Raw genomic sequence first — 57671 nt, forward strand, 5'->3', positions numbered from 1 at the left:
ACAAGTCGTGATTCTGGCAAACCTGTCGTCAGCGCCGCCGCGATGTGCCCGCCCAGCCAGCCGGCGGCTCCTGTTAGCAGCACGAGGGGCGCATTCAGGCTTATCGAGATTATCTCTTGCACATTAACGCCCCCTCAATTTTTGTCTTTTGCGGCTGACCGGGCGCGTTCTTGTGCGGAATGACAGAGTGCTGTCTCCGCGACCCGGAACGCGAGGGCCATGATGGTCATTTGGGGATTGACGCCTGGCGCTTCCGGAATCAGGCTGCCGTCGGCGACAAAGAGGTTTTCGACGCCACGCACCCGTCCGTAACTGTCGACGGCGCATGCATCCTGATGCTCGCCAGGCGGGCAGCTCGAAAACAGGTGTACGGTCATCAGATTTGTGGCCGCTTTGGGAAGAGGCTTGTTCCAGAATTCATATACCTGATCAGGGCTCGTCCACCCTACATGGCCGGATATGCTCGGGAACACCTTGCGGGCGCCGGCCGCGAACATGGCTTGGCCGAGGCGGGTGAGAACCTGGCTCAATGCAATCCAGTCCTCAGGCGCGAGTTTGAAACTGACAAGTGGCTCGTTGAAGCCGGGAAGGGGTCTCACTGAGCCAACTCCGCGGGACCGTATCATGCCGTAGTATGAGCCACAAAAACGCCAGTCCTGCATTAGATCGCTGCGGTTGGTCCAGTCTTCCGCAAGCGAGAGTCCAAAGACCGCAGGCGTGAATACCGATCCACCAATGCGTTGTTCCGGCATAAATTCGGTAATTGCTGTCAGAGGAAGTCGCGACTGATGCGCATCGACGGGCTCGTTAAACAGCGCCGTTACCTTGATCGTCGGGTGGAGGCGCAGCGTATTGCCAATGCGTTCCCGCGGGCCGGAGCACCGCAACAGCGCCGGGGTGTGAATTGCACCTGCGCAAACAAACACCATGCCGGCTCTTATACGAACTGGCACAGTTTGTCCGCCGGCATCGCGCGACCGGGCAAGCACCTCTGTGGCACGGCGCTTTTCAATTCGTATCTTGTCCACCCGAGTTTGCGCCAGCAGCCGCATGCCGCGGTCCACCGCCCTTGGCAGAAGGGTCACCGCCATGGACTGCTTGGCGCCGTTCGGACATACATAAGAACATCGGTTGGCGCCCTTGCAGTCACGTTGTCCCCGTTTTAGCTCCGATACTTCCCAGCCGAGCGCTTCGCCTCCTCGCTGCAGAATGTCGGTGGCACGTCCGAGCGGACCGGGGGTCAGGGTTGCATTTACCGCCGTCTCCGCGCGCTCGTAGTATGGCGCCAGCTCATCCGGCGTAAAATTCTCAATCTTGTTGAGTTTGCGCCATTGATCAATGAGGTCACTATGGGTTCGCTGGCTAATAGCGCTGTTGATTTCCGTCCCTCCCCCGACACAGCGGCCTTCCGCATAGGTAATGGGGGGCGGGCCAACCGCGGCGGTTATTCCTCCGCCGCGCCAGGCTGCGGAAAATGCCTCGGTGGCGATAGCAGGAGCCGATGAGGAGGGAATATGCTTACCTTCTTCAAGCATGACTATAGATAAACCGGCAGCTGTCAGCACATCTGCCACGCTGGCACCGCCTGCACCGGAGCCGATAATCACCGCATCCGCTTCCAGTCGCAGTGCGTTGCTCGGATGAAAACTGCCTTTCATGTTCAAGCCGTTATTTTCGTGCAGGCCCAGTCCGTACGGACAACAGCTTTGCGGCCACGTGCGTCTGCTCATAGAATGCAAGCAGCGTCATCGATCGATAAAGGCGCACGATGGACGTGACGGGACCGGGCGATCTCTGCAGAAGAGTATAAAACCTGTCTGCGCGAAGCGCGCTTGCCAACGGACCGCCCGCACCGGCCGAAATCAAGAGGATGCAAAGGCCTAGGAAGATCGAAACGCTTCGAACCGCTAAACGAATATGAAAGGGGGCGCCTGCAATGGCTCGGGTGACGCTTGCTACGACCTCAGTTACTACGGCTGGTTTTTCGTCTTCGTCGAGCAACGGCCACGCAGGAATCAGTGTTGCCACGAGCACTCGATCGAATATCATTTTAGTCTCCTCGAGCCCAAAAAAATAATACCGACCAAGACAAGACCGAGGCCCATCCATTTATACAGATGGAATGGTTCTCCAAGAATATAATGCGATGCAACCGACAGCATGGCGAACCCGGATCCAACCGAAACCGGATAAGCGACTGACACCTCCATGGACTCGAGAGCTTTTGCAAAAAAAAACGCGGTGCCGACAGCGAAAATGCCAGTGCGCCTATAAGGCCAATTGAGAGAAGCCTATCGGCTAGTCCGGACCCGGCAGGCAATGAGGCCCGACTCCATTTCAGCAATATGCTGCCGATACAGGAATTCAAGCTCGCGGCAAGAACCGGGATCAGAGGCGGCGTATTCATCCCGGGATCATCCGCAATACGTAGGGGATCAGTGCCAGACTCTGCTGTTTGACCGGCGACTTATGGGGTGACGCTCCGTCTTTGCTCAGAAACAATTTGTTGGCTTGATACCAATCATAGCTATCAATGATCATCTGGAAATTCGAGTACTTCGGCGCATAACCAAGCTCTCTTTGCGCTTTCGAAATATCGAAATACATTGATCGCCCATACATCAACGTATGGTAGGGGCCTAAGGGGGAGAGGCCGAGCGCACTTGCCAAATTTGCGGCGATCGTAGTCGGCCCCATCGGAATAGATTTGATTTGGCTTTTGGTTCCGGCGTGGTTGATTACCGCCTGCAGAAGTTCACGTATTGTGCCAAATTCGGCGGCACCAATATTGTATTCTGAAAACCCCTTCAGTTTCGATGCTGCAATGCATGCCCAGGCCAAATCATCCGAGTGAACGAACTGATATCTGTTGTCCCCAGCAGCCAAAACCGGAATGTCGAGGCCCCGTTCAATCCAGTCAAAAAGGATTTGGGCGACGCCAAGCCGGCCATGTCCGAGAATAGTCCGCGGGCGCACAATCGCCACATCCAGACCGTCGCGTCGCATTGCTTTCTTACAAATGATTTCTCCTGCGAGTTTTGCGCGTCCGTAATCTTCGGCAGGATTGGGCTCCGTAATCTCTGTGACAGGATTCGATTTCGGGACGCCAAAAACAGCGCTAGAGGAAGTATATATCAGCTTCTCGACTCCTGCCGCAGCCGATTCGTCAGCAATGATCTGAGTGCCGTCCTTGTTGGCGGACCAGAACAAATCGACTTTCTTGGCTAAAGGCACTTGGGCAGCGTTGTGGAACACCTTATTCACGCCGGAGAGCGCCTGTTTGACGGCGTTGCGGTCCAGAATCGTGCCTTTGACAAATTCTAGGTTGGGATGACTGAAGTCAGGGGATTTGATGTCGAACACGCGAACGCGGGTTCCTTGCTCAAGCAACTGTTTGCTCAACAACTGCCCAAAATATCCCGAGCCGCCGGTAACTAGAGCTGTATTCATCATCCCGTGACCTGTGCGAATCTCAAGAATGCGGGTGGGAACATGTGTTATCCGCTGAGCCCTTGATTGGGCCCTAAGAGTTGGAGTTTTTCGGTTCTAATCCTGGCGACGTGCTGGTGATGCCAGTCGGGTTAGCGCCCGTTCTCCAGTAGGAATTGACTGATGGTCTTCCGCAATTTGCCGAAGTAGATGGTCTCCGATTGGACTTGCTGCCCACCCGCGCGCATCATCAATAACTAGAGTTCTCATCTCTCTCTCCTTCAGGGGGCCACGTTCCGCAGCGGGCTTGGCTCATGCCGAGTGGTATCCTGCGCTTGAGAGCAAACCTCGTACCAACTGCAGTTCGTTTGCTCCCATTCGTGCATGGTCCATGCCAAAGCGAGAAGTACTCGTTATCAGCGCGATTCCTACATGACTGCCGTGTCGCCTATCCGACGTCGTCAGGTTGCAGACAAAATCGGAATATAGTTACTTTTAGCAGTGTTAACGATTGGCCGTGTACGGAAAAAATGCCTCGCTGGTCGAAAGTTGCCCGAACAATGGAGACCGGTCCCTGGGGATCAGCATGAGCAGAGAACGACGCAAAAGCGGTGCGGTGAAGCCGCGCGAGGATGCCAAAGGGCTCGGCTTCGTCGAGATCACGCCGGCGGATTACACGGCCATTGAAATCGAGTTCGGCGGCGTGATCATTCGAGTCGGTGCTGAAAGTTCGCCACGACCAGTTGGTGTGGATCGTCCGGGCAGTTCGGACGGCATCATCCTGACCCGTATGAAAATCTTGGTCGCGGCCATCCCGTCAATTCTAGAAATTATGTGGAGATGATGCAGAATCCGCCGCGGCAATTACTTGCCACGCTGCGACGCGCAGGCTGTTGCCCTGGCATCTTCAGGAAATCTTCAAGGGGCGTGACCAAGGAGTGCCTGGGGCCATTCCGGATACATCGATCTCGGGACGATCTTTGCCCGCGAGCTCACGGCGATCGTCGAGCGACCCGGCAAGCCAGGAATGATCGTGTCTGCTCATGGCACCAAGTTTACCGTATGCATCGTGACCGTTGCCGAGCGTACCGAGCTAATGGCTCTCGCTACTGACTTCCCCCTCTGGCGCAATCCGCAGGCTGATGAAAGACAAGAAGCGCATACGTGAATGGCGGCCCAGTCCGGCTCCGCGCGCCGCCTCTAGCCTGGTTTGGCTCGGCACCTGCCAAATAGCGGCTCCTCCAGAACCGTATCCGCGATGCCGTCCCAAGTGGCCACCTCAGCCCTGCCGCTTCGAATCGACGGATCGTCAGCCGCACGCGTCGAGGGGACGGACCCGACCCGCCGCCCGATCTCCCGGATCGAAAGCCCCGCCGCCTTCAGTCTCATCACCTTGCGCACATGCTGCATCGCAAGCCTCCCCATCGGCATCCGATCCACTCCTTCCACCGGAAGGAGGAGACCTATCAGAGCCAGAAGAGGCCGCCTCACCCCGGGCGATTTCATCCCGGAATGGTGGGCCATTTCAAATCGGAATGGCGGGCGATTTCATTTCAATCATGGACGATTTCGAGCGGAATCAGCAGGGCGTGGGCCGGAGGTGGATTTCCTCGAAGATTCGGGTTCCAAGGCATCCGTGAGGATCATTATTTTCACGATGGGCTCCGTTTCTCGCTATACGGCCGTTGTCGCCTCGCTTCATGGCAGGATTGTTCCGCCAGCACGGCGGGGCGAACGGGCTTGAGCAAAGACTGCCTGTAAGCATCCGGATCATCCCCGATTGGGGCTTCGAACGCCGCGGCGGCGACATAGTCCGCCTGGTGGGCTCCAAAGGAATCCATGACACTAGCTTGGTCAAGATGATGCGGGCCCTCAGGCTCGATCAGTATCCACGCTTTGGCTAGTTCGGCGCAGTTCTCGAGTCCGAGCGCTTCCACCGCGGCTGCGTTACTGCCGGGATATGGTACGATCGGCCACGGTTGACCGAAGTGTGATGGGCTACTGTCCCATGGCCCGAACAGCCATGGTAGACCGAGCGCTCGCGTTTCTAGCACAAACAGCAGGCCCGGCGAACGGCCGGAGAGATCGACCACCGGCGTGCCGGCTGCAAGGCCGGCCGCACGAGCCTGGGCTCTGGCCGTGGTCAGATAGTCGTGGAGGGGTTGCGAGAGCACCAAGTTTCCACCGCCCGGCAGGGGTGTGACAGCGGTATAAGCGCGCAGATCTTTCGCCTGACCGCGCGGATTGAGAATGGCAGCATTGATCATTGATGCAGTGAGCAACTGTGCCAACACCGTCAGGGGCAGTAGGGAAGCGACGCTGGGTCCCTGTTGCGCAAGGGGACTCAGGAAGGCGATGACCGCAAGCATCCAAAACAAGGCGGCCAGCGAACCGACATACCAATAGTTGAGATTGGAGCCCAGCGCGGACAGGTGCGGCAGGACCAAAAACGTTAACGCTAGAGCGATGCTGGTGGGAGTTTGGGAGCGCAGAACCCAGCTCTCACGATAGAACATCGCGCCAAGGCATATGAATGCTGGCACTAGGAACAGGGTCGAGGGAATGAGGCTGATCGGATCGGTCCCCAGCAGCGCGATCGCTATTGTTACGATCAACACCGCAGCGAGAGCCAACGATACGAGCAACTTGTGCGTAGACCCCATGAGAATGCTGAGCAGAAGAGCTGTCGCCATTAACACAGCGGCAGCGAGTTGCCCACGACTTGTTTCGAGCCAGTCGATCCGAAGTGTGAAAGACACCTCGTGCCGGGCACCCAGCAGGATTTCCAAATCAGCGCTGTTGACCATCCGGGTGATCAGTCCGGTGATACCGCCGTCAATCAAGTAGGCGGTAACGATCAGCAGAGCGAGAGCGACCAGCGCTGCGCCAAGCAAGGGCAGCACCGACTTTCGGCGCAAAACGACGACATAGAGCATAACGAGGAGGGCAATCGCCGCAGCGGTGGTCGGCTTTGCCATGAAGCAGAACCAACCGCCAACGCCGACTAGGATCCACCCAAAGACCTGGCGGATGCGCCCTCGCCGATCGGCTAGCAGCAAGCCGATCATTACGATCAAGACTGATTGAAAGGTCAGAGTGTAATAGTTGGGGGTAAGCAACCACAAATGAAAGGCGACCAATGCCAGGCTGGCGATCCCTGCCGATAGCACCGCCGCGTGTGGCCAGCCCACTGTCCAGAGGCGCCGGATCACAAGGAAGCTGAGAATCCAGCCCAGCGCCATGGTGAGCGTGACGTTCGCCATGCGAAGCAGTGCGATGTCGCGACCCGCCCACTGATATGGCCAGTGATAGACGAAGCCAAATAGCGTCGGCGGACTATTGATTGTGTAGATGAATGGGTTCGCAATGGAGTTGAGGTGGAAACCTTCGGCGCTGAGACGGAAACCGTAGCTGCTGTAGTATAGCAGCCAGGCGAAAAGGATTGCTGTGGTTACGGCGGACAGAGGCACCAAAGTCCGGTCCAGCAAAACTGACAACGTCCTTCCGTTGGCAAAGCGGTTATCTCTTGGCATAGGCTCCTTCCTGCCAACTTCGTAGACAAGGCCTATTCCAATGGATAACAGCCTCAAGGTGTACCTCTATCTAACCTGAGCCCCGCAATCTCCTCCAAGAATTGGTAGAGTCCACCACCTCGGAGGGGATGGACATGAAGCCGAGCCGCGATCACGGAATAGATGGAATATTCGGTCGCGATCGCCTGATCTATTTGCCGAGTGCTCTTTTGACTGACTATCATGGACCAATTCCATCCAAAGGAGAAACTCACGATCTATGTCGGCCTCGCTTCGCTGACGGGAGAGGCTTATTCAAGAGGGAACGACATTGGTGGATGCTCCATCGATTCTGCGGTACCTCGAACCATAGGCTGGTCAAGTTGAGCGGGCCGGCCTAGCATTACAGTTGTTTTTTGCTTTGAAGTGAGCCCGTTGAGCAGCGAGCTTGGTGGGCTCGCCGCCAGCAGGACCATGCGATGATGTGTACGAGCTGAATGCGCTTTCGCGCGAGTCTGATGGCAATGCGGCGAATTTCCTGGATTGACCAACGGATCAATGGCGGCGTGGTTACGCTTTGACCTTCCGGGGGTAACGTTTTGTTTTTTGGGCGGTGGCGGATTAGCGCGATGTCGGATCGCGGCCATCATGGCGAAGGCGAGCATCACCGGGCACACGTGACGGCGCCAGCCTGCCAGGATCTGGTCTGGTTTTGATTGAGTCCGAACTCTTTTTTTGCGGTCTCAAAGCTGTCCAGTCTTCGAGACCTTCCTAAATCAGCGCGGGCGAGGGTCGTCGTGGTCGGTCTGCACGACCGAAGGCAAGCTGGTCATGACGGGTTCAAGAAGCAGCCGATCTGCTGCCAGCTATGAAGCCAACAGCGCGCTTCTCTATTGCTGCTGAGCACGCCGTATCGTTCGCGGCTTTCGGCGCGAGCGATCCAGGCTGACCAACAGGCTCGCGCGCGGCGCTCGCTTCCGCACGAACCGTAGAGATGCATGACCTTCGAGAAACGGTGCGCTTGTAAGCCGTTCCCGTTCGGAAGGTACCTGGATTTGCGAGACTGACCGGCTCTCGGCGTTTGCTGGAAAGCTCTTCTGAGCAGTTTGATGCGGCGACGGCCCTGTGCCCGACGAATAGCGGTGTTCGTTTGGCGTCGGCTTTCAACGAACTCTGCCTCAATACTGGCGCTACTTACTCCTTGAGAGGCGTCGCGATAGCTCACGCGATATCAAGCGGCTTCCAGAAGAGCGGCCGTTTTGCAAAGGCGGGCTAGCCACCGGCAAAAAGCACGAGCAATTTCAGAATTGTCACTGCGGTCGACCGCATAGGCCCGATATTGCATGCCGCTGGCCGTACGTGATCCTGGTATCACGTGCAGAGCGCCCCCGCGCACGAGATCGCTGACGATAATTTCGGGCGCGACCAGAAGGCATTTTCCCGTCATGACCGCCGGGAGAGCAAGGTAATTGTGATCGTATCGTGCACCCGACTTTATGTCTGCAAAGGTCAGGTTCATCGCCCGCAGCCATGTGGGCAGTATGTCGGGCCGGGATGTGATGTTCAGAATCGGCATCGAGCGAACCACTGAGAGGTTCTTGCCATGCACGTGATTTGGCGAGCCCACACAGACGAGTTGCTCGTTGTGGACCTCCCAATTGTCGGCCGGTTCGATCATGCAAAGATCGCGTGTGATCAAGACGTCGTAGTCGTCGGAAGACGTCGGCTGACACAGCGAACTGACCACATCCACGATTACGCCGCCCATCTCAGCGGAAAACGCCTGCAGATTCGGAATCAACAGGGAGTAAGCGAACGTCGAAAGCGATGTCCGGACCACAATCCGATTGACATCTGGGCGATTTCGCCGGCGCATTCTTTTTGCCGTGAAGCACACTGTATCCAGCGGCTCGGCGACTGTGTTTGCAAAAAGCCTTCCGAATTCCGTCAATTCGCTCCGCTTACCGCGTCGTTCGATGAGCTCTGTCCCCAGATAATCTTGCAGCACAGCGAGATAGCGGCTGACGGAGCTCTGCGTCGCTCCCAATGCGCTCGCCGCGCGCGTTACGCTTCCTTCCCGCGCGATCGCCACGAACACGCGGATCGCATTGAGGGGCACTTCATCGTCGTCGCTGGCCATCTTCTATTCCGCCAAGTTCTGGGATGTCCGCCAAATTTCATGGTGGGCATTCCCGACAAAGAATGTTCCATCACATTATTTGATGTTTATAGCCGGATTACTGCTTATCGACGATATCTCGCGCACAAAACCGGCTCGGCCCAAGTCGGTACGATCCGTACAGTCAGGCCCCAACAGATCAATAGACCATCAGCTCCAGAGCCGCATCTCAACCGCGGCGTGAGGAATGGTGGGCGCGATCGCCTCTTCTTGCGACACCACGCTAGCTTTCTGGAGGGGAAAGCCGTTTTGTCAAATTTCTCACCAGCATCGCGATCGCGCCTGACTCGGAACTCGGGGGCGCCATTTACGGTATTAAAATCTTGATGGTTGCGGCGGGGTTGGAATGCTGCGTTCAGCGAAGGAACCGAGCTTCAGCGGCCTCAACCTCGTCCATCTTCTGAAGTCTGAATATCTCCTCCACCGGCAGAATGTCGTTGTGCACGTTCTGGACGCCACCGTCGGCGATGATCCGGCGGAAGGTCTCCTGCATGGCAGTTGCAGCAGCGCGGATGCCGTAATTGCCGTAGATCATCATGCGGATATTGCCGAGCGCCTTGACCCGCTCGGCATTGAGGTCAGGGTAGGCGTTCGGCACGATCACCAGCGGCACCGATCTGGTCCAGGCGCGGGAAAAACTTTCGATCTCGGAAGGATCCTTCTTTTTCGAATGGATCAAGATCATGTCGGCGCCAGCCTCCGCATAGGCCTTCGCGCGATGCAGGGCTTCCGCTTCGCCGAGGCCTGCGATCAGCGCTTCGGTGCGGGCGATGACGAGAAAATTCCTGTCCCGTCTTGTCGCAACCGCAGCCTCGATTTTGCCTTGAAACTCCTCAATGCGCAGCAGTTCCTGGCGCCCGCCGGCAACAAGGCTGGTTACTTTCGGAAAAGTCTTGTCCTCGATGACAAGGGCGCTAGCGCCGGCCCGCTCATATTCGCCGATGGCATGGATGACATTGATCGCATTGCCGAAGCCCGTATCGATGTCGGCGACGATCGGCAGGGCCGTACGTCCGGCGATCGCCCGCACCATGTTCAGATGCTGTGTCATCGAGATCAGGCTCATGTCAGGCAGGCCATAAAGCGCCGACAGCTCGAAGCCGGAGGCCCATAAGCCGTCGAATCCGGCCTCTTCTGCAAGGATCGCCGAAAGCGGGCTGTGGGCGGCCATGATGTGGACAAGGCTGGTCTCGGCCATGCGGGTGCGGAGGCGTTTGGCGTGGGACATCGGACGGTCTTTCAGGACAGGGCCGCGCAGGCGGCGATGATGCGGTCGCAGGCGCGGGCGAGATCCTCGAGTGAGGAGGCATAGGAGATGCGGATATAGGGCGAGGCCATGAAGCCGCTGCCGGGCACGACGGCCACACCGAAAGCATCGAGCAGATACATGGCGAAATCGGTGTCGGTTTCGATCACCCTGCCGTCCGGTGTGCGCTTGCCGATGACGCCCGCGCAGGAGGCGAAAGCGTAGAAGGCACCGTCCGGCACCCGGCACGAAAGCCCCTCGGCCTGATTCAGCTTGGCGACGACGACATCGCGGCGCTCGAGAAATGCGCTCGCGAATTCCTTGATATGATTCCTGCCGCCGGACAGCGCCTCGACGGCGGCATATTGCGAAATCGAGCTGGTATGCGAGGAGGTCTGGCCTTGGACGAGGTTCATGGCCTTGATGAGCGACAAAGGTCCCGCGCCATAACCGACCCGCCAGCCGGTCATTGCGTCGGCCTTGGACACGCCGTTGACCGTCAGTGTGCGCTCATAGAGGTCCGGCGCGACCGCGGCCATGGTCGCGAAGGCACCGTTATATGTGAGCTTCTCATAGATGTCGTCGGACAACACGTGGACATGGGGATGCTGGCGCAGCACCGCGGCGAGCGCAAGCAAGTCGCCTCGGCTGTAGACCGCACCAGTCGGGTTGCACGGTGAGTTCAGCATCAGCCACTTGGTGCGCGGCGTGATTGCGGTTTCCAACTCCTCGGGGCGCAGCTTGAATCCATGGTATTCGTCGCAGGGGACGAGAACCGGCTTTCCGCCGGCGAGCGCCACCATGTCGGGATAGGAGACCCAGCACGGCGTCGGGATCACCACCTCGTCGCCCGGATCGAGGCTGGCAAAGAGCGCGTTGAAGACGACCTGCTTGGCACCACAGCCCACCGTGATCTGGTCGATACCGTAATCGAGGCCGTGATCGCGGCTGAAGACCTTGCGGATCGCCTCGCGCAGCGGCTTGATCCCGGCTACGGCCGTGTATTTCGTCCGCCCGTAAAGGATCGCCCGGATGCCGGCTTCGCTGATCGCGGACGGCGTGTCGAAATCTGGTTCGCCCTGGCTGAGCGTGATCACGTCTGCGCCCTGATCACGCAATTCAGCGGCGCGAGCCGTCATGGCTTTGGTTTCGGAGGGGCGGACGACATCGAGCCGTTGTGCAATGAGAGGCAAGCTGCAAACCTGTGAACTTAGAAGCGAGGATTTTCCAGCGCCTTTTACTCGCTATCCAATGATCTAACCAATCTGGTCATCGCATTTTCAAATGAAATGATCGAGTGGTGCGATATCTCGGTGCGTGTCGTTGGATACGACGCGCGTCTCCACGTGTCATCTAGCGAGCGGACGCCGCGAAGGCTGAGCATCTGGGTCAGGTGCGCACGGTGATCTGGCTCGCCTTCGCGTCGAGTCGGCACCTGCGCAGCGCGGTGACACGATCGTGTCCAGCCGCGGCCGGCCACCAGGATCAGCCGACGGCTTGGTCGCTCAGCCTTGATCAGCCTCGAGCGAACATTTCCAGGACAGCGAGACGCGCTTGATCGAAAACTCTGAACCGAGGCTCTTACCCCTTCTGTTCCCGCGTGATCTCCACGAAGGTGCGCGAAGCGTTGAGCCACAGCTCTTGCCATTCCGAGACCTTATTCTCTCGGAAACCGGTGCTCCATCTCATCTTGCGATGTCTGTATCGCGTAATTCGATGGGCGTCATCCGACTGTAGTAATTCGAGCCTCTAAGGTCTCGCACAGCAGCGACGTAGTCAAGCAAGACAGATGATCGCATTGTTGTGCTCCGCGAACGTTTCATGCTGACCTGAAAGGCGGCCATGGCATCCGTATCAATTGACCGCATCCGGAAAAATTACGGTCCGACATCCGTCTTGCGCTGTGTTTCGCTCTCGATCGCGGATGGTGAGTTCCTGACGTTGTTGGGGCCCTCGGGATGTGGGAAGTCGACGCTGCTGCGCATCCTGGCAGGTCTCGAGATGCAGGACGCGGGCTCGGTCTCGATCGGGGAGCGGGCAGTGGACGGCCTGAGGCCAAAGCGGCGCGATGTGGCGATGGTCTTCCAATCCTACGCGCTCTATCCCCACATGACGGTTGCCTCCAATATCGCGCTGCCGCTCCGGATGCGCCGACTCTCGGCCTTCCAGAGGTTGCCTCTTCTCGGACGCCTGTTGCCAGGAGCGGCGCGGATCGCTGCCGAGATCGAGCTGGAAGTCACCCGCACGGCAAAGTCCCTCGGCATCGGCCATCTGCTAGCCCGCAAACCGGGGCAGCTCTCCGGCGGCCAGCGCCAACGGGTCGCAGTCGGCCGGGCGATGGTGCGCCATCCGGCTGTTTTCCTGATGGACGAGCCGCTGTCCAACCTCGACGCCAAACTGCGCGTGCAGATGCGCGCCGAGATCAAGGAACTGCACCAGCGGCTCGGGGTCACCTTCGTCTATGTCACCCATGACCAGGCCGAGGCCATGACGCTATCGGACCGGGTCGCGGTGATGCTCGACGGCGAGTTGTTGCAGGTGGCTCCGCCGCAGGACATCTATGCCGATCCCGACGATCGTCGCGTCGCCGAATTCATCGGTTCGCCAAGAATCAATATGCTCGAGGGCGTGGTGCGGGAGCGGGGCTTGATCGATGCGGCGGGATCGACGCTTGCAATCGACGTCGATGCGCTGCCCGGCACGCCTCTTACGCTTGGCATTCGCCCGGAGGCTTTTCATCTCTCTGACCACGGCGGGCCGGGCGCATTGACCGGCTCCGTGCGCATGATCGAGCACATGGGCTCCGATCTCTACGTCCATCTCGATCTGGCGGGCGTCGATCATCCTTTGATCGCACGACTGCTGGCCGAACGGGCGCCGCGTATCGCACCTGGCCAAACCTTGCACGTCGGCGTCAGGTCGGATCGCGTGCTGGTCTTTGCCCGTGATGGGCGGCGTCTGCGCCCGGAGGTGGCATCTGCCCGGGCATCGATCACGCCAATCCGCGAACTCTCCCGATGAGCGAGCCTGTTGTTCTTTCCAGCGGATCCGAAGCCCCGTCGGCGACAGATGGAGCGCGAGCGCTTCCATCCCCCACTGCCTCATTGAGGCGAAGCCGAACCTTTACGGAAGCGCTGGCGGCCTGGACGCTGGCCGGGCCGGCAGTCCTCTCTCTGCTCGTCCTCTTCTTTCTGCCGGTCATCGGTGTCTTCGTCATCGCACTCACCGACTGGCAGTTCGGCGCGCGGTCGCTCTCTTTTGTCGGCGTTGCCAACTTCCGTGAGGTCTTTGCGGACGACGGCTTTAGGACCTCGCTCTTCAACACCGTGATCTACGTTCTGATCGTCGTGCCGGGCACTCTGGTCCTCGGTCTTCTGATTGCGCTTCTGATCGAAAGCGGAAAGTCCTGCCGCGCCTTTTACCGCGCCATCCATTTTCTGCCGTTCATGGCGACGCTGACGGCCATGGCGGTCGCTTGGGAGGCGCTGCTGCACCCCACGATCGGTCTCGTCAATCAAACGCTCGCTGCCATCGGCCTGCCGACCGCCAACTGGCTGCGCGACGAGAGCACGGCACTCCCTGTGCTGGCCGTGATCGGCATCTGGCAGAACCTCGGTTACGCCATGGTGCTGTTCCTGGCTGGCCTGAAGAGCATCCCGCAGGACCTCTACGATGCTGCCGATGTCGACGGAGCTGACCGTTGGCTTGACCGGCTGCGCACCGTCACGCTCCCGATGCTCGGGCCAGTCTCGATGTTTGTGGTCACCGTGGTGGCGCTGAGGGCGTTTGAGTCGTTCGACACTGTAAAAGTGCTTACACAGGGTGGGCCCGGCCACGCCTCCGAAGTGCTGCTCTACACGCTATATCGGGAAAGCTTTGAGTATCTGCGCACCGGATATGGCGCGGCCGTTGCCGTGGTCTTTCTCGCCATCGTCGTGACCCTCACCCTCATTCAAGCCCGGCTCATGGACACGAAGGTGCATTACCAATGAGCACCGTCACTTCGACCAACCGATTGTCGCCACCGGCCGCCATTGTTCGCCATGCCGTGCTGCTCGTCACCGGAACGCTCATTCTCGTGCCTTTCGTGTGGATGGTGTCGCTGTCGATCAAGCCGCCTGGCGAAATCTTTCGTGCGTCCTTCTCCTTTTGGCCCACTCAATTTTATGGCGTCGAGAACTATACCAAAGCGCTGACCGAAGCGCCGCTGTCGCGCTACATGGGTAACGGCCTAATCGTCTGTGCTCTGATCCTCGGCCTTCAGATCCTCGTCTGCGCCCCTTGCGCCTATGCGCTTGCCAAGCTTCGCTTTCCCGGCCGCGACCTGCTCTTCGGCATGGTGCTCATCGGCCTGCTGCTCCCGCACCAGGTGCTGTCGCTACCGCTGTTCATCCTAGGCTACCAGCTCGGCATCCTCAATACCTATGCAGCGCTCATCTTCCCTTATGTGGTCTCGCCCTTCGGCATCTTCCTGTTCCGGCAGTTCTTCAAGACGATTCCTGATGACGTGGTCCACGCCGCGCGGCTCGACGGTCTCTCTGAAATCGCGATCGTTTGGAGGATCATGGTGCCGATGGCGCTGCCCGCCGTGATCGCCTTCTCGATCTTCTCGGTCGTCTCGCACTGGAACGATCTGTTCTGGCCGCTGATCGCAGTGCGCGACCAGTCCCTCATGCCGCCCCCGCTCGGCATCATGGCGTTCAGGAATGAGGAGGCCGGCAACGATTACGGCCCGCTCATGGCCGCATCAACTCTCGTCGTGCTACCCCTCGTCATAGCCTTCCTTGCGGCCCAGACGTGGTTCGTCGAAGGAATGACCGGAGGAGCTGTGAAGTAAACCGGTGCTCCCCGAGAGCTCAATTCTCAACTGAGACTGCGTGATGTCCAAATTCTCATCCGCTTATCCTTGATGCTTCGCGGCTGCTACCCCGCTTTGATCATTGCCACACTTGAACGACTTTGGAGGAAGGCCCATGTGCTCACAATCAGCTAGGGAGCCGGCGATGCAGTCCGTTGAGGAGCAACCTGTTATCGAGATGAGCCGCACTCATCCGCCATTGGTGCCGACGGTATTCGACCCAGAGTATAGAGCAGCGCTCGCTGACGTCATGGGCCGTTTTACGCCGAGCGAAATGCTTGGAGCGCACCGCTGGATGGGCACTGAACTCGATCGCGCCGCTGGCGCGGCTTTCAGTGGTTATCGGCTGGGACGACCGCCGGATCCGGATCGCGTGGTCGTCACCAACGGCACGCAAAGTGCATTCAACATGCTGATCGGTGGTCTGGTCGGCCGTGGCAACGTGCTTGCCGTCGAAAGCCTGACCTATCCACCCGTTCTTGTACTTGCGGAGCGGTTTGGCTTTCGTCCACGCGGTGTTGCCATGGACGAGGAGGGCATGTTGCCGGAAGCTCTCGAAGAGCTCTGCCTTACGGATCGACCGAAGGCGGTCTATTTGCTGTCGACCCTCCAGAATCCGACGACGGCCACGATGTCGCTTGTACGCCGGGAGGCGATCGTCGCAATCGCACGACATTATAATTTGCAAATCATCGAAGACGACATTTACAGCCTGCTCCCCCAGACCCGGCTTCCGCCACTCGCAGCCCTAGCGCCGGAGCGAGGCTGGTATCTGCTAGGTGTCGCGAAGAGTGTCGCAGCGGGAATGAAGATCGCTTATGTGGTGGCGCCAAGCGCCGAGCGCGCGGAAGCCCTCTTCTGGCCGGGAGTGAGGGCCACTTTCTGGATGGCTGCCCCGATCAGCGCTGCCGTTATCACTCGGATGATCGAAAACGGCGCCGTACTGCGTATGGTCGATGCCGTGCGTTCCGAGATGCAGGCACGTCACCGACTTCTGAAGCCGCTGCTGTCTGACGTCGATGTGGTTACGGCAGATGGTGCCTTGCATCTCTGGATCCGCTTGCCAGACGGAATGTCCGCGCAAAGCCTAGCGAACAGCATTTCCCGATGCCGCGTCAATGTTGGCACGGGCCAGCCGTACGCGATTCCCGGGACGGCCGCGCCGCAAGCGATCCGTGTGGGCATCGGTCACGCCCGATCGAGAGAAGAGCTTGCGATGGCCATGCGAATCATCGTCGGGGCGTATGCGGGGGAACTGAGAGCTGGCGATTGTTGAGTTCTGTGAGAGATGCCGATTTGTCATGAGCGAGTTGAGCCAATATGGACCGATGTAGATCTAGATCCCGCCTTGGTCCGGGGGCTGCACGATCATCGAGACGCGCCGGTGCGCACGGAAGACGATCGGCATTACCTCTCGTGCTCGGCAGGCGAGTGTCCCGACGGACATGCCATCGTCACCGTCCTCCGATCTGCATGAAGTGGATGATCTTCCAGCCAAGCGACGACTTCGCGAAGCGGCGACCGGCCACTCGCTACCGTTACCAAGGGATATCGACCATGCTTAGCCGTCTCGCCTGCGTTTGCGTTGTTTTCACCTCGTTCTTTGAACACGCGGTGATTGCTGGACCCCTCACCCTGGAGGTCTCCTATTCGTCCGGCTCCTACACGCAGGTTATGGTCGAGAGTGCCCGGACGTTTGAGGCAAGCCACCCGGACATCAAGATCCGCTATCGGGCACCGATCCTGACGACCTATGACGAACTGTTGCAATCGACCCTGCGGTCGGCCGCCATCGGCGACCTGCCGGACATCTCGATAGAGGGCAACGAGACGATCACGACCTTGGCAGCTCGCAGCGTTCCGGTTGCCCTCGACGAGTTCATCGCCCGGGAGACGTCATGGGGCCAGCAGGGGTACTCGCCGGCGATCCAAGACGTCGGCCGGATCACCGGCGAGACTTACGCGCTTGCTTATGCCACATCGGTGCCGATCATCTACGTGAATGTCGATCTCTTGAAGAAGGCAGGGATCGCCGATGCGGGCGCTCTCAAGACCTGGGATGATGTGATTGGTGCCGCCGCAAAGGTCCAAAAGCTGGGTGGCGGAGTAATCGGCGGCTTCTTCGGCTACCAGTCCACCGGTAACTGGAGCTTTCAGGCTCTGATCACCAGCCAAGGAGGCAGGTTTCTTACCGGAGACGGCACGGACATCGCCTTCGATAGCCCCGAGGGGCTCCGTGCCCTACAGATTCTGAAGGCTTTTGGCGACACCGGAACTGTAGACATGACCCCTGCTCAGATGGTGCAAGCCTTTGCATCAGGCACGATCGGTGTATTGGCCGCGGCCAGCGCGGGGATCGAGCAGATCGAAAGGCAGGCAGGAGGACGCTTCGAGATGAAGACTATCGCTTGGCCGATCGAATCCGAGAACGGCCGGATTCCCGCCGGCGGCCGCGCCGTTATGATCTATTCGAAGGACCCCAAGAAGCAGCGGGCAGCGTGGGAGTATGTTAAATTTCTCATCGGTCCGGTCGGACAGACAATCGTGACCAAAGGTGTCGGCTCGTTACCGGTGAACAGCATCGCAGTTACTGATCCCGGCCTACTGGCGCCGTACTATCGCGATCACCCGAACCAACGCACCGCGACGGAGTCGATCCCGCGTCTGACAAAGTGGTTCTCCTATCCCGGCGAGAACGCAGTCAAGGCAAGCGAATTCGTCCGCGATCAGCTGCGCCGGGTGCTCATCGAGCATCAAAACCCCGAGCAGGTCCTGCGTGATCTCACCACGGGTGTTCGTACCCTGATCGGACGCGGTTGAGCCCAGCCGAACTGTTGTGCGATGCCCAACCATCATCGGTCCCTTAACCGTCTTGTCGCGTGTCTTCGATCATTATTTTGGAAACGAGAAGCGCGACATCACCCCCTTTTGAGCTCGTGCCTTACGCGACGCTTCTCTTTGCTCTGCAAAGAGCGGCTAATCCCGTTGGCTGAAGCAATTCCCACCAGAGAAGTTCGAAGAGCCTTGATCCCATGTCTCCCAGATTCCTTATCGCCAGCTTTGACGGGTTGCGTCCTGACCTCATCGGCCCAGAACTGACGCCCAACCTCTATCGGCTGCAGGCCTCCGGCGTGACGCTCGCCAATCATCGGACGGTCTACCCGAGCGAGACACGCGCGGCCTTTCCGAGCCTCGTCACGGGCGCGACAACCGACCGCCACGGCATGGTCGGCAACAAGTATCTCGACCGCTCCGCAATGCCACCGCGTTATATCGACACCTCCGATGCAATTCTCCTACGGCTGCTCGACCTCGAAAGCGGTGGTCATCTTTACTTCGCGCCCTCGCTTGGCGAGGTCTTGGCGGCCAACGGAAGAAGCCTCGCCGTGCTAGCTACCAACACGCCGGGGACCACCAGGCTTTTCCACCACAAGGCCGAGGATTTCGGCCATATCCGGCTCTCCGGCCATTTCCGCGAAGCTTGTACACCAGACAGTTTACTCTCAGAGATTGAATTGCGCATCGGTCCATTGACACCAGCCCCGCCCAAGACCCAGCCAGATTGTGTCGGGCAAGACTGGATCACCTCGGCTTTCCTTGATGCCGTCTGGCCCAAATATCGTCCCGATGTCACGATCCTTTCCTATGGCGAGCCGGATGTCACCTCGCATTTCCACGGGACCGGCGCGGAAGCTACGCGCGCGATCATCGCCCATTGTGACCGCCAGTTCGGCCGAGTACTCTACTGGTGGGAAGCGGAGGGAAGGCGGGCAGGAGTTCAGATTTTAGCAATCTCGGACCACGGTCATATCACCGGCCATACGCGCGTATCGGTAGCTGATGGTCTGCGTGCGGCGGGCTTCAGTCCCGGAGTCGCGCCTGCTTCCGACGTTGACGTTGTGGTGGTGCCGGGTCAGGTGGGGGCGCTCTATCTAGCCGAACCCGATGAGGCAAAAATCGCCCGGTTGGTTGCAACCATTGCGTCTGAGCCATGGTGCGGTCCCGTGTTCACCCGTGCGAAGGATGAGGTCTATGGCATCGCTCCAGGCAGCCTCTCGAACCGCCTCGTCTTTGCCGATCATTTTCGTGCGCCGGACGTCGCCTTTTCGTTCCGCGCTAACGATAGCATCGACCCCTTCGGCCTCGTAGGCGGCACATTCTATGACAACGATCGCCGGCCCGGCCTTGGCCTTCACGGTGGGCTGCATGAAAAGGAACTCGCAGCAACGGGCATCATCGCGGGGTCGGCTTTCCCCGCCACTGGATCGGTGTCTTCTGTCTCGTCAGGGATCTGCGACCTCGTACCAACAATCCTCCATTTGCTTGAAATTGATGCACCGACTGCGATGAGTGGACGGGTGCTCCGCGAGCTTCTAGAGCCGGCGTCGCCTCAACCGGTCACAATTCGTACTGAACAATTCGAGGCGCGACTTGGCAGCTATAAACAGGTACTTCGACGGGTGCTCGTGGGGGACACATGCTACGTTGAAAGCGGAATGGCAGAAGGCTGACAACGCTTTCGCCCGAACCACCACGCGCCATCGCATAATACAGGGAATTGCATCGAGTTATTCGATGAGTGTCATCTGTCTTGTGTTCTCGCATGATAGCGACTTGCAAGTTTCTGACGCCGTTGCGCGTTGGACGTCCACGGTTCTGCCGGCCTTCGAAGCTTAGTAGACGGGTTCCGTTTCGGTCGACCACTAGTCTGTGCCTGCACCAGTAAAGAATTTCGATGACAAAGTTCTCTCTGAACAAGCTAAATGGCGTGAATCTCGAGATTATGTGGTCACGCCTCATCTCCATCGCGAATGAAGCCGCCACCGCGCTTCGTCGTACAGCATTCTCAACAATCGTACGGGAATCTAACGATTTTGCCGTGGTCATTCTCGATGAGCATGGCTCGAGCGTCGCCGAGAATACTATAGGTGTTCCTGCATTCCTTGGCGTCTTGCCGCGAGCGCTCACGTCTCTGCTCGCGGAGATCCCCATCGACCGGTGGCAGGAGGGCGACTACATAGTCACCAACGATCCTTGGATTGGCGCTGGTCACCTCCCCGATTTGGTGATGGCAGCTCCCATATTCGTTCGGGGGCGCCGGGTCGGATTCTCGGCGACTGTTGCACATCTTCCCGATATAGGCGGCACGATTTTCTCCGCGGATTGTCGGGATTTCTTCGAGGAAGGTGTTCGCATCCTCCCGACGAAGTTCATTGAGGGCGGCAAGGAAAATCCTGAAGTCATCCGCTTCATCAGGGGCAATGTGCGGTTACCAGACCTTGTTATTCGAGATATCTACGCGCAAGTGGCGGCGCACAATGTTGTCTCACAAGGTGTACGCGACTTTTTGGCTGCCGTCAGCTTGCCGACTCTGAGCAGCATTTCAGGCTCCCTTCATGAAAGAGCGGATCGCGCCATGCGCGCGGCGATTTCACGTCTGCCTGAGGGTGAGTATCGCTCGCTTGTCAAAGCGGACGGGTACGACGGAAAGGAGACTGAGATTCGCTGCTGCATCCGCGTAAACGGCGGTAAGCTGTCGGTGGACTATGCAGGCAGCTCAGCGCAGATTGACCGAGGGTTGAACTCTGTCTTCAATTATACCTATGCATACACAGTTTACCCGTTGAAGTGTGCGCTCGATCCAATCACGCCACATAATGACGGATCTTATCGAGCAATCGAAATTTCTGCGCCGATAGGCTCAATTCTCAATCCGCGATTTCCGGCACCTTGCAATGCGCGCCAACTGACCGGCCAACTGTTGGCCGGCTCGATCTATAAGTGCCTCGCTCAAATCATCCCAGAGCGGGTCGTAGCCGAGTCCGGCACAGCTCCTACACTTCGCGCAGTCTTCAGCGGCTACGACGAAACCGGCCAGCGATTTTCTCAGATGTTGATGTGCAGTGGTGGTATGGGGGCGAGCGCCGCCAAAGACGGTCATGCCTGCACGCCGTTTCCGACGAACACCGGGTCTGGAAGCATCGAAGCGTTCGAAGGCCTTGCGCCCCTACTTGTCCGCAGGCGAGAGCTCGTCGCTAATTCCGGCGGCCCGGGAAAGTATCGCGGCGGCCTTGGACAAGAAATCGAAATCGAAGTGACTTCTCCAAACCCAGTCGGTATGTCGTTGATGAGTGATCGATCGCTCAATCCCCCTCAGGGACTTTGCGGAGGAGGTCCGGGCCAGCCCGTGAAGTTTTCGTTGGCGAGCGGTCGGGGGCTGCATCCGAAAGGCCGGACCGACCTGGCGCCGGGGGAGCGATTGATACTTCGCTATGGAGGCGGAGGCGGGTACGGGAATCCCAAAGAGCGTAATCGAGAAGCGGCGCTCACGGATATCGAAAACGGCTACGTCGCCACCATTCCCGGCAGTTTGCCATAATCACGACTCTTCGGAAAATAGCATCATGGACGGAGCAACTCTTCGCATCGGCGTTGATGTCGGTGGAACCTTTACAGATTTTGTCCTCCTCGACAGCCCGACTGGCAAAGTGCGGTTCGGCAAAGAGCTCACGACCCACGACGATCCGAGTCGAGGGATACTTGACGGGCTGCAGAAACTGCTGGACTCGCATAGTCAGTCGATATCCGACCTTTTGGATCTGGTTCACGCCACAACCCTTGTGACCAATGCGGTCATAGAGCGCAAAGGGGCTCGTGTCGGCTTAATCACAACCAAAGGCTTTCGCGATGTCCTGGAGATAGGAAACGAAACACGATACGAACTTTATGATCTTTTCTTCGAGAAACCGGCTCCGCTGGTACCGAGACCGTTGCGTATCGAGGTATCCGAACGCGTCGATGCCCAAGGGCGTATCATTGATCCACTTTTGGAATCAGACGTGATTGCCGCGGCTGACGTGCTTAGGCGAAACGGGGCTGAGGCTGTAGCCGTTTGCTTATTCCACAGCTATCGAAACCCGATCCACGAGAGACAAGTCCGAGATATCTTGACGCATGTGGTGCCCGAACTGCCAGTCACGCTTTCATCAGACATTGCACCGGAAATTCGCGAATATGAGCGGTCAAACACAGCGTGCGCGAACTCCTATGTTCAGCCAATGGTTCAACGATATCTCGCAACTCTGGAGACGAAGCTCCATGAAAAAGGTTTTGGCGGTTCGCTTCGATTGATGCTCTCCAATGGTGGCGTGACGACGATTGAGCTCGCGCAGTCAAAGCCGATCCAATTGATCGAGTCCGGTCCTGCCGCTGGTGTTGCTGCAGCGGGCCACCTTAGCAAAATCATCCAAACGCCTAATCTGCTTTCGTTCGACATGGGTGGAACGACGGCCAAAATGTGCCTTCTGCGTGATGGTGAGCCCCAGCGCGCAAACGAGTTCGAAGCTGCACGGGTGCAGCGTTTCAAAAAAGGCTCAGGTCTCCCGATGAAGGTTCCTGTTATCGATCTCATCGAGATTGGCGCAGGTGGTGGTTCGATAGCCAAGCTAGATACCCTTGGATTGCTAAAGGTCGGCCCTGAGAGTGCCGGCTCGTCACCAGGACCCATTTCCTATGGACGTGGCGGGCGCAACCCGACCGTCACCGATGCCGATCTCGTCCTCGGCTTTCTTTCGCCTGATTACTTCTTGGGTGGTGACCTCCATCTCGATCTGCCGTCCGTGCATGACGCCATCGTCAACAAGATTGCTGATCCACTCGGGCTGAGCGTGGTTGAGGCAGCGGCGGGCATTCATCAGATCGTAAACGAAACCATGGCTGCCGCCACCAGGATGTACCTTGCTGAGAAGGGCGTCGATCCTCGGTTGCAGACACTTCTCGCATTTGGAGGCGCCGGACCTGTACATGCATATGGATTGGCGAAAATTCTCGATGTCCGCCGCATAATTGTTCCGTCAGGTGCAGGGGTCATGTCAGCTCTTGGGTTGCTGGTCGCCCACCCCGCCGTTGACCTTGCACGCAGCTGTCTGAGTAGCCTCAGGGAAGCCAATTGGGAGCGCATCGAGCTGTTGTTCGAAGAGATGCTTCTCGAGGCCCAAGCCATTATGGCTGATGCCGTCGGTGGCTATGGCGCTCTCTCCGTGACGCGCTTTGCTGATATGCGGTTCATCGGCCAGGGTTTCGAAGTCACGGTGCCGTTGCCCGATGGCCCATCGACAAGAGACCGGAGCCGTGAACTCGAGCTCGCTTTTATCGACGCTTACGAAAAGCTATTCGGTACTCGTATCAGCGACATTGGCGTTGAGGCGGTCACGTGGCGTCTGCATGCATCGGTCCAGTGCCAGCGGGACGCGATACTGCACGCGCCGCGATCTTCGACCGAATTGGTCGAAAAGGGCCAACGTGATGTTTACTTCCCAGACATCGGGTTTAGGCGATCCCGGATTTTCGATCGCTCAAACCTTGCGCCAGGCGTTCAACTTAGCGGTCCGGTAATCATTGAAGAGCGCGAGTCGACTACGATCGTTGGTCCTGATGCCAAGCTGTCAGTCGACGATCAGCTCAACCTTCTTATCGATATCGCAACTGCCTCACCCTCCGAGTAGATTGATTTGGAGTCCGAAGTGAAAAGTCAAAAGATTATCGTGATCGGACTTGGCGCTATGGGAAGCGCGGCGGCAGCCAGTCTGACCAGGCGCGGCTACAATGTTGTCGGATTTGAACGCCACTGGCGTGCTCATAATCTCGGGTCGAGTCATGGGGATACGCGAGCAATTCGAAAGGCCTATGTACGAGAAGAGCAATACGCCCCGCTTGTACTGGAGGCTTATGAGTTATGGCGAAGGCTGGAGCGGGAAAGCGGCGCCGAATTGCTCAGAGAAATAGGCGGTTTGGTCGTGGCGCCTGCAGGTGGAGAGACGTTGTCGCGCTCCATCGCGACAGCCGATAGATACGGCATTCCCTATGAGGTCTTAGACCCGGCTGAGGTGACAAGCCGTTGGCCCACCGTGTTGCCCCCGGTTGGAACCGCGGCATTCTATGAACCCAGTCAATCAATCATGCCGCCGGAAAAAACCGTCTCTACAAACATAGAGATTGCTATCCGAAATGGCGCGCAGTTGCATTTCGATACTGCGGTCTTGTCTTGGGACGCATCTCCAAGCGGCGTTACTGTGCAGACCGCACAGGGAAATTGCGATGCGGATCGTTTGGTCCTCGCCGGCGGGGCTTGGTTGCGACAGCTTGTAGATTTGTCACTGATGCCAATCAGTGTAGAGCGTCTATTCCAAGTATGGGTCGAGCCTGACGGCAGCGTGCACCAGTTCCGCGTGGGTAATCATCCGCGATGGGTGTTTGAAGATCCCCAAGGAAGGGCAGCGTATGCTTTCCCAATTCTCGAAGGTGAGCGTGCGATTAAGTTGGCGTTTACTGCCGGCGCGCCGACTGATCCGGATGTTGTCCAACGTGATGCATTGCCTGGAGAAATAGCGGAACTCGTTGGATTCATGGCGCAGCTGATACCGGCTATAAAGGGCAAGGGCGCTTCGCGAGTCGCCGCGTGCCTCTCTGGCAAGGCACCTGATGACAATTTTATACTTGGGTGCCATCCAGCTTCGTCTAATGTGGTTGTCGCCGGAGGGTTTTCGAGTCACGGCTTCAAGTTTGTCCCCGTCATAGGCGAGATACTAGCGGATCTTGCGACGAATGGTGCTACCAGCCGAGACATTAGCTTGTTTGAGCCATCTCGCTTCCTAAGGAACGATCTAGCAGGAGCGCTGCATGATGTCCGCCGTAAGTGCCAAAGTGGAGCTATAAAATGAACTGGTACCGAGTCCACCGAAGGCTTGATCGCGCGTCAAGACGCGACTTTGAACGGTAGTCCGTGGTGTCCCGAGCGAGAAGTGCTGGCGGAGGCCAAGCGCGATGCCGCGCTAGTGTCCTTGTAGGAGCACGAAGGAGCTCTAAGCGGCCTGTTAAGTTGACCGTAGTCGGACCGTCAACGCTCGCAACCCAAGTGAGCGACAACGGACGCTGTTTCTTGTTGGATGAGCTCTCAACCAAGAGATGAAGGAGCTGCGGGCGGCTGAAGATGCGGAGCCGTTTTGCAAACCGGAGACAAATTGGAGCACCCGCTAAGTTCGACGCAAATTTTGACGACTTCTACTCGCTAAGCGGAGGCAGCAAGTTCGAGTCTACTTGCTGCGCCGAGCCGACGCGAGCCAGTGGTGAGGGGCATCGCAGCGCGCGCCAAGTTCCGTTCCTTGAGTGATCCAGACCCGTCAGCGGCGCTTTGAGTGACGCTCTGGCGTCGCACCGCACGTCATCGCATCTGGTCCGGGTTAACATCAAGTTATTCGATTGACGTCATGCAGCTGTAGGAATGTGGGCCTTAAAGCGTGCTCGTCCAACTCGCCTCCTCGCCGAGCTTGCACAAGAGTCTTCATGCTGATCATCGGGAAATAACGGCGATGGCATTCGTTTCGGTCGAAAGCATCAATGAGAATAGCGGTCAGATGTCCGTCTTTCGCGGAGTTTTGCTGTCGACAGCGGATGGTGAGTTTTTGATGAAGTTGGGGCCATCGGGGTGTGGGAAATCAAGGCTGCTGCGGATCCTCGCAGGACTTGAGATGCAAGGAGACGCCGGCTCGGTCTCGATCGACGAGCGCTCGGCGGATGAACTACGGCCCAAGCGATCGGACGTTGCGACACGCATGACCGTCGCATCCAAAGCTTCACCGCTCGACATTTACGCCAATCCCGATGATCAGCACATCGCCGAATTTATCGGCTCGGCCAGCATCAACATGCTCGACGGCGTAATGCACAAACGCGGCTTAATCGATATATCCGCAGCAACGCTAACGATCAGGCCCGATACGCTCTCGGGCGCGTCGCCGACGACTCGCATTTGTCCGGAGACTACTGATCTCGCAGACAACGGCGGCCAGAGCGTGCTGCCCGGCTCCGTACACATGATCGAGCATATAGGTGCCGATCTCTTCGTTCATTTCGATTTGGCGGGCATCGACCATCCGTTTGTCGCGAGGCTATTGGCTGAACGAGCGCCGCCGCCGAACCACAGCTTGCATTTTGAGGTTCGGTCGGCGCGTGCTTCCATTTACATGGGGCAAGTGACGCCTGCGGCGAGAAGTCACGTCGATCTGGGAGAGCGCAGGATGTGCGAGCCTCTTGCTGTTCCTGATGGCTCCGACAAGCCGTCCATGAAGGAGGCGCAAGCAAGCCTGTATGCGACCTCCAAGGCGTACATAGGGGATGCCATTTATGCGTGATGTTTTAGTCGTCCTTCTATCCCTGATCGTATTGGTCCTCGGTCCTACGGCTTTCAGTGTTGCTTCAGCCCAGGCCGCCTCCAGTTCGGAGGTGGTGAGCATGAGACGGCTGACCCAGCAGGAATATCGCAGCTCCATTGCCGACATTTTCGGCAAGGAGATCGAAGTACGCGGCTCCTTCGAGCCCACGATCCGGGTAGGTGGGCTGCAAGCGGCTAGCACCTCGGTGCTTTCGGTGACACCCGTCGGCTTCGAGTCGTTCGCCAAGATGGCGGACAGCATTGCGGCGCAGGTATCGGGAGCAGAATACCGCGCAAAGCTGCCTTGCGCGCCCAAGTCTCCCAAAGAGCCTGATGATGCCTGCACCGCTCAGGTGTTGAAGCATTATGGGAAGATGCTTTACCGGCGGCCCTTGACCCAGGACGAGATAAAAGGCGCCGTCAATCTGAGCCGGGGCATGGCCATGTCGCAGAAGGATTTTTATGCTGGTCTGCGCTACGGCCTGGCCAGCCTGCTCCAGGCACCGGATTTCGTATTCCGCATCGAAAACGCGGTACCTGCCGGAAATGACCGATGGGCGCTGGACCCTTACAGCCGGGCGACGCGCCTCAGCTATCTGTACTGGGACTCAACTCCCGACGTCGAATTGCTGCAGGCGGCGGAAACGGGCGATTTGAGCACGCCCTCTGGCCTTGAGAAGCAAGTTGATCGCCTGATGTCTTCGCCGTGGTTGGACATCGGAATGCGAGCGTTCTTCAACGACATGTTGGAGCTCGACAACTTCGACACGGTTTCCAAGGACAGCATTCGTTATCCCAAGTGGAGCTCGAACATTGCGGCTTCCGCAAAGGAAGAGACATTGCGCACCGCCATCGATCTGGCGCTGCATGCCAATGGCGACATGCGCGACCTCATGACCACGCGCAAGACGTTTCTCAATCGCGCCCTGGCGGCTGACTATCAGCTGCCGTTCGGATTCAAGGACGACTGGATGCCCTACGAGTTCGCGCCCGATTCCGACCGCAGCGGCGTTCTCACCCAGGTCAGCATGCTGTCCATGTTCTCCCATCCCGGTCGCAGCTCGCCGACCAAGCGCGGTGTGGCGCTGATGGATATCTTCCTCTGCGAGCCTACGCCCGCGCCGCCGGCCAATGTGGATTTCTCGGTGGTCAATAACACTAGCGGTCCCTTGAAGACCGTGCGCGAGCGTTTGATGGCGCATGCCACGACCAGCACCTGCGCCTCCTGTCACAATCACAGCGATCCCATCGGCCTGTCGCTCGAAGGCTTCGACACGATCGGCCAACATCGCACCATGGAGAATGGGGAGATGATCGATCTTTCCGCCACCCTCCAAGGCAAGCACTTTGTCGGAGCCGAGGGGCTCGGCCAGTTCCTGCACGACAATCCCAAATATACCGCCTGCCTCGCGCGCAAGGTCTATTCTTATTCCCGTGGCTTGAATAGCGAGGACGTTTCGGCCACGGCTTTCAAGGGCGCCTATGAGACCTTCAAAGACTCTGGTTTTCGCATGCGTTCCCTGCTGAAGGCCATGGTCGCGGACAAGGACTACTTCAGCGCGCCTCCACCCTCTCCCGAAACAACCATCATGACCAACGGCGTGGCCCAGTAGATAGGAGCCTATCATGAAGATCGATCGTAGATTTTTCCTCCGCGGCACATGCCAGGGCGCTCTGGTCGTGATGGGCTTGCCCTTCCTTGACTGCTTTCTGGACAGTAAGGGCGAGGCGCTGGCAGCGACGGGAAGGCCGCTTCCCTCGCGCTTCAACACTTTCTTCTTCGGCCTGGGCCTGACGAGCCAGCTGTGGATCCCCAAGACCGGCGGCAAGGATTATGAGATGACGTCGCAGCTGAAACCGCTGGAGGCGTTCCGCGGCAAGCTGAACGTGTTCAGCGGACTGAGCGTCCCCCTGGACGACAATCCTAACTACCAGCACTGGTCCGGCGCGGCGGCGGCTGCCACGGGCATTTCTCCCACCAAGCTGAACGAGTTCGAGTCCAAGACCATCGACCAGCAGATCGCCGATGTCATTTCGCACGGCGCCCGCTTCAAGTCGATTTCGGCTTCCGCGGCCGGCGATCCGAGGCAAAGCTATTCCAGCCTTGGCGGCGCCAACGCCATTCCGGCGGAGGCCTCGCCGCTGGCGCTCTATGCCCGCCTGTTCGGGCCGGGCTTCCAGGACCCGACTAAGGGTGACTGGAAACCCGATCCGCAAGTCATGATTCAGCAAAGCGTGCTGTCGGTCGTGGCCGATAATCGCAAGCGGGTCATGCAAAATCTGGGCTCCGCCGATCGCGCTCGAATGGATCAGTATTTCACCTCGGTGCGCGAGGCCGAGTTACAGATGGCTGCGCAATTGCAGCGCCCCGAAATCCAGGCCAAGGTGACCATTCCCGAAGCGCCGCCCGAAATGGTGTGCAACAATGCCGTGCCCAATCTTCGCAAGGTCACGCCACTGATGGCGCGGCTTGGGGCGCTGGCGCTCGCCACCGACCAGACCCGGGTATTCAATCTCAGCGTGTCGGAGCCCGGATCGCAGATGTTCATGCCTGGCGACGCCTCGGGGTATCACCAGTCCACCCATGAAGAGCCGATTGATCCCAGCATCGGCTATCAGCCCAAGGTGGCACAGTACAATCTCGACAACATGGAACTGTTTGCCATGCTTCTGAAGGAGCTGGACGCAGTTCCCGAAGGCGACGGCACCGTCCTCGACCACAGCCTGGTCTTTGCCTTTACCGATCAAAGCTACGCCAGGATCCATGCAGTGGATGGCCTTCCGATCTTCGTGGCTGGCGGGGCCAGCGGTCGCGTGAAGACCGGTTATCACGTCGCTGGCGATAGGAGCCCAGTGTCGCGTGTTGGCCTGACGATCCAGAAGGCCATGGGCGTGTCGCTTGACGTTTGGGGCAAGGGGTCGATGGAAGTCAGGCAGCCCCATACGGATTTGCTGGCGTAAGGTCCATCCGTCACGAATTTGACCACCGGGTTAAGCTGGGAGTGACAGTCCGTATGTCTGCGTTGGGTTTTCGTTATGTTAGTGCGACGGTGTGCGTTGCTTTCGGTTTTGCCATCCTGCAAGCCGTCGCTGGTCCGGCAGAGGTTGCTCAGATCAAGCCACGTCAGAGCAAGCTGCGTGACATGGGCGGAGCCCTTAAGGCGATCAATGACGAGATCAAGAAGGGAAAGATCGATTGGGACAATACGATCATTCCCAATGCAGAGACCATCAAGGACCGCAGCGCCTACCTGCTGAATTGGTTTCCTAAGGGCAGCGGCCCGGAGGCCGGCGTCAAGACCTATGCGTTGCCGGACATCTGGCAGAACGAGGACGACTTCGCGAAACTGGGCAAGGCGGCCCAGGCTGAAGCGACCAAACTCCACGAGATTGCGCTTAAAAAGGACGAGAATGGGCTGAAGGCGCAAGCGTTGGCGACAGGCAAGGCCTGCAAGGCCTGCCATGACAGCTATCGTTCGCGTGACTATGAAAATCAGAATGAAGACGAATAGGGCTCCTATGACTTCGTCTGAGGCGGGATCCGAGGTGGGCCGCATCGACGCCGTCCTGGCCGATACAACGGACTTGAGAGTCTGGGACCTGCCGGTGCGCGCTCTGCACTGGGGTCTGGTAATCGGGATCGGCGTCTGCTGGTGGACCGGCACTCACAATGCACTCGAATATCACCTTTGGAGCGGCTACGCGGTCCTTTGGATCGTGCTGATGCGTCTCTATTGGGGCCTGGTCGGTTCGTCGACCGCCCGCTTTGTCAATTTCGTGCGGGGACCCAAGGCAATTCTCGACTATGCCAGCACCCTTCATCGGCGGGACACCACCCACAGCCACGGCCACAACGCGTTGGGAGCGATCAGCATCGTCGTGATGCTGGGATTGGTCCTAGCTGTGGTGATTCTCGGTTTGTTTGCGGTTGACGTCGACGGGCTCTATTCGGGTCCACTGTCAAGCTACGTCACTTTCAAGCAGGGCCGCCATCTCGCGCACCTGCATTACTGGTGGTTCGACATCCTGCTTTGGATGATCGCGCTGCATCTGGCGGCGGTGATCTTCTACTTCCTCTATAAGCAACAAAATCTCATCGGACCCATGATCTCGGGCAAGCGCCGCAGCGATGCAAGCGATGCGAAAATGAAGCTCGCGCCGTTGTGGCGATTTGTAGTTGGCGGAGTCGCCGCGACCATCATCGTATGGGCGGTTTCCATCGGCTTCTATTTCTGACGATTGGAAAAAGGACAGGAAGAATGAAACGCGGCATTCATGTCGGATATCTCCTCGCTGCGCTTTGCGCTTCTGCGGAGATCGGTTCCGCGGCGGAGCTACCGCCAGCCGCGGCTGCTTCCGCACCGGCCAAGCCCGCGCAGGCTAGCGACAATCTCCCCATGGTGCCGCCGGCCAAGCCGGGGGTATTCACGGCACTGAAAAAGGGCGCCGACCGGTTCGATCTAGTCGTGGCCGGTCACAAATTGACCACTCGCGACGATATCGAGAAATATCTCGCTTACCGCGCCGCTGACCTGACCATGGAGCACGAGGCGACCTGGTTCACGTTTGTTGAATCACGCTCGACAGGCGACACGGCGCCTGAACCCAAGCGCGATCCTGCCGGCCTGCGTTACAGCTTCAGAATGGAGTATTTTCGACCCGTCTGGCGCTACAAGACCAGCGGCTCTCCGGCCTGGAAGACGTGGAGTCCTTTCACAGGTGCACCATTCACTACCGATGACCCGAAAACCATAACGGATTTTGAGGTCAGCGCCGATATCGTGCTCCATAGGGGCCAGATGGACGATGCCAATCCCCTGGCTTTTGAAGCCGGAGCGGTATCTGACCTCCTGATCAACCAAGTATCGCCGCCAGAATGATTGCAAGGAACGTCCAATGAAGATTGATCGTCGTGCTTTTACGGAGTTGCTCGCCAGCCTCGGTGTTGCTGCTGCCTCGCCCGCGCTGGCTCAAGGCCAGACCGTCGAAGTCTCTATGAAGAACAGTCCAAAAGCTGCGTTCGTGCCCGCGATCATCAATATTGGCGTGGGCGATACCGTGAAATGGACCAATCCCGGCGTCATCACTCACTCGGTCGCGTTTGATCCTGCGCAGGCGTCCACGGCTTCCGATGTCGCGCTGCCGGCGGGCGCGCAGCCGTTCGGTTCCGGCAACATGGAGGAAGACGCCACCTTCAGCCACACCTTTACGGTGAAGGGCACCTACAAATACGTCTGCAAATTCCACGAAGCGATGGGAATGGTTGGAACGGTCGTCGTTTCCTAAATATCACGGTGGGGAGGAGCGTCATGGTCCCGAATAAAAGTCTGATAGCTTGCATAGCGATTCTGGCCCTGACCGGCAGCGACGCGCTGCCTGCCGCAGCGTCTCCATGGAGCCGCGGCTTTGTGGTGGGAGCCTATGAATATGCATTCCGTTATGGCGGACGGCCTGACTTCACCCGCGGTGAGGAAATCGAGCCAGGAGTGGACTGCCAGCATGGTAGTGCCCTCCACTTTAGCCGTAACAACACAGACCCGGCCAGGAATTTGGTGAAGAAGGCATTGGAGCGCCAGAAATGGCGCTCGCAGCAGGAGATCAACTGGATCGCCAACCCGCCAGGCTTGGAGCAGATCACCGCTGAACCACCATCACGGGTGCTTGGCAGGATCTGGATGCGCGCCGTATCCTATCGAGGATACAAGCGCGGCATCGAAACGTACGTCAATCCCTGGGCCGCTGACGATCCCGGCCAGCCGGAAGTGACCAGCCGCATCGCTGACGGCTTCAACCTAGACGGCAAGATCGGGCCTCATGATTTCGTCAGTCCCGACGGTGAGAGGGGAATCGACAACGCATTATACCGTGCGTGGGGCTGTGATGCGCCCTGGCGCGGCAGTAGCAACGCCAAAAACGCCTTGCAAGCCAACGACAACTTACGATCCGGCGGCTATTCGATGGTTCTGCGCATCTCTGGCCATCAGGACCCCATGAATGACAACGATGCAACGGTCGAGATCGGCTATTCGCCCGATGCGATCGTTAAGGATGCCAGTGCCGGCATTGCCGTCGATTATTCCTATCGCATCCTGAACTCAGCCCAGTACATCAAGCTGAAGGCCAAGATCAGAGATGGTGTCTTGGAGACTGAACAGGTGGAGCATTTGACGATCCCACGAATCGCCATCGAGGCGTATGAGACCGGCGAAGCCGATCTGACAAAGGGAAAGATCAGGCTGAACATTGCGCCCGACGGTCTGAGCGGAACTGGCCTGATTGGTGGCTACCGCAATTGGCGCGATCTTTATGCTGAGAGCGCCTTCTCCAAGTACGGCGCCGGCGTGTACGATATCAATTACGGTCAGGATCACGTGGCACTTTACTATGCGTTAAGGCGTAACGCCGACGGCATGTACAATAGGAAGGCCCAGCAATATGACGGCATCTCCACCGCCTATCGCATCAAGTTGGCCAGTGCCTATGTTGTGGATGCCGACAGACCCATGGACATTCCGATTCGGGCAGGGGAGCTATGGCTAAGGAAAGCCTATGAGGCGACTAAGGCCAACACCATCAAGGGCGTCGCGATCCGCACCCCGCAAGATGTCCCCCCGGGTAGCGGAGAAGGCGCCTATCCCCTTCTTGAAACTTCCAAAAGCCTAAAACTTCTTCCCAGCAAACAGTTTTTCCTCGAAACATTGGATCGCCCACACTATCCGGACGGTGTGGGGATGGATGAAAACGGCAACCCGATCGACGATCAGGGTGACCGCGTCGACGAGCATGGCAAAAAGCTTGACGAGCAAGCTAATGTGCGAAGATGACCTACCACTTTCTGATCCTTGATTTGAGCGAGAGTCCGATGAGAGGGACGCGAAAAAGCAGGTTCGACCAGACGCGGATCATCAGCTCTCCGGCGTGAGCAGAGAGGCGGAAGCTTGCCGCCTCGGCCGAGCCCCCTCGATCCTTGCCACAATGGCGAATCAGCGACTTCCCTTAATCCCAATCCGGCCCAGTGTCCCCAAATGGCGGCGGCGCTGCGATGACGAGGCGTTCGTGATCGATTTTGTCAGAAAGGGTTTGCGAACCGGCCGCTTGCGCGGGAATGAGCGTACTGTCGTGGTCTTCCACGCCGTTTGCTCAGCCGCGATTTTTTTCAGTCGAGGCGGCCTCGAGATCCTCTACCGGCAGCTGCATCTGATTCAGCAGCCGCGCCTTGCGCTCCGAGCTCTATCCATCCAGATGCCGCTGCAGTTTCTATCTCAAGCTTCAGGAGCTGCGATCAGCGGCGCTTTGGCCTAGACGTCAACCGCCTCGACCTTGCCGAACTCAACGCCAGCTTAGCTTACACTCCCGCTAATAGCCGACAAAGGGGCATTCGTTGAACGACAACGGTACGGGGCAAAGATGCCTTCAGCACCAGGCTCTTGGCTGATCTCGACGTAGATTCCAAGGTTTACCACAGCCATTGCAAGGCAGACGGTCTGAGCCCCTCGTTTCATCAGCGATGATGAGAAGAAGCGGGCTTGCATCCGAGCCCATCGTGCTCGGGTGACGCAACGGGGCGGGACGCGGAGCTCTCGGTATAGCGCAGCGTCCCGCCCGTTGCGACTACGGACTCTACCCCATTTTTGGAGGAGTTTGCTCAGACCAACCCGATCGGACGGTTGAGTGATGGCCCTCCTGCGCCGATCTCGGGGACATAGGGCGTCATCAACATGTGCTGATCCGCCACGCCCCGAGTACATGTCCTGGCATTCAGGACTCTAGAAGATCGTCGACAAGGACGTTGAGAAGTTCAAGGCGTGTCCAATTTGGGGAGTGTACGTAATAGATGTTGGGTTATCGATGTATGACAATCCTAGGCTCAAATATACTCCGGGTGCAAGATGCGCGGTGTACGTTCCCGAGATTGCTTTACTGTCCCAATGAACAAGACTCCCTTTCGCCAATGCAGCATCCACAGCGTAGTTGCTCCAAACGGTGTCAGTCGCAACAATAGAAATTTGATCACTGGGCCGGCTGTCAAAAAGCCCCACGGTATAAAGGCGAGCTTCGTAATACTGGCTGACCTTGTTTAGGTCTGCCGGAGCGTACATTACCGAGAAACCACCATAGATACCACGCGATGCCGAACTCTGGACATTAGTCTGCAAGAGCTGCCTGTCCGCGGCGACGTAGTAGAAACTGTTCTCGTCAGCCCTTGCTTGCTTCGGATACTCCAGGTTCGAGAAGTTGCTGTTATTGAGGCCGGCGCCTGCCCGTAGCCACGTCTTAGGTATGCCTGGAGCAGCGCTGCTCTGATAGCCGATTTCATCAACCAGAAGAGCACCCGCATTGGGGGTGCTCCAATTGGTGCCCAAGGGATTTTGGATAACTTGTGTATTGTAGCCATCCGGGCTGATGGAGCGCTGCAACGTAAATTTACTATAGAGGTGGTCATCCGCATTGAACTTCAGGTTGATCGCAGGCGTCGGCGCAGCGTTGTTGGTCATGCCCCCCTGGGTAAGGATATTCGACGAGGGCCCGAAGACGTTTGATCCTGCGTTTCCTCCAACGAGTGTGCCCGCAAACTCCCAGTTATTTCTTAGATAGCCGACCTTGAGTTCGAGCTTCCTATCGAAAAAAGTCTGATAGTAGGCAAGTATGGAGATTCCAAACCTTTCTGGAGTACCGGGGTTCCAGTTCCCCCATTGCTGGTCGGCGCCTACGACCAACTGACCATCAGGAATCCCAAATCGGCTGAGATCATAGGTCATAGTAATGTAATTCGACTCGCTATATGTCGGATTCTGGCCGTTATACAATTGATTGGCGATGGTGCTCTTGGCTGCATTGGGCAGAACGTTTTCGGCAAAGCTGCTTATGTGCTGAAAATAATAACCGATGCCGAGGTCGGCCAACGCGGACCTGACCCCGCCAGCGTCCTGATCAATTGTATCGGCGGGACCAGGCAGGTTAACCGATAATCCCTTCTCGCGGAGGTTTTCGAATTTTGCGAATGGGTCGCTCTTCCTTTCAGGAGGAGCCATCCTCTTTACAAAAAGGTCTGTCTTCGCAGAAGAGTCGGTCATCTTTCCAAACGAGGCGGTCGTCTTTTGAGACGCAGTAGCTTTCTTTTGAATTTTTCGTTGAGTTTTGTTTCGATCAGCCTCACCCGAACCGTCGCTTTTTAGGTTGGACGTAGTGATAGTTTGCGCCAGGGCAGAGCCGCTGACGAGACACGCTGCCATTGACAGAGCGATAACAAGCTCCCGTTGCCTTGTAGTTTTCGAAAGGCGGAACGGAGGTTTCGCAGATCGGCCCATCCAGTGTGGCGGCTTGATCTGACGATCTCGTGGAATACATGCATTGGCTATTTCAGTGCCGTTCATCTCAACTTGCATAATGGACCCCCGTGGCAACTAGGCGCTTGACGGGGTGATCCATCGCACTACGGCCGCAACAACGGGATGACGTGCATCGAATAATTCGATCTGAGTGCATCCAAGATGCGATGCTGTGGCACGGTGGGAAATCTTGAGCGAGCAGGAACTGCCGCTCGTTAGCTCGTTACGGTTGGTCTAGCCGAATCTTTACGAAGCTCCAGCTCGCGACGCAGGAGTACTATTCTCTTCGTGCGCTCTAAGAGGTGCAGCGTGCGCCTCCGGCAGCGACTCCGGTGCGGAGGTGGCCAATGAGACCGCGGCGATCTTTTCGCACGACGAACCTTTTTGGGGTGATCGTCGGAATGGGTCGATGCGGTTTTGGGTGGTATGTTCACCCGAGACCCACGGGTTTCGTCGATCCCGTTTGGGCGCGGCTTATTTCCACTCGAGGCGGCGCGCGACTATCATGTCGAGTTCGCCGACATGGGGGCACTGCCTCGCAGCCGCGTCCCACTGTTGGATGAGCGCATGACCAACACTCCTTCGCGCTACGGCTGAGGATCACTGGCCAGGTTGAAATCGACGATGTGGATGCGCCACCCGACTGGCGGCATGCAGATGTGCTTAAGACATTCACGCTCAATGCTCACCTGGCAGATCCTGACCCAAATGGAATCCGTTCGGGATGGGGGCCCTGCCGTCGACGCCTGACGGTTCACCCGCTATCGGTTGAACAAGGTGCCTCGGCAACGTCCATCTACGCTTTCGGTCGTCGCCCTATCGAGGTAGCAGCCTCTGCCAACACAGCCATCGTGGTCGCGGACCTTGTGTATAATCGCGGTCCGCGTTTCGATTTGTCAGCCCATTCACCGCGACAGTTTCGGCTTTGTGGCTGAACGGCGCCTAGCACACCCGCTGCCGCGGGCGACTTCTCGGAGTAGGCAACACCTACATCCCTCGATCATGGTGATCGGCGCAACATCCGGCCATCTTCGACAACGGTCGCGATTTCGAGGGTCGTCTGTGAGGGTACGATTTTCTACAGCGATGCTGACGAGCATCGAGATCGATGCGCGCGTGTTTGCATTTCGACGAAGTGACGTTCCGCCACGCTTCAGTTTGATACTCGCAACTGCTGAAAGAACCGGTAAGCAGTTTGGCTTTAAGATTAATCTGTCGTCCGTGAAGAGCGGCTAAGCGATTGAGCTAGAATCGCATTTGTCGTTGTGGACTGTTTTGCGATTGCAGGGTTTTGATGCTTCGAGCATCGGAACCCTGCAATTTCATTTTCAGGATTCCGTCGAATCGCCAGTCATGATTCCGTCGTCGCATCGGAGGTGGCGATGCGACCGAAGAAGCACAGGACGACGGGATCGGGCGATCTGTTCCGGGCCAGGCTGGACCAGATCATCAATATGAAGCACGAGCTGGTTCAGCTCGCCGGCAAAGTCGATTGGGACTGGATCGACGGTGAGATCGCGCCGCTCTATAGCGAGAACGGTCGGCCAGGCATCGCGACCCGATTCATGATCGGGCTGCTGTTGCTCAAGCACATTTATGGCCTGTCCGATGAGGGGGTGTGCGAGCGCTGGGTCCACGACCCGTACTTCCAGTTCTTCACCGGCGAAGAGTTCTTTCAGCACGCCTTCCCGCACGAGCGCTCGGACCTGAGCCACTGGCGCAAACGGCTCGGCGACAAGCTGGAGCTGTTGCTGGCCGAGAGCTTGCGGGTGGCGCACGAGGCCGGCGCGTTACGCAGCCAGGACCTCAAGCGGGTCACGGTCGATACCACCGTGCAGCCGAAGGCGATCACCTTCCCGACCGATGCCAAGCTGCTGCACGCGGCGATCAAGGGGCTCAACCGCCTGGCGAGGAAGCACGGGGTCAAGCTGCGGCAGTCCTACCTTCGCATTGCCAAGACCGCGGCAATGATGGCGGGGCGCTACGCCCATGCCAAGCAATTCAAACGGCATCAGCGGCAGTTGCGCATCCTGCGTAGCCGGCTGGGCCGGATCATCCGCGATCTCCGCCGCAAGATCGAAGGTCAGGCTGTGATCGAGAACGCGTTCGCCCTCCCGCTCAGCCGGGCTTCGCAGATCCGCTCGCAGCAGCAACGCCAGCGCGGCTGGAAGCTCTATTCCTTCCACGCCCCGGAGGTGGAGTGCATCGGCAAGGGCAAAGCAGCCGCGCCTTACGAGTTCGGCGTCAAAGCCTCCATCGTCACCAACAACCGCCTGGCTCCTGGGGGCCTGTTCGTGCTGCACGCCACGGCGCTACCCGATAACCCGTACGACGGTCATACCTTGCAGGACGTCATTGACCGCACCGAGACACTCACCGGCTGCGCGATCGAGCGGGCCTATGTCGACAAGGGATACCGCGGTCACAACGCACAAAATCCCCGCCGAATCTTCATCTCTGGCCAGAAGCGCGGCGTCTTCGGTGTCATCAAGCGCGAGCTGCGCCGCCGCTCCGCCATCGAACCCATCATCGGACACCTGAAGACCGATGGTCACCTCGGCCGCTGCTACCTCAAAGGCCGCGCCGGCGATGCGGCTAACGTCATCCTCTCAGCCGTCGGCCACAACTTCCGCCGCATCATCGCCTGGCTAAGGGCTCTTTGGTGCCTGATCCTGACCACCCTCATCGCTGCCGCCAGCGACCGCTCTCCGCTTAATTCGGTTTCTTAACGGACGACTAATCTCAGTCAGTCAGCGCGTCTGATCGGGCGTATCCATCCGGCGTAGGCCGCAGACGGAGTGGCTAGAGCAGTCCAGGGGTTTGCTTGTAGAACCTTATGAGCCCGAATAGACTAGATCGGCAGTTGCGACGGATTGATCTTTCGCCCATCTCGAAATACGAGACGAACGTCGCCAAATGCCTCTGGAGAACTTAGAGGGTCGCGGCCCAGAACCACCAAATCAGCACACTTTCCCTTTTCAATGGTTCCAACTTGGTCCTGAATACCTAGCAATTCGGCACCACTGCGTGTCGCCAAAACCAAACACTCCATCAAGGAAAACCCCAGCTGCTGTAGGCCGCGGATTTCATCGACGAGATTGCCAAAATTGTCCGAACCATAGGCCATCTTAACCCCTGCAGAGCGTGCGAACCGTATCGACCTGTCATGATACGGGCGCATCGATTCGCCATGTCGCATCGCTCCAGGACCTCGACCCCAATCGTTGCACTTCTCACGAAAGGTGCTGAGGGTCGGAACGAGAAACACTCTTTGATGCGCCATCCGTTCGGCCGTCGGTTCATCTAGCATAACTCCATGCTCGATGCTGTCGACCCTCGCATCCAGAGCATTGACGATTGATTCATTGCACACGGCATGGGCCATGCAGCGTTTTCCGTGAAGATGGGCAATATCGAAGGCGTCCCGCATCAACTCAGTACTCATGTTTACAGCGCTGATGGGTTCACCTTCACCTCTGCTCCATTCAATGCTGGCCATGCATTTGACCCAATCGACATCACGCTTGATCATCTCGCCGACAGCTTTGCGTACTTCAATCACAGAATCGACTTCCAGAAAGAACTGATGAGCATATCCCCCCGTCACGGTCAGACCTTGACTTACAGCTTGCATTCTTGGTCCAACGAAGATGCGGCTGTTGATCGCCTTCTTGACATCGAGCCCCAGGTCATCCATCGAGCCGGCGTCTCGCAGAGTAGTTACACCTTCGGAAAGACTCGAGATGGCATTGCGAAGTGCACGAAAAACTTGCAAATCGCGGCTGCCTGCAGCGATCCTGGTGGCAATACCTTTTTCCCGCTTGCTAAAGACGTGATCGTGCGTGTTGATGAACCCGGGTGTCATATACAACCCGGAAAGATCCAGCAAATCCGCATCCGGAGCCGAAGGAGCAATTTCCGCTCGATGCCCCAAGTCTTTGATCATGCCATCTTTAATCAGAAGAGCTTCTTGCTGTCTCGTCGGGCCGCCTGTTCCGTCGATGATTGTGGCGCCCACAAGCAATTGGTCTTTCATAGATTGCCCTCCTCAAGGCCGCGGCAGCAATTATGCCATGTCGTGGTTGTAATGCATCGTTGGGTAGATCGAGGTCCAGAGGCAAAAGATCGCATGGCTTACTCCGGACAGAAAAGTCTTGAAGGAGCTTGCCGCGGGCCGGACCGCCGGTCACCTCAGAGGACGAACATAGAGTCCAGCGAGGTGTCACCTCAGACCGACAAGACATGTCGCGTCGCAAAAAGCTTAACACATTTGCACCAACCCCCGTCACTCGAGCAGAGATAGAAGAGCAATCTTATTTCATTCGACATTGCAGACAGTGCCCTGTCGGAGGTGACTTGTTGGCAACCCTCGGAAAGATCATCGCGTAGGACATCCGCAGCCCGCGCATTTTGCGCCCGGAACGTATAGCCTCGCGTCAGGGGTGGAAGCGTCGCTCTATGGCAGCTTTCTGGGTTTTTCGTTCTAGAAAGCGCCCGAATATTCTAGCTGGTGCCGCGATCACGTCGATAGGACTTGTACCGGTCATCTCTGTCACTAGGATCTACACTGCGCACCGACCATGAACTTCATCGAGTCCCATTGCCATCTCTTGTGCCTGCTCAAGTTCCATCCGCGGTAGTCACAAGCCGTGGGTACCTTCAAAAGCATAGCTCTCCCTCGAGAGTCGCTAGCGAGAGGGTGCACGTATCGCTGTGTTGCCACCGTGTGATCATTATCGAAGAATACAATCGCTAACGGACTTCCAACTCGTTGGTATGCACCTTTTCAGAGAGTTGACACGATGCCACTTCATCCACTGACGACCCAAATTGTGGGCAGCTACACAAAGCCGCGCTGGCTTGCACGTCATCAGAAAATGCGGGCTTTGGACGGTAGTTGGTGGCGCCCCGAGCAAGACGTATTGGCGGAAGCCAAGCGGGATGCAGCACTACTATCGCTATATGAGCAGGAAAGAGCCGGACTGGATTTGGTCACCGACGGGGAAGCACAGCGTGCTGCTTACGATCGGCACTTCCTTCCTTCGTTAAGCGGGATCGACGATAAAACGCCTGTGCATAGAGCAGCACCGCCAATCGAAATCTCGTTGAAACGTTCGAATTCGCCTGAAATCGAAGAATATCTTTCATATTCTGACGTCAAGCCCAGGGTAGTTTCAGAAATCAAGTGGACCCGTTCGGTCACCGTCGACGAGCTTCATTTTGCGAAACTTCACGCTACACGTCCGGTCAAGGTGACCATCGTGGGGCCGTTAACGCTCGCAAGCCAAGTGAGTGATCATTTCTATAACGATGAAGAGACGCTGCTACTTGTGCTTGCAGGAGCTCTTAACCAAGAAATGAAAGCACTGCAGGCCGCTGGAGCTGACCTTCTTCAGGTAGATGAGCCTTATTTTCATGCTCATCTGAGTGTTGCTCGCAAGCATGGAAAGAGAGCATTGGAGGTGCTCGTTGATGGCGTATCTATTCCTGTGGCGACGCATGTCTGCTACGGCTATGCGCTAGTCCACCAGGAGAAGAGTAAAAGCCCGACCTATCCCGAAGTCCTAGAGATTCTTTCGGAGTGCCCGATCACAGCGATAAGCTTGGAGTACGAACAACCGAAGCACGATCCTGCGTTGTTGCGCTATTGCGGCCAAAAGCATGTCGTGTTGGGACTATTGGATCTCGCTCGCAAGGACATTGAAACGCCAGAGCACATCGCCGGCCGGATCGGCGATGCTTTGGAGGTTATTCCCGCTGAACGGCTGCACCCATCTTCCGACTGTGGCATGTGGTTCCTGCCAAGAGCATCGGCCTTCGGAAAAATTTGTTCGCTGGTTAACGGTACTAACATCGTCAGAGCGCGTTTGTAGAATACCAGGCGCGATCTGACTCGATCTTTTCGTGGTTCTCCCAATTGCAATATCGCTCTGAGTGCATCACATCTTAGACCGTGCTGTCGGCAAGTGGCTAAATCCGCCGCGCGGTGATAACCTCAACTTCGAAGAGCATCTCTACGAGTTCATCGGAGTTTTCGTGCCGACGAAAGAGGTCGTTCAGCTCTGATACGATTGCTGCCTTGCCTTGGCTGCTAATTGCTTTTTGCACGGTTGTGAATGAGAGCGCTCTTTGTCTAAAGCGTTCCCAATGGATCATTTCGCTAAACAGGAAGGTGTCGCGCTGGACATTCTTCAAGGCCGCTTCGGCCTGCAAGTTAGCCACAATGTCGAACTCGAAGTATCCCCCCTCGCGCTTCGAACTCCGGCGACGGTCGTAGTTTGGAAGGGCTGTCTCGATGACCGAGAGGAAGCCATCCGCGAACGAGCTTCCCTTGTCATACGGCTGATATTGAGTGAACGCGAGTAATCCGTCCCTTTCCAGAACGCGGCCGACCTCTGGAAAGAATAGAGAAAGGTTAAATCGATGCACGGCGTTCGCGGCTGCGATCAGTTCGGCTGATGCGTCCCTGGCCGGGAGAGTCTCGGCGACGCCGTCCACATAAGTGATCGACATTTCAGCAGGCGTGGAAGCTTCGGCGTGCTGTCGCATATCGTCGTTCGGTTCAAGTGCGAGAACCGTGAAGCTGGGGCCGAACGCAGCTGCCAAGCTTCGGGTAAACAGTCCTGTTCCAGCTCCCACATCTATAATCTGTCCGCCGACGGAGTCGGCTAACATACTCCGGAGCTGTTGTGCGATGCGTGGCGGGTATTCCGGACGGAACTGGTAGACGTATCCGAGTCCGTTGAAATCGCGCCAGGGCCTGTGGGCTTGGGTGGTGTCGTCCGGGCTCATTCTTTACTCTCCAGAGCTGAGCGTTTTAAGTTTTGAATCGAATTCATTGAACGCCGTCCATGTTACTGATGAAGCTCATTGAGCGTGGCTGACTACAGGACTGATACGGAAGGGACCGCTGGCCGCCGCCGAGAATGTTTCAGTGTTATGTTTGCTGACTTGAGCGTCCACCTCGTTGCGAAAGGCGGTGTACAATCGCGACTGTCAATCGTCGGGCACCGTGAGCGACCCGGAGCAAAAGAAGTGTCATGCGGTATCTCCCAAATCTGGTCGCGAGTGAAGACTACTCGGTCACGCCCTTTGCGGAAGAACCCTCGTCACATGGGATACCAAGCGCGAAAACACAATCACCGATCTTCGTTTTGGCCGGAGCTCGTCGTGCGAGAATCGTGCCCCCCTTTTTGAAGGTGATCGTTTCAGGAACTCGCCAGGGGACTTCGGTAAAATGAATCCGTCCTGCTATATCTCCTTCCTTCACCACATCTCCAAGTTTCGAAAATGCCTCGAAAAGGCCAGCTTCCGTCGCATACAGCAAATCCTGTGCAGGTTGCCTAAAATAGAATTGGGTTGATTCTGCGGGCTCGCTGCTATCGTCACCTGCGAGCACGCCGACGTGGCGCAACAAGCGGGGGAGACCGCGTTCAGCGGCTTTATAAGCTTCGACCGAAAACGCACCTGCGCCACCCAACTCCGTCGACATATGCGCTACACCATGCTTCCGGCACGATCCAAGCAAAAGCTGGTTGTCTCCTGCAAGGCCCTCGATCAAAATGCTGTTCGGCATTGCGAATACTTTGAGGAAGCCGATAGCTTCCTCCCGACGCACTGGCTCCGTTGGTGCGACAAGGTGGGCGGCCGGGATGTACTCCAAAGAATAGCCCCCAGAATGGAAATCAAAGCAGTAGCGAACCGTCGGTAGCAGAACGCTATCTATATAATGAGCGATCATCTGGGTCGGCGTACCGTCTGCATCTCCAGGAAACAGACGGTTTAGGTTGCCTCCATCGATAGGCGAGACCCTCTGGCCCGCCGTTACTGCGGGCGCATTCACGCCTGGTAGAATGATCAGACGTCCGCGAACCTGCCCAGGAGCGACAGTGCGCAAAAAATTCATGAGCAAAATCTGCCCCTCATACTCGTCTCCGTGATTGCCCGCCATGAGAAGGACACTTGGACCAGCGCCATTCTTGACCACAGTGATCGGCACCGGAATCCTGCCATAGGCAGAGTCTGTCACCGAATGAGGAACGTGCAGATATCCATGCGATATGCCATCAGCGTCAAAGCTAACCTCCGTGCTTATTCGAATTTTCTGGCCCATTAGTGGGTCTCCGGGTTTGAGGAGCGCTTTGCGCGCGTGATCTCGGTAACGTACGGAACATTGAGCCATCCCTTGCTGCTGGCAAAGAGATCAAGGATATCGCGCAATTCCTTCATCACTACGGCTTCGCCACAGTTCGCAACGGCTCTTCTTGTGTGGCTGGTAGAAAGACTCAAAGATTCGAATTGTGATTTCGTCAGGGTCCTTTGCCAGTTCCACGAAGCCTCCCGAACGTCTTGAAAATCGCTGTGCGCCGTGAGATCCGATGCAAATCTCTCCACAGCGAACCCTCCAGATCGATCAGGAAATGTACCCCTACAGTAACCTGGCACAAACTTTTCGTGAAACCCCTCATAAGCCTCGAGGAACGAGCTGTCCCACCAGCGCCTTTTGTTTTGCACTACTGCAATGACGCCATTGACGGATAGAACCCTTGCGACTTCGTGATAAAAGGTTGGTAGATCAAACCAATGGGCGGCTGATGCGGCCGTCACGAGAACAGCTGCTCCATCTCTAACCGGTAGAGCTTCCGAACAACCGGCTACAATTTCGATATTCGCATGCAATGCCGATGCGCTGATCGCCTGATGTCGCATATCAACATTCGGCTCGATCCCCAATATACGGTCTGCTTTCCGGAGAGCGCCGGCGATGCGACGGGTGAATATCCCGGTGCCGCAGCCAACATCGATGGCGAGTCCAGGGGCCCGCGAAGGGGGAAGCGCTTTCACAATCCAGTTCGCGGCGACATGCGGATAGTCCGGTCTCGTGGCCTGATAGTTAGCCGCCGCCCCCGTATAGATCGTCCAGTGTGGAAACTCGCCACTGCTTCCTGTCGAAACTTGTGTCATCTCTCGACTCTCGTTGTGAACAGTTGGCCCGCATCAATAGATGAACGACAAGGACGAGGGCGCATTGATCTTAGCCTTAGATGCACTCGCTCGGGGACGGGCGTCGGCACTTAGTTCAAGTCGTCCAACTTGCCTTATGTAAAGAGCATGTAGACCCGTTCCAGGAATATCAAAGACGCCTCCATGGCGTTTGAATCCATGATCCTGATAGAATGTCCCCGCAGACGTCCTGCCGTAGCACCATACGAGGTCCCCCTTCCGCCTCTCGACCTCCGCGAGCCCTTGTTCGAGCAACTGCCCGCCAACACCACGCTTCTGCATTTTGGGATCGGTCGCCATACCGCGAAGGCGCCAGGTTTCCCCGCGTCTCACGCCGGCGTTGTCCAATGGTTCTACCAAGAACGAGACGACCGAAACGAGTTGATCAGCGTAGAACGCCCCCATATGAAAGAAGTCGGACGTTGGAGCAAACAGGAATCGCCAGCTCTTGTCTCCCGGGCGTAGTACGGTTTGCCTCAATGCATCGCCATCTTCCAAAGAGATGAGCCGGACCTCTAGCTCCAAATTCGCTACTCTGTCCCGTAAGACGCCGGATTGTAACATCGTTTCATTCCTTCCTGCCTTGCGAGGGGAGGGCGCGGCGAATCCTAGAAATGGCTTCTTTGAGGACCGAGCGACTCTCGGGGTTCCCGATGCCGATTCTTATTGCTTCCGGTGGTATCCAACCGTTACGGGCATAGCCGGCACTGGCTGCGACCTGAACGCCGTCTGCAAGTATTGTGCTCGCTATTTCGGTGCTTGATACGCATTTCAGCGGAATCCAGACGTGAAGGCAGCCTGGGTCACTGGCGAGCGGCGTTCCTTTGAGGCCACTTAGTACCAGCTGATGACGTGCTGCGAGTTCACCTTTAACGGCGGCAAGGATCTTCAGGTCTTCGCCACTCGAAATCAGTTCAGCCATAAGAGCTGCGCTCACCGGGGACGCCATCCAGTATGTTGCCCGAACGCCAGGCCAAAAAGCTCGCTCGGCTTCAGCCGCGTTTGGCGCGACAAGGAATGCTAGCTTTAAGCCTGCCGAAAAGCTTTTTGCCGTACCGAGCAAATACCAGGAAAGCTCCGGCACGAAAGCTGAGATGGGTGGAAGCGGACTCGCTGCCAACAAACTGTAGACATCATCCTCAATAAGTTGGACTTGGTGCCGGCGTGCGATCGCTGCAATTGCCTGCCTCCTGCCGACGGACATCGTGACCGTGGTTGGATTTTGAAATGTCGACAGCAGATATAGGGCGGCAGGTCTTTCCCGCCGACAAACCTCCTCGAGTGCGTCGGGATTGAGCCCATCCTCATCGATTGCAACGTCTACGACCCGGATGCGATAGCGGGCTGCGAATGAACGAACAGGTGGATAGCTCAGCTGTTCGACAGCAAGCGACCGCCCGTTGCCAACGATAGTTGGAAGAAGCATGTGAATTGCGGCTTGAGTACTGTGGGTAAGGACTACTCGATCGGGATCCGTGGACTCGCGCAGCCGCCGCGCCACAAAAGCCGCACCGCGCTGTCTGTCCTCTTCGGTGCCTGTCCAGCGGTGGGTCGCCATCAGTTCGGCCGGTTGATTCTTGGCGAGAACCCGCTGCAGGGCATCAGAGACTATGGGATTAAAGACGTCCGGAACTGGAGGCGGATGGTTCAGTGCAAGCCGGATCACACCGTCAGAGGAGATCGCCCTATCCCCGCGTCCTCTTAAGCTAAGGTTTGCGAGCGGTATCGCTTCCATGATGAATTCCTCGAAGGCAACTGTTACTGGCGTTAGTCGCTATCTTTGACGCGATAGAGTGGGCTCAACGAGCAGCGCCAAGGCGATTGAGGCGGCGACAGCAATGCCGGTCGCTACTGGTACAGCTCTCCCCCGAATTGGTGGAACCCTGATCGCCGTGTTCACATGAAGAGCGGCTAATGCCATGAATGCGATGGCGACCAGGTCGGGGAATGTTGCGCCTGAAACCAAAGGCCGTAAGAGAAACAAGATCGCGAGGAGTGGCGTGTCATAGGAAACTGGAATTCCTACGAATCGAACGTCAGCAGTAAGACCGACGTTCTCGAAATGGCTTAGCCTGATCGCACCGGCCAAAACCAAAAGCAAGCTTGCGACGAAGGACAGCACCGTGCCGTGGCCGACCAGAATGATGACGGCAGCGGGGAATACGATGCCATGAATAAAGTCGGCGAAGCCATCAAAGCTCTTTCCGAAATCCGCAACACCCGGGCGGCGGAGGTGGCTCGTCTTGCGCGCAACATGTCCGTCCCAATGGTCCAGAAACCAGGTCCAAAGCATCGCGGCAACCCCGAGCTCGACCTTGCCGTTCAACGCCAGGAATAATCCGATGACGGCAAACAGGTAGGCGATAGCCGTGATAGCATTTGCATAGTCTCGCAGATACCCGATCATCGCCTTGCTCCTGTTGCAGGCGAAATGGAACTCACCGCTGCGCTAGAACTTGACGTACAATGGCCCACGCCAGAATGCTCCTTCTGGCCGGTCAGGCGGCCGCTTGTCGGGTCTTAAGACTATTCAGGGTCTGAACGACCTTTTTTAGCGCCGGCTCCAGCAGCTCTGGCGGAGCACCGAAGGAAAAACGCAGCCCGTTCACGTCACCAAAGACGCTGCCGGGAACGGATCCCACGCCGGACTCCTCCAGAAGCAATCGTGCAACATCGTCGCTGGTTCGAACGGCAGATCCAGGTGGCAGAGAGGAGATAAGCCTGCTCAGATCGAGATAGAAGAAAAATGTGCCATCGGCGCGGGGGGGAGCCACGTCCTGGAGGCCGCCCAATATGCGAAGACCAGTATGACGAGCGTCAGAGAGGCGCTGATACATCTCCCGTTCAAAGCGGCCGTCACCAGTGTGGAGGTGGTGCAGGATAGCGTGCTGCGCGATCACGTTGGCATTTGAGGTCGTATGACTCTGCAGCTTCTTGGCTGCGGAAACGATCTCGGGGGGAGCCGCGAAGTAACCCAGGCGCCAACCGGTTATCGCTAACTCCTTGGAGAAGGCGTTGACCAGGACGGTCCGTGAACGTACGCCCGGATGTGCCATGACAATCGATTCATGGCGCGAACCAGTGAACACCAAGCTAGAGTAGCATTCGTCGGAGACGATCCAGATCTGATAGCTGATCGCAAGATCGCCGATCGCTTGAAGGGTCGTTCGATCATAAACCGCGCCCGTAGGATTGTTCGGCGAGTTGATGATGATGGCTTTCGTGCGCGGTGTGACAGCGGCGCGGATCGTGCCGATATCGGGAATATATGTCGGGCGACGAGCATCAACGAATACGGGCTCCGCGCCGGCGAGAAGAACCTGGGAGTGGAATGTCGGCCAGCAGGGCCGAATGATGATGACCTCATCGCCCGGATTGCACACGGCCAACGCAGCGTCGAGCAGCCCTTGCTTTGCGCCCGCAGTGATTACGATGTCGTCCGAATTCCAACCAATGCCCGTTTCCGCGCATAGCTTTTCCGCGACAGCCTTGCGAAGCGGCGGCAGGCCGACGGAATCCGTATAGCGGTTCGTCCCGGCATTGATGGCGGCAATCGCTCCTTCGCGCACGGATGATGGGGGCTCGATGATGACTTCGCCGGCCGCCAGATCGATAACCTGACGGCCGGCCGCGGCTGCGTCGTTGGCAGCCTCACGGGCGGCGGCGGTGCCAGAACCTGAAAGCAAAGACATCCGTTGCGCCAGCATGTGCGCTCCTCGCGAGCCAATTGTCGAGATTGTGAAGTAGTTCTGTTCGTTTCGGCGCCAGTACGCTCTCATCGACGGCAATGCGGCCCAGAGCACCCGGGAGATGGTGCCGTAGCATTTTCCGCAGGCGACGTATCAGCGCGTCGATCGGGCCGTTGGCGTGACCTGTAGTTAATCTTGCATGCTAAATACCTGCGGCTGACGTTGGGCTAACTTAACGTCTGCTTCAGTGCCCGTTTCCGTCGTCTAGATCAATTACTAGCGTTGGTAGTTGACCGCAGCCCAAGTTGGTTGCCGAGGCATAGCGCTGATGTAGGAACGACGGCCGGATTGACGCCAAAATGAGCTTTCACCATTTTCAATGCGCCTTTTGAATTCGTCACATTGCATCGAGCTTGATTGGCAGTCGTCTGCGTGTTGTGGACGCGTCGCAACGGGCTCTAAGCCTAAAGGTACTCGCTTAATCGAGAGCTTTGAAGCTTCGTTATGGGACATGACTTGAACGACGTTACGCTCTTCTCATATCAGGCTTTAAGACCATTGCGTGAGCCCCGCCTGTTAGGCGCTCCGTGTAGAAGATCAGACAGGCACGGTTGGATGAGATCGACACAGGGAAGGGGGTATGTGTCTTCGGACCGAGGTGACGCCGGCCACCCGGTCCCAGTTTCGGGTGAAACCGAGCAATGGGTCAGGAGTCGCGAAGCCAGATTATCCCAAACTTGAAAGCGTAACTGGTTAACCATCGATCAAATGGCGGCTGCGCGCGCTGGCATGAAGCCGCCGCGGCTCTGCTCTCTGACATGATTCCGTTGAGTGTTAGTTGTTGTTGAACCGTGTTCTTTTGAGCGACTCTTGCTATCACATGATCTTATCTGAATCTGCCCTCCGTGCGTTCGTCGGATTACATGGATATTCTAGTACTTGAGCTTCAACCTAGCTTGAAGCTCGTCCGACATAACGTGAAATCGTTCGCTTAGGTGAAAATGCGCTCCGCGATGCGGAGATCTTCGATGCTGTCGATTTCGTACCACCTGAGCTCGTCGCAACGAGCTGCTGCGAGCTGTAAGCCGCGCCTTTCCACAAGGTAAGCAAGGAGCTCCTCCGTATATGCCTGCCTAGCTCCCGAAGCGATGATATCGTCCAGCGCTGGGACAATTGTTTCCTTCAGGGTCGACGCCGAGAAGCGAAGCAAGTTCATTGTCTTGAATAATGTTGGGCCATGCGCGACAACATTTGCGGCAGTTTGCTTCATGCGAAAAGCTGAGATGAAGCCGCTATCGGACAGCAGAACTGCTGACCCTTCCATCAGCTCGTTGAAGGGGGCGACCGCAGCCATATCGGTCGTCTCTCCGAGCAGCAAGCAGCGCAACGCGTCTTTTTCGAAAAAGACATCGCCCTCAAGAAGAAAGCAGTCGCCGGAGAGCAATGCGTCGCGAGCAAGCCAAAGAGAATAGGCGCTGCCGGTGTGATCGAACACCGAAGACTCCACATATTTGATCTTAATGTCGCCAAAGCGACTACCACAGGCATATTGAATGGCATCTTTCCGGTAGCCGACGACGATCGTCACCTCGTCGACACCGACGGCTTGCAGGTTGCGAAGAGCGTTGTGAAGGATTGGAGTGCCGTTCACCTCGACCAGAGGCTTCGGGCGTAGATCAGTCAGCGGACGCAGCCGCGAACCCACGCCGGCCGCGAGAATGACGGCTTTCTTCGTAAGAGTGTTAGCCATTTCATTCCATTTCATCGCCACGGGGGTATGTCGCGGTCGTTCCAGGAGAGGTGGATGTTTTAGGGCCACCGCCGGCTTTGATCGTCGAACGGAAGAAACCCAAAGCGGATGCAACGTACCGAGCGGTCACGAGCGCTATCCTGCCATCGTGCGATATCTCCAGCGTCAGAAGGCAACTCCGGTCGACTCCGCCGTGAAGCATTGGTCGACGACGCCGATTGTTGCGGTCAGGACGTCGTCGAGGGCGTGGTGAGTGAGTGCCAGAATGGGTCAGGGAAGGTGGAGATATCTTGCTTCCGCATCGGCGAGTTCGCCGTACCTCAACAAATCGAAAACCTCGTCGAGTCCCGCGATATCTGGCTCAATGCCGGCAATGCCTTCCTCAGCAACAATGCGGCCGCACACGTGCCCCATTGCCGCTATTGCGGCGCGCATGGAGTGGTTGGCCCAGATCACTGTGGAGATACCGGCATCACGGTATGCAGAGACAGGTGTCCGATAGTATTTCGTTGGAACGACTAGGACAGGCAGACGGTTTCGCCAGGCAGCTGCAAAGGAGAGGATCTCCTCCGCGGTGGTCTTGCTCGAGTGAATGAGGATCGCGTCGGCACCCGCCGCAGCGTAAGCGCTGGCGCGCAGAATAGCGTCGTCCATTCCATGGCCGGCTATCAGCGCTTCGGTCCGGGCCACCAGGACCAAGTCGTCCGCGACTGTATCTTTCACTGCCCGCAGGCGGCCGGAAAATTCATTGACGTCGGCCAGGGGATGCCGATCGCCAACAAATGAGTTTATTTTCGGAAAACAGCTGTCCTCCAGCGCAATCCCGGCGGCGCCACGTTGATGGAGCTTGCGTGCCAGCAGGCGCGCATTGTTGAAATTCCCAAAACCGCCATCGCCGTCAACGAGCACAGGCAATTCGCTCGAGTCCACTATGCGCTCAACCACGTCGACGAGTTGGCTCCAAGAAGCCTCGTTGGCATCGCGATAGCCGAGAAAGCTGGCAATCGACAGGCCCGACGCCCACAGGTTCTTGAAGCCTGCGCGCTTGGCAATCGCGCTCGAAAGCGCATCATGAGCTTCCATCAAGAATGAGAGGGTATTCTTGGAGCAGATTTCATCTCGCAGCATTTGTGAGAGTGAGGAGCCTGCGCTTCGCTCCGGGCGATTGATGACAGCCGCTTTTGGTTGATATTGCATGCCGAGTCCTTGCCGATGGGGTTGACCTGTCGGGGGTACAGTGCGTCCTTAGTCCAGTTCTCGATGGCTAAGTCGTTTGGGCAATCCCGCAGCTCAGTCGACAAGTGACATGCTTCTGTCATCTTGATCAATCACCAGCGTTGGTAGTTGACCGGCGCGCACCGCGATCTATCTCCCCAAGAATGACGCTGACGTTGCGGCTAACCTCCGGCAATCGCAGCATATTGAGCGTGTGTGGGCGAAAAGTCGAAGAGCGCGCGCGTTTGCCGTCCAGTGAACCTTGTCAGCGCTCGCCTTTATGCGTTGCTTGTGGGGCGAATCCGGACGTCTCGACTCAGGTCTTGGCCGTTGCAGAAGAATATCCTAATGTAATTGGGTGGACGTTTTCTATTCTTGGATAATGCTGCGATCGTTCATTTTTACTACGTTTCTCGCTCGCGAACTGGTGTCGTGGGCAAAGACATCCCCAGCCGCGTTCGTTCGACATTCACCAACGTCTCAGCTGCTGCGAACGCTGGTGTCCGATTTCCGACAATAAGTCGCGATTGCTTCGTTCGCGTGATGCGCCGCGAAGGCTCGTCGTGCTTCTCAAGCGCTTGCTTCTGCGCGGAGTGCGGCGGGCACCGCAGCCGGTACGAGACTTGCTATTCTCATCCCGGGTTCTCTGACGTGGTGGAGGACCGGGTGCGCGGCATCGTCTCCATCAAACAGGTTGTCCGCGCCGTGCAGATCCGCGTGCGCTCGCAACCTATAGCCCGTAGACCAGAAGGAAGCGGATCATTACCAGCCTTATCCCAACTGGAATTCCTGCGTGGTGTAGCTCGCCTAAAAAGCGCCGAGTGATCCCCACGATCATAGCGAATGCTGCAATGATCTTCGACGTCGCGCACATTGGCACTGGAAGCCACATAACCGGTTGCTGGTATCACGTGACGCGCGTTCGCGCGGGGCGGAGTGCTTTCGCGCGGCTGGACTTAGGCCAAGTGCAGCACAAGGTCCAACTGCAGGAGCCGCGCAAACGCCGCGCAGGTCGGCCGCATTTGGGTGCCAACGAGCAACTCGCAAAGATAGGCGGCTTTTCGAAAGGACTATGCGTGAGCAAATACTGAAGCGCGTCGCTTTATTGTGATGATTTGCTGCGGCGCGTCGAGCATGAAGATCAAGTGGGGTTGCAGCTGCGCTATCGCCAGGGGCGCCGAACACGGCGTCATGCCATCCAATTCCCCCAGAGCATCAATGAGAACGGGTACCGATGATATTTATTAGAAAGAAGTCCGCGATCCTGGAATTCCACCTTGCACGCAAGTTATGTGTTGCGGCCATTGCGATACTGGTCTCGTCACAGGCTGGCGCAGAAGATGATTTGATGAAGGCTGCTAGGCGGACGTTCAAGCCGATCCCCTCGATCGTTCCTGCGGTGAAGGACAACCCGGTCACCCACGAGAAGGTCGAACTCGGTAAGATGCTGTTCTTCGATCCGCGAATGTCGGCTAGCGGGATCATTAGCTGCAATACCTGTCACAATCTTGGTACAGGCGGAGCCGATGTCGGTCCGACATCGGTTGGTCACGGCTGGCAACTAGGGCCACGTCGGGCCCCAACCGTCTATAACGCAGTCTTCAATGTGGCGCAGTTCTGGGATGGGCGTGCACCGGATCTCAAGGCGCAAGCAAAGGGCCCCGTGCAGGCGAGTGTTGAAATGAACGCGACCCCAGATCATGTAATCAACACGCTGATCTCGATGAGCGACTATGGGGTCATGTTCAAAAAGGCGTTTCCAAACGAGGCGTCGCCAGTCACATTTGACAACTTCGCGAGGGCGATCGAGGCCTTTGAAGCGATTCTCATTACGCCCGCAGCCGCTTTCGATCAGTACCTGGAAGGCGATCCAAATGCTCTCAATGATCAGCAGAAAGCAGGATTAAAGCTATTCATGGAAACAGGATGCTCCTCCTGTCACAATGGAATCAACGTCGGCGGACAGGATTATTTTCCGTTTGGCGCGGTCGAAAGGCCAAGCACAAGTCTGCTGCCGACCGCCGACAAAGGCCGATTCGCGGTCACAAAGGTGGCCAGCGACGAATACGTTTTTCGTGCAGCACCGCTGCGTAATGTCGCGTTGCGACCGCCATACTTTCATTCGGGTCAGGTTTGGAGCCTTAAGCAAGCTGTCGGCGTGATGGCTGAAGTTCAGCTTGGCGCCAAGCTTAGCGATAAGGAAGAGAACGATATTGTCGCGTTTCTGAATTCGCTGACCGGGCAGCTGCCCAAGATCGAGTATCCGATACTGCCGACGCGGACCGACACGACGCCACTTCCTTCTACAGGGAAATAGTATGCTCCATTATTGTAGCCGCGCGTTTTTGCTTGATGAAAGGATGGCGCAGGCAGTCGGGCGTCCGGCAGCGGCCAAGTGCCGCACTAAAAGCCGAACCTATGACCGCACCGTTGTTCCACAGGGAAAGAACTTGCAGCCCGGGCTGTTGCAAACATGGGTCTGACTCATGCGGCGGCGCCGATTCACATTCTGAAAGAAGTGCGTCCCGCGCCGTGCTGGATGAAAAGAACGAGGGGCCCAACCTAAACGGCATATCGAGAAAGACAGCGCGTAAGTGCGCGATAATAAAGACGCACGTAAGGGTTGCGTGTGATGAAAGAGAAGTTTATAGCCAAGTCGCGCGACGTTTCTGAAGCGACATGGAGTTGGCGATGCATCAAGAAAACTGGAAACTCACAAGATGGATGGCTTTGGCTGGCCTTGGGCTGCTATTGGCGGCGCCCGCACAAGCGTAACCCGTCTGGACGTGGAACAACCAATACGGCTCGGTTCTGGCGGTCAACAGCTACGACCAGAGCACGGGCGCCATTTCCGGCACCTATACGAATAACGCGACGAATAGCTGCGACGAGGGCGCCCCTCAGGCGATGACAGGCTGGCTTGCCCAAGCCAATAGCGGCACAGCGATCAGCTTTACAGTCAACTTCGGGGGCTGCGGCTCAACGACTGTGTGGACCGGACAGCTCAATGCTGCATCGGGTTTTCAAGGGCTTTGGCTGCTTTCGCTCGCCGTGCCCGTGGTATGGAATGGGATCAGTGCCGGCGCCGACACTTTCACGTTCGGCAGCGGCGACAAGTCGAAATTGATATCCGCTGGCGGAGGGCGGCCAAGGACGGGCCAGGCGAAAAGCTCTCCAACACGAAAAATCGCAAATAGCACGACCTTTCGCGTGACGACGTTCAACGTCGTCACGCCGAAAACGCCAACTGAATGCGCTTTTGCGCCGAAGGCGCATTACAATCCTGGTGCAGTACATTCATAGAATACTCAGCAAGTGCGCTTGGGACATTCGCCGGTGCTTTCGAAGATGAGCGGCATCAAGCATGCTGCCCTCAGCTGCACGACTCGATCTGACTGGTTGCCGCGTTTTCTGGATGACGGCGGGGAGGATCGGTGTATGCCAGCACGGCTCTGAGAGCTTCTCGCCGTTTTTGAATGTACCGACCCATGGCTCGCCCGCGGCGGCGGCTTCGGGTACGAGCGATTTATCGGGTCGAATGGTCGAAGAATAGCGCAAGCCGGAGCGCAGCTCCCCTATCATGATTGGGAGGAGCGTGAGCTGGTGTTCACTTCTATAATCGTTCTTCGCACAACCGTTCAACTGGTTGCAGCTTCATCGCGAGCTATCGCTCAATCGTGGTGACGGCTTGTCCGGTCAGGTGGCGGCGGTTGCCGGTTGACCTACACCCCCTTTCTTGAATGTCACGCCGAGAACGAGATTTTGGCAATCGATTGTAACCATCGAGACGACACCCGCCTTTCTGCGCGGCCGCAAGCAGTTTGACACCTTGGCACCCGACGAGATGAACCAGTTGGACATCGATGAGAATGCCGGCTGCACCCGGCGGAACCGATATAATCGCATCGGCGGCTGACTTGGTTGTGGGGGCTCGTTGGGGCGTTGGCTGGACTATCGGACGACAGGTCCTGATCTTTGCGGTGGAATGCTGGTGGTCAATTGTCCATATGCAGTAAGCATGGGTCCATCGCTGCATTGTATTGGCATCGAACGAGCGAGCGAACTAGACAACCATGGAGTTGATCGTTTGCAGCACAGTTCCGCGGTCCGACGTCATATCGCCATGTTAACTGCCGTTGTCAGGAGCCTCGGTTGCGCCGACGATAGTGCTCCGGATATGAATGCGAACTGGCTGCTGCCTCGATGCGGGCGGTAGCCGTGTTTCGGAAGATGTGGCTTGGTGTTCACGGGCGGAAGGGCAGTCGAAATTGATGTCTCCTTTTCCTTCACTTTCAGAGCCGGAAAGTCGAGGGCGACTCCTGCGGCATCTGGCCGAGGTGGCCTTCTTGGCCTGCATGACAAATGACGTCGTACGGGCGAGGCGGATTGCAAAGGGGCTTGAGGTGATCGCCCCCGGCAGTCGGGAGTGCGTCATTGCTTACGCGCTCTCGGATCTGGTGGCGAACGACATTGACGCGGCGCTGAAGCGGCTCGGTCCTCTCGCCCGCGCGAAGGATCGATATGGCATGGCATTTCAGGTGCTGGCTCTTGGCGTTGCTGGCCGGTTAAGAGCAGGATGCGGTGCTTAGGTGTCTGCCCCGCGACGATCTCGCGCTCGACGAGCTTCTTACGGTGTTAGGCAATACAGCGAATGCGCATACTGCAGGAATCACACCCAATGAACAGTGTAAATAGCATCGCCGCGCAACTGACGTCGGCCACGTCAGTTGCGCAGCATCTCGCTGTTGCAAATCGCCAATCCGTCGCGCGGTGGCAGCAAAGCCTATGACAAGTTGCGCACCTAAATTGCGGGCCTGGTTAGCGGCGTCAACAGCAAGCATCGCACGGCCGAGTGGATGCCGATCCGCTACTTAAACACGAGCTCCAGCCAAGCCGTGCTCGCCGGTCTCTACCGCACCGCGCATGTGGGTGTGGTGAGGCCGTTGTCCGACGGCATGAATCTCGTGGCGAAAGAATATGTCGCCGCACAAGACCGCAACGATCCCGGCGTGCTGGTTTTGTCGAAATTTGCCGGCGCAGCCCAGGAGCTCGAGGAGGCGCTGCTGATCGATCCCTGCGAGCCCGGCGACATCGAGCGTGCGCTTTGGAGGGCGATCTCGATGCCACTCGAAGAGCGCCGAACACGCTGGGAAGCTATGATGAACAAGATCAGAGACCAAAATATTCATAAAAGGTCGGCGAATTTCGTGGGTGAGTTGGAACGCAGCCGACCGGCGAGACTAGCGGAGCAGTTCAACACGGCGGATGCGGGGGCGCCGAGGAGCTCAAAATGGCGGAAGCCGGAGACGACTCAGCAGAGAGTTCGAGCCGCTTGGACCTGTCGACCCAGTTGCCATCTCCGAAAACCGGTCGTCCGGTACCACCCAGGGATAACGGAGCCATCGTCGGTTTGGGTTGCGACCGTGGTCATCAACGGGCCTCTGACGTTCTGATAGGCGCACTTAACGCAGATAACGTGCTGCCCACGCAAGTCCAGCCTAGCACTGATTTGTACATTCACCGTCAGCTATACATGGCGCTGCTGACCAAACGGGCAAGGGAGCCCACCCCAAACAATCCATGAGGCGATGACATTATTCTTATCCGTCGATTGAAAGCAGGCTGAGTACCCAGCAAGGAAGCGCATGCGGCGCTCGGTGAATAACTCGCTCTCCCGATAAAACATGACTGCCTGTCTCCATATACGCAAGAAGCCAGGTCGAAAGTCTACCTTCGACAGGATGAAGGCATCTGGTACAGCGTCGGTGAAGCCAAGAAGTTGTCGAACGCCTTGTGGCTGTGATTCGCTCGGTTGAATGCAAATCGTCTGTCTTCGCCCAGCATGTTCATGTTCTTCGAACGCTGCGCCGGCTCTTCCTCCCGACCGGTCGCAATCATCGATGTCTTGTTGGCCCTGAGATCGGCTTCGGGCATTTGCGCCATGACATCGCGCGGTGTCCACTTGCGAATCGCGTCGACCGGAATCTCGCTCAAATATGAATCCAGTTGCTGATAGGCGAGACATTCGATCGCCAGGCGCAGCTCGAGGCAGGCGTTCGCTTGACTCGAGGCCAGCGACGTCATCCAGAGAAACGCCTGGGTATCGTCGCATCAGGTTCACAATTTGCCAACAGCGATACGGGTTCCTGCTATTGGTCTGGACGCTCAAATGAAAGAGCAGATCGGGACAAGATCCCAAGCCAAGGCAATTAGGTGCAGATCTGGCGACCCGATCGTAAAGGCGCCCCCGAC

Annotated in this window: 44 protein-coding genes and 1 pseudogene (1 of these 45 only partly in view); 24 read left to right on the forward strand and 21 right to left on the reverse strand. The window is 57.4% G+C overall.

The window, feature by feature from the left end; all coding sequences use genetic code 11:
- From ACP2YO_RS11870 to ACP2YO_RS11885, 4 genes are all read right to left on the reverse strand, one after another.
- Positions 1-122 carry the beginning of an NAD-dependent epimerase/dehydratase family protein gene (locus tag ACP2YO_RS11870; RefSeq protein WP_426441040.1) on the reverse strand. It extends 949 nt beyond the left edge of the window, so only the first 122 of its 1071 coding nucleotides appear in the window; it begins with the start codon at positions 120-122; its stop codon lies off the left edge, out of view.
- 12 nt (positions 123-134) lie between these two features.
- Positions 135-1658, reverse strand: coding sequence for an FAD-dependent oxidoreductase (locus ACP2YO_RS11875; protein ID WP_426443140.1), 1524 nt, complete (start codon positions 1656-1658; stop codon positions 135-137).
- Between the two features lie 387 nt (positions 1659-2045).
- A complete protein-coding gene (locus tag ACP2YO_RS11880) occupies positions 2046-2210 on the reverse strand; it encodes a hypothetical protein (RefSeq protein WP_426441041.1) in 165 nt (54 codons plus the stop codon).
- 193 nt (positions 2211-2403) lie between these two features.
- On the reverse strand, positions 2404-3453 hold the full coding sequence (locus ACP2YO_RS11885; protein ID WP_426441042.1) for an NAD-dependent epimerase/dehydratase family protein: 1050 nt from the start codon (positions 3451-3453) through the stop codon (positions 2404-2406).
- Positions 3454-4015: 562 nt separating this feature from the next.
- Between ACP2YO_RS11885 and ACP2YO_RS11890 the strand changes: the two genes are divergently transcribed.
- Positions 4016-4273, forward strand: coding sequence for a hypothetical protein (locus ACP2YO_RS11890; RefSeq protein WP_426441043.1), 258 nt, complete (start codon positions 4016-4018; stop codon positions 4271-4273).
- Positions 4274-5081: 808 nt separating this feature from the next.
- On the opposite strand, the gene ACP2YO_RS11895 is transcribed toward ACP2YO_RS11890, so the two are convergent.
- The 5 genes and pseudogenes from ACP2YO_RS11895 to ACP2YO_RS11915 all read right to left on the reverse strand — a co-directional run bounded on the left by ACP2YO_RS11895 (position 5082) and on the right by ACP2YO_RS11915 (position 11559).
- Positions 5082-6962, reverse strand: coding sequence for a hypothetical protein (locus ACP2YO_RS11895; protein WP_426441044.1), 1881 nt, complete (start codon positions 6960-6962; stop codon positions 5082-5084).
- Between the two features lie 584 nt (positions 6963-7546).
- Positions 7547-7695, reverse strand: a pseudogene (locus tag ACP2YO_RS11900) (IS701 family transposase); the annotation flags it as partial.
- A 477-nt stretch (positions 7696-8172) separates the two neighbouring features.
- Positions 8173-9081, reverse strand: a complete 909-nt coding sequence (locus ACP2YO_RS11905; RefSeq protein ID WP_426441045.1) for a LysR family transcriptional regulator — start codon at positions 9079-9081, stop codon at positions 8173-8175.
- A gap of 394 nt (positions 9082-9475) precedes the next feature.
- Complete coding sequence (locus ACP2YO_RS11910; RefSeq protein WP_426441046.1) at positions 9476-10348, reverse strand: isocitrate lyase/phosphoenolpyruvate mutase family protein; 873 nt, start codon at positions 10346-10348, stop codon at positions 9476-9478.
- Positions 10349-10359: 11 nt separating this feature from the next.
- A complete protein-coding gene (locus ACP2YO_RS11915) occupies positions 10360-11559 on the reverse strand; it encodes a pyridoxal phosphate-dependent aminotransferase (RefSeq protein WP_426441047.1) in 1200 nt (399 codons plus the stop codon).
- Positions 11560-12208: 649 nt separating this feature from the next.
- Between ACP2YO_RS11915 and ACP2YO_RS11920 the strand changes: the two genes are divergently transcribed.
- From ACP2YO_RS11920 to ACP2YO_RS12005, 18 genes are all read left to right on the forward strand, one after another.
- Positions 12209-13387, forward strand: coding sequence for an ABC transporter ATP-binding protein (locus tag ACP2YO_RS11920; protein ID WP_426441048.1), 1179 nt, complete (start codon positions 12209-12211; stop codon positions 13385-13387).
- On the forward strand, positions 13384-14358 hold the full coding sequence (locus ACP2YO_RS11925; RefSeq protein ID WP_426441049.1) for a carbohydrate ABC transporter permease: 975 nt from the start codon (positions 13384-13386) through the stop codon (positions 14356-14358). Before ACP2YO_RS11920 ends, ACP2YO_RS11925 begins: the two co-directional genes overlap by 4 nt.
- Positions 14355-15203 (forward strand): carbohydrate ABC transporter permease, encoded by an 849-nt coding sequence (locus ACP2YO_RS11930; protein ID WP_426441050.1) that lies wholly within the window; start codon positions 14355-14357, stop codon positions 15201-15203. The genes ACP2YO_RS11925 and ACP2YO_RS11930 overlap by 4 nt, the downstream gene beginning before the upstream one ends.
- Positions 15204-15369: 166 nt before the next feature.
- Positions 15370-16500: a PLP-dependent aminotransferase family protein gene (locus tag ACP2YO_RS11935; RefSeq protein WP_426441051.1), complete on the forward strand. Its 1131-nt coding sequence runs from the start codon at positions 15370-15372 to the stop codon at positions 16498-16500.
- 197 nt (positions 16501-16697) lie between these two features.
- Positions 16698-18044 (forward strand): extracellular solute-binding protein, encoded by a 1347-nt coding sequence (locus tag ACP2YO_RS11940; protein ID WP_426441052.1) that lies wholly within the window; start codon positions 16698-16700, stop codon positions 18042-18044.
- Between the two features lie 212 nt (positions 18045-18256).
- Entirely contained in the window at positions 18257-19735 is a 1479-nt protein-coding gene (locus tag ACP2YO_RS11945) for an alkaline phosphatase family protein (RefSeq protein WP_426441053.1), read from the forward strand.
- A gap of 224 nt (positions 19736-19959) precedes the next feature.
- Complete coding sequence (locus tag ACP2YO_RS11950) at positions 19960-21603, forward strand: hydantoinase B/oxoprolinase family protein (protein WP_426441054.1); 1644 nt, start codon at positions 19960-19962, stop codon at positions 21601-21603.
- 25 nt (positions 21604-21628) lie between these two features.
- On the forward strand, positions 21629-23728 hold the full coding sequence (locus ACP2YO_RS11955) for a hydantoinase/oxoprolinase family protein (RefSeq protein ID WP_426441055.1): 2100 nt from the start codon (positions 21629-21631) through the stop codon (positions 23726-23728).
- An 18-nt stretch (positions 23729-23746) separates the two neighbouring features.
- Positions 23747-24943 (forward strand): N-methyl-L-tryptophan oxidase, encoded by a 1197-nt coding sequence (gene solA / locus ACP2YO_RS11960; protein WP_426441056.1) that lies wholly within the window; start codon positions 23747-23749, stop codon positions 24941-24943.
- 648 nt (positions 24944-25591) lie between these two features.
- Complete coding sequence (locus ACP2YO_RS11965; RefSeq protein WP_426441057.1) at positions 25592-26413, forward strand: ATP-binding cassette domain-containing protein; 822 nt, start codon at positions 25592-25594, stop codon at positions 26411-26413.
- Positions 26414-26513: 100 nt separating this feature from the next.
- Positions 26514-28046, forward strand: a complete 1533-nt coding sequence (locus ACP2YO_RS11970) for a DUF1592 domain-containing protein (RefSeq protein WP_426441058.1) — start codon at positions 26514-26516, stop codon at positions 28044-28046.
- Positions 28047-28059: 13 nt separating this feature from the next.
- Positions 28060-29394 (forward strand): DUF1552 domain-containing protein, encoded by a 1335-nt coding sequence (locus tag ACP2YO_RS11975; protein ID WP_426441059.1) that lies wholly within the window; start codon positions 28060-28062, stop codon positions 29392-29394.
- A 53-nt stretch (positions 29395-29447) separates the two neighbouring features.
- Complete coding sequence (locus ACP2YO_RS11980) at positions 29448-29945, forward strand: c-type cytochrome (RefSeq protein WP_426441060.1); 498 nt, start codon at positions 29448-29450, stop codon at positions 29943-29945.
- A 34-nt stretch (positions 29946-29979) separates the two neighbouring features.
- Positions 29980-30669: a cytochrome b/b6 domain-containing protein gene (locus ACP2YO_RS11985; RefSeq protein WP_426441061.1), complete on the forward strand. Its 690-nt coding sequence runs from the start codon at positions 29980-29982 to the stop codon at positions 30667-30669.
- 23 nt (positions 30670-30692) lie between these two features.
- Complete coding sequence (locus ACP2YO_RS11990) at positions 30693-31313, forward strand: CC0125/CC1285 family lipoprotein (RefSeq protein ID WP_426441062.1); 621 nt, start codon at positions 30693-30695, stop codon at positions 31311-31313.
- Between the two features lie 16 nt (positions 31314-31329).
- Positions 31330-31719 carry a cupredoxin domain-containing protein gene (locus ACP2YO_RS11995; protein ID WP_426441063.1) on the forward strand — a complete coding sequence of 130 codons (390 nt, stop codon included), beginning with the start codon at positions 31330-31332 and terminating at the stop codon, positions 31717-31719.
- Between the two features lie 23 nt (positions 31720-31742).
- Positions 31743-33257 (forward strand): hypothetical protein, encoded by a 1515-nt coding sequence (locus ACP2YO_RS12000; RefSeq protein ID WP_426441064.1) that lies wholly within the window; start codon positions 31743-31745, stop codon positions 33255-33257.
- A gap of 232 nt (positions 33258-33489) precedes the next feature.
- On the forward strand, positions 33490-33735 hold the full coding sequence (locus ACP2YO_RS12005) for a hypothetical protein (RefSeq protein WP_426441065.1): 246 nt from the start codon (positions 33490-33492) through the stop codon (positions 33733-33735).
- A gap of 464 nt (positions 33736-34199) precedes the next feature.
- Here ACP2YO_RS12005 and ACP2YO_RS12010 read toward each other — a convergent pair whose 3' ends face one another.
- On the reverse strand, positions 34200-35819 hold the full coding sequence (locus ACP2YO_RS12010; protein WP_426441066.1) for a carbohydrate porin: 1620 nt from the start codon (positions 35817-35819) through the stop codon (positions 34200-34202).
- Between the two features lie 1325 nt (positions 35820-37144).
- Here ACP2YO_RS12010 and ACP2YO_RS12015 point away from each other — a divergent pair.
- Positions 37145-38491 carry an IS5 family transposase gene (locus ACP2YO_RS12015; protein WP_426436472.1) on the forward strand — a complete coding sequence of 449 codons (1347 nt, stop codon included), beginning with the start codon at positions 37145-37147 and terminating at the stop codon, positions 38489-38491.
- Positions 38492-38613: 122 nt separating this feature from the next.
- Here the strand turns inward: ACP2YO_RS12015 and ACP2YO_RS12020 are convergent, their stop codons facing one another.
- Complete coding sequence (locus ACP2YO_RS12020; protein ID WP_426441067.1) at positions 38614-39798, reverse strand: amidohydrolase family protein; 1185 nt, start codon at positions 39796-39798, stop codon at positions 38614-38616.
- Between the two features lie 766 nt (positions 39799-40564).
- Here ACP2YO_RS12020 and ACP2YO_RS12025 point away from each other — a divergent pair.
- A complete protein-coding gene (locus ACP2YO_RS12025; RefSeq protein WP_426441068.1) occupies positions 40565-41635 on the forward strand; it encodes a hypothetical protein in 1071 nt (356 codons plus the stop codon).
- Positions 41636-41732: 97 nt separating this feature from the next.
- On the opposite strand, the gene ACP2YO_RS12030 is transcribed toward ACP2YO_RS12025, so the two are convergent.
- From ACP2YO_RS12030 to ACP2YO_RS12070, 9 genes are all read right to left on the reverse strand, one after another.
- Positions 41733-42554, reverse strand: a complete 822-nt coding sequence (locus tag ACP2YO_RS12030; RefSeq protein ID WP_426441069.1) for a class I SAM-dependent methyltransferase — start codon at positions 42552-42554, stop codon at positions 41733-41735.
- 283 nt (positions 42555-42837) lie between these two features.
- Complete coding sequence (locus tag ACP2YO_RS12035) at positions 42838-43875, reverse strand: succinylglutamate desuccinylase/aspartoacylase family protein (protein WP_426441070.1); 1038 nt, start codon at positions 43873-43875, stop codon at positions 42838-42840.
- Positions 43875-44726 (reverse strand): class I SAM-dependent methyltransferase, encoded by an 852-nt coding sequence (locus ACP2YO_RS12040; RefSeq protein WP_426441071.1) that lies wholly within the window; start codon positions 44724-44726, stop codon positions 43875-43877. Before ACP2YO_RS12040 ends, ACP2YO_RS12035 begins: the two co-directional genes overlap by 1 nt.
- A gap of 33 nt (positions 44727-44759) precedes the next feature.
- Complete coding sequence (locus tag ACP2YO_RS12045; protein ID WP_426441072.1) at positions 44760-45329, reverse strand: GNAT family N-acetyltransferase; 570 nt, start codon at positions 45327-45329, stop codon at positions 44760-44762.
- Positions 45330-45333: 4 nt separating this feature from the next.
- Complete coding sequence (locus tag ACP2YO_RS12050) at positions 45334-46500, reverse strand: PLP-dependent aminotransferase family protein (protein ID WP_426441073.1); 1167 nt, start codon at positions 46498-46500, stop codon at positions 45334-45336.
- Between the two features lie 39 nt (positions 46501-46539).
- Positions 46540-47172, reverse strand: coding sequence for a CDP-alcohol phosphatidyltransferase family protein (locus tag ACP2YO_RS12055; RefSeq protein ID WP_426441074.1), 633 nt, complete (start codon positions 47170-47172; stop codon positions 46540-46542).
- A 91-nt stretch (positions 47173-47263) separates the two neighbouring features.
- Positions 47264-48472 (reverse strand): pyridoxal phosphate-dependent aminotransferase, encoded by a 1209-nt coding sequence (locus ACP2YO_RS12060; protein ID WP_426441075.1) that lies wholly within the window; start codon positions 48470-48472, stop codon positions 47264-47266.
- A gap of 973 nt (positions 48473-49445) precedes the next feature.
- Positions 49446-50219, reverse strand: a complete 774-nt coding sequence (locus ACP2YO_RS12065; RefSeq protein ID WP_426443141.1) for a phosphocholine cytidylyltransferase family protein — start codon at positions 50217-50219, stop codon at positions 49446-49448.
- A 255-nt stretch (positions 50220-50474) separates the two neighbouring features.
- Positions 50475-51332: an isocitrate lyase/phosphoenolpyruvate mutase family protein gene (locus tag ACP2YO_RS12070; protein WP_426443142.1), complete on the reverse strand. Its 858-nt coding sequence runs from the start codon at positions 51330-51332 to the stop codon at positions 50475-50477.
- 1321 nt (positions 51333-52653) lie between these two features.
- Between ACP2YO_RS12070 and ACP2YO_RS12075 the strand changes: the two genes are divergently transcribed.
- From ACP2YO_RS12075 to ACP2YO_RS12085, 3 genes are all read left to right on the forward strand, one after another.
- On the forward strand, positions 52654-53736 hold the full coding sequence (locus ACP2YO_RS12075) for a cytochrome-c peroxidase (RefSeq protein WP_426441076.1): 1083 nt from the start codon (positions 52654-52656) through the stop codon (positions 53734-53736).
- A gap of 494 nt (positions 53737-54230) precedes the next feature.
- Positions 54231-54722, forward strand: coding sequence for an avidin/streptavidin family protein (locus ACP2YO_RS12080; RefSeq protein ID WP_426443143.1), 492 nt, complete (start codon positions 54231-54233; stop codon positions 54720-54722).
- A 1553-nt stretch (positions 54723-56275) separates the two neighbouring features.
- On the forward strand, positions 56276-56872 hold the full coding sequence (locus ACP2YO_RS12085; RefSeq protein ID WP_426441077.1) for a trehalose-6-phosphate synthase: 597 nt from the start codon (positions 56276-56278) through the stop codon (positions 56870-56872).
- A 274-nt stretch (positions 56873-57146) separates the two neighbouring features.
- Here ACP2YO_RS12085 and ACP2YO_RS12090 read toward each other — a convergent pair whose 3' ends face one another.
- Positions 57147-57503: a hypothetical protein gene (locus ACP2YO_RS12090; protein ID WP_426441078.1), complete on the reverse strand. Its 357-nt coding sequence runs from the start codon at positions 57501-57503 to the stop codon at positions 57147-57149.
- Between the last annotated feature and the right edge of the window lie 168 nt (positions 57504-57671).

The organism is Bradyrhizobium genosp. P (assembly GCF_049949265.1).
Taxonomy (GTDB): Bacteria; Pseudomonadota; Alphaproteobacteria; order Rhizobiales; family Xanthobacteraceae; genus Bradyrhizobium.

Coding starts and splice junctions, on each gene's coding strand:
- ACP2YO_RS11875 (WP_426443140.1), bottom strand. CDS start 1,658: ATGAAAGGCAGTTTTCATCCGAGCAACGCACTGCGACTGGAAGCGGAT.
- ACP2YO_RS11880 (WP_426441041.1), bottom strand. CDS start 2,210: ATGGAGGTGTCAGTCGCTTATCCGGTTTCGGTTGGATCCGGGTTCGCC.
- ACP2YO_RS11885 (WP_426441042.1), bottom strand. CDS start 3,453: ATGATGAATACAGCTCTAGTTACCGGCGGCTCGGGATATTTTGGGCAG.
- ACP2YO_RS11890 (WP_426441043.1), top strand. CDS start 4,016: ATGAGCAGAGAACGACGCAAAAGCGGTGCGGTGAAGCCGCGCGAGGAT.
- ACP2YO_RS11895 (WP_426441044.1), bottom strand. CDS start 6,962: ATGCCAAGAGATAACCGCTTTGCCAACGGAAGGACGTTGTCAGTTTTG.
- ACP2YO_RS11905 (WP_426441045.1), bottom strand. CDS start 9,081: ATGGCCAGCGACGACGATGAAGTGCCCCTCAATGCGATCCGCGTGTTC.
- ACP2YO_RS11910 (WP_426441046.1), bottom strand. CDS start 10,348: ATGTCCCACGCCAAACGCCTCCGCACCCGCATGGCCGAGACCAGCCTT.
- ACP2YO_RS11920 (WP_426441048.1), top strand. CDS start 12,209: ATGGCATCCGTATCAATTGACCGCATCCGGAAAAATTACGGTCCGACA.
- ACP2YO_RS11925 (WP_426441049.1), top strand. CDS start 13,384: ATGAGCGAGCCTGTTGTTCTTTCCAGCGGATCCGAAGCCCCGTCGGCG.
- ACP2YO_RS11930 (WP_426441050.1), top strand. CDS start 14,355: ATGAGCACCGTCACTTCGACCAACCGATTGTCGCCACCGGCCGCCATT.
- ACP2YO_RS11935 (WP_426441051.1), top strand. CDS start 15,370: ATGCAGTCCGTTGAGGAGCAACCTGTTATCGAGATGAGCCGCACTCAT.
- ACP2YO_RS11940 (WP_426441052.1), top strand. CDS start 16,698: ATGAAGTGGATGATCTTCCAGCCAAGCGACGACTTCGCGAAGCGGCGA.
- ACP2YO_RS11945 (WP_426441053.1), top strand. CDS start 18,257: ATGTCTCCCAGATTCCTTATCGCCAGCTTTGACGGGTTGCGTCCTGAC.
- ACP2YO_RS11950 (WP_426441054.1), top strand. CDS start 19,960: ATGACAAAGTTCTCTCTGAACAAGCTAAATGGCGTGAATCTCGAGATT.
- ACP2YO_RS11955 (WP_426441055.1), top strand. CDS start 21,629: ATGGACGGAGCAACTCTTCGCATCGGCGTTGATGTCGGTGGAACCTTT.
- ACP2YO_RS11965 (WP_426441057.1), top strand. CDS start 25,592: ATGGCATTCGTTTCGGTCGAAAGCATCAATGAGAATAGCGGTCAGATG.
- ACP2YO_RS11970 (WP_426441058.1), top strand. CDS start 26,514: ATGAGACGGCTGACCCAGCAGGAATATCGCAGCTCCATTGCCGACATT.
- ACP2YO_RS11975 (WP_426441059.1), top strand. CDS start 28,060: ATGAAGATCGATCGTAGATTTTTCCTCCGCGGCACATGCCAGGGCGCT.
- ACP2YO_RS11980 (WP_426441060.1), top strand. CDS start 29,448: ATGTCTGCGTTGGGTTTTCGTTATGTTAGTGCGACGGTGTGCGTTGCT.
- ACP2YO_RS11990 (WP_426441062.1), top strand. CDS start 30,693: ATGAAACGCGGCATTCATGTCGGATATCTCCTCGCTGCGCTTTGCGCT.
- ACP2YO_RS11995 (WP_426441063.1), top strand. CDS start 31,330: ATGAAGATTGATCGTCGTGCTTTTACGGAGTTGCTCGCCAGCCTCGGT.
- ACP2YO_RS12000 (WP_426441064.1), top strand. CDS start 31,743: ATGGTCCCGAATAAAAGTCTGATAGCTTGCATAGCGATTCTGGCCCTG.
- ACP2YO_RS12010 (WP_426441066.1), bottom strand. CDS start 35,819: ATGCAAGTTGAGATGAACGGCACTGAAATAGCCAATGCATGTATTCCA.
- ACP2YO_RS12015 (WP_426436472.1), top strand. CDS start 37,145: ATGCGACCGAAGAAGCACAGGACGACGGGATCGGGCGATCTGTTCCGG.
- ACP2YO_RS12020 (WP_426441067.1), bottom strand. CDS start 39,798: ATGAAAGACCAATTGCTTGTGGGCGCCACAATCATCGACGGAACAGGC.
- ACP2YO_RS12025 (WP_426441068.1), top strand. CDS start 40,565: ATGCCACTTCATCCACTGACGACCCAAATTGTGGGCAGCTACACAAAG.
- ACP2YO_RS12030 (WP_426441069.1), bottom strand. CDS start 42,554: ATGAGCCCGGACGACACCACCCAAGCCCACAGGCCCTGGCGCGATTTC.
- ACP2YO_RS12035 (WP_426441070.1), bottom strand. CDS start 43,875: ATGGGCCAGAAAATTCGAATAAGCACGGAGGTTAGCTTTGACGCTGAT.
- ACP2YO_RS12040 (WP_426441071.1), bottom strand. CDS start 44,726: ATGACACAAGTTTCGACAGGAAGCAGTGGCGAGTTTCCACACTGGACG.
- ACP2YO_RS12045 (WP_426441072.1), bottom strand. CDS start 45,329: ATGTTACAATCCGGCGTCTTACGGGACAGAGTAGCGAATTTGGAGCTA.
- ACP2YO_RS12050 (WP_426441073.1), bottom strand. CDS start 46,500: ATGGAAGCGATACCGCTCGCAAACCTTAGCTTAAGAGGACGCGGGGAT.
- ACP2YO_RS12055 (WP_426441074.1), bottom strand. CDS start 47,172: ATGATCGGGTATCTGCGAGACTATGCAAATGCTATCACGGCTATCGCC.
- ACP2YO_RS12060 (WP_426441075.1), bottom strand. CDS start 48,472: ATGCTGGCGCAACGGATGTCTTTGCTTTCAGGTTCTGGCACCGCCGCC.
- ACP2YO_RS12065 (WP_426443141.1), bottom strand. CDS start 50,219: ATGAAATGGAATGAAATGGCTAACACTCTTACGAAGAAAGCCGTCATT.
- ACP2YO_RS12070 (WP_426443142.1), bottom strand. CDS start 51,332: ATGCTGCGAGATGAAATCTGCTCCAAGAATACCCTCTCATTCTTGATG.
- ACP2YO_RS12075 (WP_426441076.1), top strand. CDS start 52,654: ATGATATTTATTAGAAAGAAGTCCGCGATCCTGGAATTCCACCTTGCA.
- ACP2YO_RS12085 (WP_426441077.1), top strand. CDS start 56,276: ATGCCGATCCGCTACTTAAACACGAGCTCCAGCCAAGCCGTGCTCGCC.
- ACP2YO_RS12090 (WP_426441078.1), bottom strand. CDS start 57,503: ATGACGTCGCTGGCCTCGAGTCAAGCGAACGCCTGCCTCGAGCTGCGC.